At 64.4% G+C, this 41,795-nt stretch carries 45 protein-coding genes and 1 pseudogene; 28 read left to right on the top strand and 18 right to left on the bottom strand.

The features are described 5' to 3' along the window. From SE91_RS37130 to SE91_RS17105, 10 genes are all read right to left on the bottom strand, one after another. The coding region (locus tag SE91_RS37130) for a hypothetical protein (protein ID WP_197489477.1) at nucleotides 1-365 on the bottom strand (365 nt) is incomplete at its 3' end. Nucleotides 366-459: 94 nt separating this feature from the next. Then, on the bottom strand, nucleotides 460-1,119 hold the full coding sequence (gene gmk, locus SE91_RS17065) for a guanylate kinase (RefSeq protein ID WP_061848407.1): 660 nt from the start codon (nucleotides 1,117-1,119) through the stop codon (nucleotides 460-462). A gap of 3 nt (nucleotides 1,120-1,122) precedes the next feature. Beyond that, nucleotides 1,123-2,010 (bottom strand): YicC/YloC family endoribonuclease, encoded by an 888-nt coding sequence (locus SE91_RS17070; protein ID WP_061848408.1) that lies wholly within the window; start codon nucleotides 2,008-2,010, stop codon nucleotides 1,123-1,125. 213 nt (nucleotides 2,011-2,223) lie between these two features. Further along, on the bottom strand, nucleotides 2,224-3,513 hold the full coding sequence (mltG, locus tag SE91_RS17075; RefSeq protein WP_061848409.1) for an endolytic transglycosylase MltG: 1,290 nt from the start codon (nucleotides 3,511-3,513) through the stop codon (nucleotides 2,224-2,226). 125 nt (nucleotides 3,514-3,638) lie between these two features. Beyond that, nucleotides 3,639-4,904, bottom strand: a complete 1,266-nt coding sequence (fabF, locus tag SE91_RS17080) for a beta-ketoacyl-ACP synthase II (RefSeq protein ID WP_061848410.1) — start codon at nucleotides 4,902-4,904, stop codon at nucleotides 3,639-3,641. A gap of 107 nt (nucleotides 4,905-5,011) precedes the next feature. Beyond that, nucleotides 5,012-5,251: an acyl carrier protein gene (locus SE91_RS17085; protein WP_008551805.1), complete on the bottom strand. Its 240-nt coding sequence runs from the start codon at nucleotides 5,249-5,251 to the stop codon at nucleotides 5,012-5,014. A 313-nt stretch (nucleotides 5,252-5,564) separates the two neighbouring features. Next, nucleotides 5,565-6,302: a 3-oxoacyl-[acyl-carrier-protein] reductase gene (gene fabG / locus SE91_RS17090; protein WP_061848411.1), complete on the bottom strand. Its 738-nt coding sequence runs from the start codon at nucleotides 6,300-6,302 to the stop codon at nucleotides 5,565-5,567. 12 nt (nucleotides 6,303-6,314) lie between these two features. Next, complete coding sequence (gene fabD, locus SE91_RS17095) at nucleotides 6,315-7,274, bottom strand: ACP S-malonyltransferase (RefSeq protein WP_061848412.1); 960 nt, start codon at nucleotides 7,272-7,274, stop codon at nucleotides 6,315-6,317. 172 nt (nucleotides 7,275-7,446) lie between these two features. After that, nucleotides 7,447-8,472: a fatty acid desaturase family protein gene (locus SE91_RS17100; RefSeq protein ID WP_061848413.1), complete on the bottom strand. Its 1,026-nt coding sequence runs from the start codon at nucleotides 8,470-8,472 to the stop codon at nucleotides 7,447-7,449. 3 nt (nucleotides 8,473-8,475) lie between these two features. Next, nucleotides 8,476-9,168 (bottom strand): TetR/AcrR family transcriptional regulator C-terminal domain-containing protein, encoded by a 693-nt coding sequence (locus SE91_RS17105; protein WP_061848414.1) that lies wholly within the window; start codon nucleotides 9,166-9,168, stop codon nucleotides 8,476-8,478. A gap of 335 nt (nucleotides 9,169-9,503) precedes the next feature. Between SE91_RS17105 and rpsF the strand changes: the two genes are divergently transcribed. The 4 genes from rpsF to rplI all read left to right on the top strand — a co-directional run bounded on the left by rpsF (nucleotide 9,504) and on the right by rplI (nucleotide 11,970). Next, the gene (gene rpsF, locus SE91_RS17110; protein WP_025035823.1) at nucleotides 9,504-9,971 is read left to right on the top strand and encodes a 30S ribosomal protein S6; all 468 of its coding nucleotides are present in this window, start codon (nucleotides 9,504-9,506) and stop codon (nucleotides 9,969-9,971) included. Nucleotides 9,972-9,976: 5 nt separating this feature from the next. Then, nucleotides 9,977-10,216, top strand: a complete 240-nt coding sequence (gene rpsR / locus SE91_RS17115) for a 30S ribosomal protein S18 (RefSeq protein ID WP_007592020.1) — start codon at nucleotides 9,977-9,979, stop codon at nucleotides 10,214-10,216. Between the two features lie 125 nt (nucleotides 10,217-10,341). After that, nucleotides 10,342-11,322: a hypothetical protein gene (locus SE91_RS17120; RefSeq protein WP_061848415.1), complete on the top strand. Its 981-nt coding sequence runs from the start codon at nucleotides 10,342-10,344 to the stop codon at nucleotides 11,320-11,322. Nucleotides 11,323-11,370: 48 nt separating this feature from the next. Next, on the top strand, nucleotides 11,371-11,970 hold the full coding sequence (gene rplI / locus SE91_RS17125; RefSeq protein WP_008551835.1) for a 50S ribosomal protein L9: 600 nt from the start codon (nucleotides 11,371-11,373) through the stop codon (nucleotides 11,968-11,970). A 122-nt stretch (nucleotides 11,971-12,092) separates the two neighbouring features. Here rplI and SE91_RS17130 read toward each other — a convergent pair whose 3' ends face one another. From SE91_RS17130 to SE91_RS17140, 3 genes are all read right to left on the bottom strand, one after another. Beyond that, nucleotides 12,093-12,554 (bottom strand): PaaI family thioesterase, encoded by a 462-nt coding sequence (locus SE91_RS17130; protein WP_061848416.1) that lies wholly within the window; start codon nucleotides 12,552-12,554, stop codon nucleotides 12,093-12,095. An 11-nt stretch (nucleotides 12,555-12,565) separates the two neighbouring features. Next, the gene (locus SE91_RS17135; protein ID WP_061848417.1) at nucleotides 12,566-13,162 is read right to left on the bottom strand and encodes a TetR/AcrR family transcriptional regulator; all 597 of its coding nucleotides are present in this window, start codon (nucleotides 13,160-13,162) and stop codon (nucleotides 12,566-12,568) included. Between the two features lie 109 nt (nucleotides 13,163-13,271). Beyond that, the gene (locus SE91_RS17140; RefSeq protein ID WP_061851172.1) at nucleotides 13,272-14,162 is read right to left on the bottom strand and encodes a hypothetical protein; all 891 of its coding nucleotides are present in this window, start codon (nucleotides 14,160-14,162) and stop codon (nucleotides 13,272-13,274) included. Nucleotides 14,163-14,438: 276 nt separating this feature from the next. Here SE91_RS17140 and SE91_RS17145 point away from each other — a divergent pair, with 276 nt between their 5' ends. After that, nucleotides 14,439-15,689 (top strand): cyclopropane fatty acid synthase, encoded by a 1,251-nt coding sequence (locus tag SE91_RS17145; protein WP_061848418.1) that lies wholly within the window; start codon nucleotides 14,439-14,441, stop codon nucleotides 15,687-15,689. Nucleotides 15,690-15,696: 7 nt separating this feature from the next. Here SE91_RS17145 and SE91_RS17150 read toward each other — a convergent pair whose 3' ends face one another. Then, nucleotides 15,697-15,897, bottom strand: coding sequence for a hypothetical protein (locus tag SE91_RS17150; protein ID WP_061848419.1), 201 nt, complete (start codon nucleotides 15,895-15,897; stop codon nucleotides 15,697-15,699). A gap of 550 nt (nucleotides 15,898-16,447) precedes the next feature. On the opposite strand from SE91_RS17150, the gene SE91_RS17155 reads away from it, so the two are divergent. Together SE91_RS17155 and alr are read left to right on the top strand one after the other, a co-directional pair. After that, nucleotides 16,448-17,959 (top strand): replicative DNA helicase, encoded by a 1,512-nt coding sequence (locus SE91_RS17155; protein WP_008551850.1) that lies wholly within the window; start codon nucleotides 16,448-16,450, stop codon nucleotides 17,957-17,959. A gap of 46 nt (nucleotides 17,960-18,005) precedes the next feature. Further along, a complete protein-coding gene (alr, locus tag SE91_RS17160; protein ID WP_061851173.1) occupies nucleotides 18,006-19,283 on the top strand; it encodes an alanine racemase in 1,278 nt (425 codons plus the stop codon). A gap of 130 nt (nucleotides 19,284-19,413) precedes the next feature. On the opposite strand, the gene SE91_RS17165 is transcribed toward alr, so the two are convergent. After that, nucleotides 19,414-19,635 carry a cysteine rich repeat-containing protein gene (locus tag SE91_RS17165; RefSeq protein ID WP_008551855.1) on the bottom strand — a complete coding sequence of 74 codons (222 nt, stop codon included), beginning with the start codon at nucleotides 19,633-19,635 and terminating at the stop codon, nucleotides 19,414-19,416. 39 nt (nucleotides 19,636-19,674) lie between these two features. On the opposite strand from SE91_RS17165, the gene SE91_RS17170 reads away from it, so the two are divergent. After that, complete coding sequence (locus tag SE91_RS17170; RefSeq protein WP_061848420.1) at nucleotides 19,675-20,445, top strand: exodeoxyribonuclease III; 771 nt, start codon at nucleotides 19,675-19,677, stop codon at nucleotides 20,443-20,445. A gap of 3 nt (nucleotides 20,446-20,448) precedes the next feature. On the opposite strand, the gene SE91_RS17175 is transcribed toward SE91_RS17170, so the two are convergent. From SE91_RS17175 to treZ, 3 genes are all read right to left on the bottom strand, one after another. After that, nucleotides 20,449-20,817 (bottom strand): GFA family protein, encoded by a 369-nt coding sequence (locus SE91_RS17175; RefSeq protein WP_061848421.1) that lies wholly within the window; start codon nucleotides 20,815-20,817, stop codon nucleotides 20,449-20,451. A gap of 233 nt (nucleotides 20,818-21,050) precedes the next feature. Then, the gene (locus SE91_RS17180) at nucleotides 21,051-21,827 is read right to left on the bottom strand and encodes a potassium channel family protein (RefSeq protein WP_008551862.1); all 777 of its coding nucleotides are present in this window, start codon (nucleotides 21,825-21,827) and stop codon (nucleotides 21,051-21,053) included. A gap of 55 nt (nucleotides 21,828-21,882) precedes the next feature. Next, the gene (treZ, locus tag SE91_RS17185; RefSeq protein WP_245318474.1) at nucleotides 21,883-23,718 is read right to left on the bottom strand and encodes a malto-oligosyltrehalose trehalohydrolase; all 1,836 of its coding nucleotides are present in this window, start codon (nucleotides 23,716-23,718) and stop codon (nucleotides 21,883-21,885) included. Nucleotides 23,719-24,035: 317 nt separating this feature from the next. Here treZ and glgA point away from each other — a divergent pair, with 317 nt between their 5' ends. The 20 genes and pseudogenes from glgA to SE91_RS17280 all read left to right on the top strand — a co-directional run. Further along, nucleotides 24,036-25,445, top strand: a complete 1,410-nt coding sequence (glgA, locus tag SE91_RS17190; protein WP_008551864.1) for a glycogen synthase GlgA — start codon at nucleotides 24,036-24,038, stop codon at nucleotides 25,443-25,445. 20 nt (nucleotides 25,446-25,465) lie between these two features. Further along, complete coding sequence (locus tag SE91_RS17195; RefSeq protein WP_061848422.1) at nucleotides 25,466-26,602, top strand: glycosyltransferase family 4 protein; 1,137 nt, start codon at nucleotides 25,466-25,468, stop codon at nucleotides 26,600-26,602. Between the two features lie 69 nt (nucleotides 26,603-26,671). Further along, on the top strand, nucleotides 26,672-26,953 hold the full coding sequence (locus tag SE91_RS17200) for a DUF3606 domain-containing protein (protein ID WP_008551877.1): 282 nt from the start codon (nucleotides 26,672-26,674) through the stop codon (nucleotides 26,951-26,953). 23 nt (nucleotides 26,954-26,976) lie between these two features. Continuing rightward, nucleotides 26,977-29,214, top strand: a complete 2,238-nt coding sequence (gene glgX, locus SE91_RS17205) for a glycogen debranching protein GlgX (RefSeq protein ID WP_061848423.1) — start codon at nucleotides 26,977-26,979, stop codon at nucleotides 29,212-29,214. Nucleotides 29,215-29,485: 271 nt separating this feature from the next. Beyond that, nucleotides 29,486-29,680, top strand: a complete 195-nt coding sequence (locus tag SE91_RS17210) for a hypothetical protein (RefSeq protein WP_008551891.1) — start codon at nucleotides 29,486-29,488, stop codon at nucleotides 29,678-29,680. A 175-nt stretch (nucleotides 29,681-29,855) separates the two neighbouring features. Beyond that, nucleotides 29,856-30,596 (top strand): FadR/GntR family transcriptional regulator, encoded by a 741-nt coding sequence (locus SE91_RS17215; protein WP_008551893.1) that lies wholly within the window; start codon nucleotides 29,856-29,858, stop codon nucleotides 30,594-30,596. Continuing rightward, nucleotides 30,596-31,549, top strand: a complete 954-nt coding sequence (locus SE91_RS17220; protein WP_502687176.1) for an NAD(P)-dependent oxidoreductase — start codon at nucleotides 30,596-30,598, stop codon at nucleotides 31,547-31,549. Before SE91_RS17215 ends, SE91_RS17220 begins: the two co-directional genes overlap by 1 nt. Nucleotides 31,550-31,559: 10 nt before the next feature. Continuing rightward, nucleotides 31,560-32,243: an amino acid ABC transporter permease gene (locus tag SE91_RS17225; protein WP_061848425.1), complete on the top strand. Its 684-nt coding sequence runs from the start codon at nucleotides 31,560-31,562 to the stop codon at nucleotides 32,241-32,243. Between the two features lie 7 nt (nucleotides 32,244-32,250). After that, nucleotides 32,251-32,919 (top strand): amino acid ABC transporter permease, encoded by a 669-nt coding sequence (locus tag SE91_RS17230; RefSeq protein ID WP_061851175.1) that lies wholly within the window; start codon nucleotides 32,251-32,253, stop codon nucleotides 32,917-32,919. Between the two features lies 1 nt (nucleotide 32,920). After that, nucleotides 32,921-33,679, top strand: coding sequence for an amino acid ABC transporter ATP-binding protein (locus tag SE91_RS17235; RefSeq protein ID WP_061848426.1), 759 nt, complete (start codon nucleotides 32,921-32,923; stop codon nucleotides 33,677-33,679). A gap of 21 nt (nucleotides 33,680-33,700) precedes the next feature. Then, on the top strand, nucleotides 33,701-34,495 hold the full coding sequence (locus SE91_RS17240; RefSeq protein ID WP_061848427.1) for a transporter substrate-binding domain-containing protein: 795 nt from the start codon (nucleotides 33,701-33,703) through the stop codon (nucleotides 34,493-34,495). Between the two features lie 66 nt (nucleotides 34,496-34,561). Continuing rightward, nucleotides 34,562-35,008 carry a ribose 5-phosphate isomerase B gene (gene rpiB / locus SE91_RS17245; protein WP_008551908.1) on the top strand — a complete coding sequence of 149 codons (447 nt, stop codon included), beginning with the start codon at nucleotides 34,562-34,564 and terminating at the stop codon, nucleotides 35,006-35,008. 13 nt (nucleotides 35,009-35,021) lie between these two features. Then, a complete protein-coding gene (locus SE91_RS17250; protein WP_061848428.1) occupies nucleotides 35,022-35,939 on the top strand; it encodes a ribokinase in 918 nt (305 codons plus the stop codon). A 57-nt stretch (nucleotides 35,940-35,996) separates the two neighbouring features. Then, nucleotides 35,997-36,725 carry a sulfite exporter TauE/SafE family protein gene (locus tag SE91_RS17255; protein ID WP_061848429.1) on the top strand — a complete coding sequence of 243 codons (729 nt, stop codon included), beginning with the start codon at nucleotides 35,997-35,999 and terminating at the stop codon, nucleotides 36,723-36,725. A 16-nt stretch (nucleotides 36,726-36,741) separates the two neighbouring features. Further along, nucleotides 36,742-38,187, top strand: coding sequence for a DNA repair protein RadA (gene radA, locus SE91_RS17260; protein WP_061848430.1), 1,446 nt, complete (start codon nucleotides 36,742-36,744; stop codon nucleotides 38,185-38,187). A gap of 167 nt (nucleotides 38,188-38,354) precedes the next feature. Beyond that, a complete protein-coding gene (locus SE91_RS17265; RefSeq protein WP_008551921.1) occupies nucleotides 38,355-38,984 on the top strand; it encodes a CvpA family protein in 630 nt (209 codons plus the stop codon). Between the two features lie 28 nt (nucleotides 38,985-39,012). After that, nucleotides 39,013-40,536, top strand: coding sequence for an amidophosphoribosyltransferase (gene purF / locus SE91_RS17270; RefSeq protein ID WP_060735838.1), 1,524 nt, complete (start codon nucleotides 39,013-39,015; stop codon nucleotides 40,534-40,536). Nucleotides 40,537-40,551: 15 nt separating this feature from the next. Then, nucleotides 40,552-40,692: a hypothetical protein gene (locus SE91_RS37135; RefSeq protein WP_197489478.1), complete on the top strand. Its 141-nt coding sequence runs from the start codon at nucleotides 40,552-40,554 to the stop codon at nucleotides 40,690-40,692. Between the two features lie 62 nt (nucleotides 40,693-40,754). Further along, a complete protein-coding gene (locus SE91_RS17275; protein ID WP_061848431.1) occupies nucleotides 40,755-41,495 on the top strand; it encodes an SDR family NAD(P)-dependent oxidoreductase in 741 nt (246 codons plus the stop codon). 81 nt (nucleotides 41,496-41,576) lie between these two features. Next, nucleotides 41,577-41,795: pseudogene (locus SE91_RS17280) on the top strand (hypothetical protein); the annotation flags it as partial.

Genomic DNA, 41,795 nt, shown 5'->3' on the forward strand with positions numbered 1-41,795 from the left:
CCGGCGCGCGCGTCCGCATCCAGTCCGCTGATCGTCACGGCTATTGGGACGATTGGCAGGCACACGACCAGGACGCAGGCCGCGCGCCGTGGGTCGGTGCGATAGCAGCCAACGCGCAGCCGCCGCAGCCCGTCGACTTCGATGCCGCACGTCCGCAACCGGCAAAGCAAGTGACCAAGCTTGCCGCAATCGGCCGCGAGATCGAGCTGATCGACGCGCGCAAGCGGCGTGAAGCGGCACCGGCTGCCGAGCCCGCCGAGGTGAAACGCAACGAGGTCGAGATCAGGATGTTCGACCGGAAATTCCAGATCGAGGCTGCCGCGCCCAAGCTCGCCGCCAACGAGAGCGGCGAGGATCGCGATCAAGCGCCGGCGGCTCGCGACCATGATGCGGTCGACGTCGACGTGATCACGACGATGCTGGAGCAGATGGCGAAGGATGGCCCGCGCCTGTCGCGGCCTAACCTTGAAGCTGAGCTTGCAAGCTTCGAACGAAGCCTACGAGGCCGATCCGCCGCTCGCGCTTGAGGCGCTCTGCCTTCAGGATCGACTGCACTTCGGCGAAGGCATCGTCGACGTCGTGGTTGATCACGATGTAATCGTACTCGGCCCAGTGGCTCATCTCGTCGCTGGCGCGGCTCATCCGCTTGCGGATCACCTCGTCGGAATCCTGCGCGCGCGAGTGCAGGCGCTTCTCGAGATCGGCCGCCGAGGGCGGCAGGATGAAGACGCTGACGACGTCGGCGCGCGCCTTCTGTTTCAGTTGCTGAGTGCCTTGCCAGTCGATATCGAACAGCACATCCTGCCCCGCCGACAGCGCCGCATCGACGGGACCACGCGGTGTACCGTAGCTGTTGTCGAACACCGTCGCCCATTCCAGGAGTTCGTCGGCTTTCACCATCGCATCGAACGTCGTCTTGTCGACGAACGTGTAGTCCTTGCCGTTGACCTCACCCGGCCGCATCGCGCGCGTCGTCGCGGAGACCGACATTTTCAGGCCCGGCATCCGCTCGATCAAGAGACGTGACAGCGTCGTCTTGCCTGCGCCCGAAGGCGAGGACAGCACGAACATCAAGCCGCGCCGCTCGACACCGTCAGTTCCGTGGCCGCCCGTCGTCATCGATCACTCCAGATTCTGGACCTGCTCGCGGAACTGCTCGACCACATTCTTCATGGCGAGGCCGGTATTGGTGAGCTCGATGTCGTTCGACTTCGAGCAGCAGGTGTTGACCTCGCGGTGAAACTCCTGCGCCAAAAAATCCAGCTTGCGGCCGATCGGACCACCCTTGCCGATCAGCTCGCGCGCCTGCGCGACGTGCGAAGCGATGCGATCGAGCTCCTCGCGGATGTCGGCCTTGGTCGCGATCAGGATCGCCTCCTGCATCAGGCGGTCGGCATCGAAACGATCGGACGTGTCGAGCAGAGCCGCGATCTGTTCGGCGAGCTTGGCCTTGATCGCCTCCGGCTTGCGGCCGGGCGAGCCTTCCGCCTTCTTCGCCAACTGCTCGATCTCATCGACGCGCTGGGTCAGGATCTGCCCGAGCGAAGTACCCTCGCGCTTGCGCATCTCGACGAGATCGTCGAGCGCCTTGTCGAAGGCCTCGGCGGCGGCGGCACGCGCGGCCTTGTCCTCCTCCTCGTCGCCCTCGGGCTCGGCGACCTCGACGACGCCCTTGATGGCGAGCAGGCCGTCGATGCTGGGCGCCACGGCGTCGACCCTGCCGGAGATCAGCGCGGCCGCCTTCAGGACGGCGTTGAGCACGTCCTCGTTGACGCGGACCGTGGCGGCGGCGTTGGCGCGCTTGACGTTGAGATTGGCGTAGACAGTGCCGCGCGACAACAGCTCGCCGGCGCGTTTCTTGGCGTGGGCCTCGACCTCGTCGAACCCCTGCGGCAGCCGCACGCGCAGGTCAAAGCCCTTGGCATTGACCGACTTCAATTCCCATTCGAACGTGTACGGCCCGCTCGCGCCGTGGCTTCGGGCAAAGCCGGTCATGGACGACAGCGCCATCGATTGAAATTCTCCAGGAACACGGGATTCGCGAGGCATCAAGCCACGCGAATCTTAAAACTATTTTGCCGGAAAGTGGAATCCGCAATGCCGTGGGCAGGTCTGCGTCAGCCTAAAGCGCGATGGGGGACTGGATGAATTGTCATCGCGCTTCAGGTTGTTGTTTACGCGTGATCTTTCCGGAAAACCGCTTCGCACTTTTCCGGATCTGCATTAGCGCTGCACCACCGGCGGCGAGGACTGTACCGCGCCCTGCCGGGCCGGCGCGGGATTGGCGGGGGCAGCAGGATTGGCAGGCCGTGACGGTTGCTTCTTCTGTTGATTGGGGCGCGCCGGCGTGGTCGCGGTCGGCGTATCGCCGGTCGCGGGCGCTGCGGCGGCCGGCGGCTGCGCATCCTCGGGCGGCTCGACCGTGTCGTTCTGGATCTGCTTCTCCATCGCGCGGAGCTTCGCGACGTTCTTCTGATGCGCGTCGTAGGTTTCGGTGAAGGCGTGGCCGCCGGTGCCGTCGGCCACGAAGAACAGGTCGCGGGTGCGCGCCGGATTGGCGGCAGCCTCAAGCGAGGCGCGGCCGGGGTTGGCGATCGGGCCCGGCGGCAGGCCTTCGATCACATAGGTGTTGTAGGGCGAGGGCTGCGTGATCTCGCTGCGCTTGATCGGACGGCCCAGCGTGCCTTTGCCGCCGACGAGCCCGTAGATGATCGTCGGATCGGACTGCAGCTTGATCCTCTGCTTTAGGCGATTGACGAACACGGCGGCGACGCGGCTGCGCTCATCCGGCCTGCCCGTTTCCTTCTCGATGATGGACGCGAGCGTGACGAGTTGCTCCGGCGTCTTCACCGGAATGTCCTGATTGCGGCGATCCCAGATCTCTCCGAGCACGCGCTTGTGCGCCTGCTGCATGCGCTGGATCACCTGCTCGCGCGTGGTGCCGCGCGGGAACTTGTAGGTCTCCGGCAGCAGCGTGCCCTCGCGCGGCAGCTCACGCACGCTGCCGGTGAAGATGTCGTTGTCGGACAGCCGTGCCACGATCTGCTCGGAGGTCAGGCCCTCGGGAATCGTGACGGAATGCTGCACCACCTTGCCCTCGACGATGGTGGCGATGACGTCGCGCAAGGATGCGTTCTTCTGGAACGAATATTCGCCGGGCTTTAGATCGGAGCTCGCCTTCAGCGCGGCGACGCTGGCGATGAACACCCAGGGATTGATGTCGGTGACGCCTTCCCTGTTCAGGGTCTCGGCGATGTCGCGTTTGCCCGCGCGCTGCGGGATGTTGACGATCTTGTCTTCCTTCAGCGGGCCCGGCGCCTCCAGCACCTGCCGGCCGTAATAATAGACGCCGCCGGCGCCGAGCATGGCGATCAGCAGCAGCGTGATGATGGCATTGCCGACCACCACGAACGGATTGCGCGCACGGTCCGATCGCTTCGGCGGCGGCGGGACCTGCTCGGGCTCCAGCGCTGCCCGCGGACTCCGGGGCGAAATGGGCGGCCTTTCACTCATCGAAGCAACCTGAATCCTGCCGGTTCAATCGCGGCCTGACAATCACTTGCCGAGCCAAATGCACGCGCCCACTTCTATGACTATCGCCGAATACGGCAAAACGGTGGATTCGTCTCAAATACAAACTAACTGGTCAGACGCCGGACGATCACCGATGCGTTGGTGCCGCCAAAACCGAAAGAGTTCGACAAGGCGACGTTGACCTCACGCTTCTTCGCGGTGTGCGGCACGAGATCGATCGCGGTCTCGACCGAGGGATTGTCGAGGTTGATGGTCGGCGGCACGACATTATCGCGAATCGCGAGAATGGCGAAGATCGCTTCGATCGCACCGGCCGCGCCGAGGAGATGACCGGTCGACGACTTGGTCGACGACATCGCGACCTTGCAGGCGGCGTTGCCGAGCAGACGCTCGACCGCACCGAGCTCGATCTCGTCGCCGAGCGGTGTCGAGGTGCCGTGCGCGTTGATGTAGTCGAGATCGGCGGCCGTGAGGCCGGCGCGCTTGAGCGCCGCCGACATGCTGCGGAAGCCGCCATCGCCGTCGGGCGACGGCGAGGTGATGTGATAGGCATCGCCGGAAAGGCCGTAGCCGATCACCTCGGCGTAGATCTTCGCGCCGCGGCGCCTGGCGTGGTCGAGTTCCTCGAGCACCAGGACGCCGGCGCCCTCACCCATCACGAAGCCGTCGCGGTCCTTGTCGTAGGGACGCGAGGCTTTCTCGGGCGTCTCATTGAAGCCGGTCGACAGCGCGCGCGCAGCATTGAAGCCGGCAATGCCGATGCGGCTGATCGGCGACTCAGCTCCGCCGGCCACCATGACGTCGGCGTCGCCGAGCGCGATCAGGCGGGCGGCATCGCCGACCGCATGCGCGCCGGTCGAGCAGGCCGTGACCACCGAATGGTTCGGTCCCTTCAGCCCGTGCGCGATCGAGACGTAGCCGGAGGCGAGATTGATCAGGCGGCCCGGAATGAAGAACGGCGACACCCGGCGCGGCCCGCGCTCCTTGAGCAGGATCGCGGTGTCGGCGATGCCGTTGAGGCCGCCAATGCCGGATCCGATCATGGTTCCGGTCGCGCACTTGTCCTCCTCGGTCTCGGGATGCCAATTGGCATCGTCGAGCGCCTGGCCGGCTGCGGCCATGCCGAAGATGATGAAGTCGTCGACCTTGCGCTGGTCCTTCGGCTCCATCCAGATATCGGGATTGAAAGTGTCGTTGGTGCCGTCGCCGCGCACGACGGTGCAGGCGTATTTGGTCTGCAGATCGGAGACATCGAAGCTCTCGATCGGGCGCGCACCGCTTTCGCCGTTCAGGATGCGTTTCCAGGTCGGCTCGACGCCACAGCCGAGTGGCGACACCATGCCAAGACCCGTGACGACGACCCGCCTCATATCCGAAAACTCCGTATCGAAAGATTCACGGCCAATAACAAGAAACCGGCTGACCGCTGGGAAGCGGCCCGTCCGGTTTCAATGTTGTCCCCGCGAAATGAAGAGCCTTAGCTCTTCGCGTTCTTCTCGAGAAACTTCGTGGCGTCGCCGACGGTGAGAATCGTTTCCGCGGCGTCGTCCGGAATCTCGCAACCGAATTCCTCTTCGAACGCCATCACCAGTTCGACGGTGTCCAGACTGTCGGCGCCGAGGTCGTCGATGAAGCTCGCGTTGTCGACAACCTTCTCGGGTTCAACACCAAGGTGTTCGACCACGATCTTCTTAACCCGCTCGCCAATGTCACTCATTGCTTAACCTCGTGTTGTTCCCTGTAGACCCGACCCCCCGGGACGATACGAGCCGTCGTGGTCGTTTGACTGCCTTCGCTTACGAACTTTGATTTGGCCCCATCCTAACCGATGCAAGGCCCGGCGAACGACGGCCAAGGCTCCGCATCGCCAATATACAGGGTTTCAAAAACCTGCAATGGCGTTCTTTGCCCATCCGTTGAAGGTCCGGTTATCACACTTCAATTGCCTTGACTACAAGCCTCATTTCACACCGAAAACGGCCGTTTGCCGCATCCAGCGCCAGCTCCGTTGGGCGATGCGGAATGAAGCGTCAGATCATGGCCATGCCGCCGTTGACGTGAATGGTCTGCCCGGTGACGTAAGCCGCTTCGTTCGAACTCAAGTAGACTGCGGCTGCCGCGATGTCCTCGGGCGTCCCCAGGCGGGCGGCCGGAACCTTGGTCAGAATCGTTTCGCGCTGCTTGTCGTTGAGCGCATCCGTCATCGGCGTCTTGATGAAGCCGGGCGCGATGCAATTGGCCGTGACGCCGCGCTTGGCGTATTCGGCGCCAAGCGTCTTGATCATGCCGATCAGGCCGGCCTTGGACGCGGTGTAGTTGCCCTGGCCGGGATTGCCGGTGACGCCGACCACCGACGTGATGGCGATGATGCGGCCGAAGCGCTTGCGCATCATCAATTTGGTCGCGGCACGCGCCAGGCGGAAGGTCGCGGTCAGGTTGACGTTGATGACCTCCTCCCAGTCCTCGTCGCGCAGCTGCACGAAGAGATTGTCCCGGGTGATGCCGGCATTGGCGATGAGGATGTCGACCTGGCCCATGGCAGCTTCCGCTGCGGGCACCAGCGCCTCGACCTCGTCGGCCTTGGAAAGATTGCAGGGCAGCACGAAGGTGCGCTCGCCGAGCTTGCCGGCAAGCTCATCCAGCACCTCCTTGCGCGTTCCGGAGATCGCGACGGTCGCGCCCTGCGCGTGCAGCGCCTGCGCGATCGCGCCGCCGATGCCGCCGGTCGCGCCGGTGACGAGCGCCTTCTTGCCAGTCAGATCGAACATCGAAGAACTCCTCTAGCCCTGCTTGGCAGCGGCCAATGCATCCTTGGCGGCGGCAATGTCGTTGGGACCGCCGACCGCAACGCCGACGGCACCGTCCGCGATGCGCTTGACGAGGCCCGTGAGCACCTTGCCGGCGCCGATCTCGAAGAACCGAGTGACACCCTGCCCTGCCATATAGGCAACCGACTCGCGCCAGCGCACCGTACCGGTGACCTGCTCAACCAGGCGGCGGCGGATCTCGTCGGGATCGGTGATGGCGCTCGCCAGCACGTTCGAGACCAGCGGCGCCGCCGGCGGCTTGATCGTGACCTTCGCGAGCGCCTCCGCCATGGCATCGGCCGCAGGCTGCATCAGCTTGCAATGGAACGGTGCGGACACCGGCAGCAGCATCGCGCGCTTGGCGCCCTTGGTCTTGGCGATCTCGACAGCGCGATCGACCGCGGCCTTGCCGCCGGAGACCACCACCTGTCCGCCGCCATTGTCGTTGGCAGCCTGGCAGACCTGCCCCTGCGCCGCCTCGCCTGCGACCTCCATGGCGGCCTCATAGTCGAGGCCGAGCAGCGCGGCCATTGCGCCGGCCCCGACCGGCACGGCCTTTTGCATTGCGAGACCGCGGGTGCGAAGCAACCGCGCGGTGTCCGAAATCGTCAGGCTGCCGGCCGCCGCTAGCGCCGAATATTCACCGAGGGAGTGCCCGGCGACGAAGGCCGCGTCCCGTCCGACGGAAAAACCGGCCTCGGCCTCCAGCACGCGCAGGGTGGCGATAGACACCGCCATCAGCGCCGGCTGGGCATTTTCGGTGAGCTGGAGGGTTTCGGCCGGGCCATCCCAGATGGTCGCCGTCAGCTTCTCACCGAGGGCGGTATCGACCTCGTCGAATACGGCGCGCGCCACCGGAAAGGCGTCGGCCAGCGCCTTGCCCATGCCGACCGCCTGGGACCCCTGCCCCGGAAATGTGAATGCTGCCGTCATCGGCGCTCCCTCTCGTCGGGCGTGATCCTCATGAGAACCGGCAGCCGATTACGCGCGGCCTCAGGCCAAGGTTCCGGATCACGCTCCAAAGGGGGCCGTAGACACTGTCCGGGGTCGGACTGTCAAGCCAGGGATGGGAACCCACAGGCATTCAACCGGGGATGAGGTACCGCTAGAATCCGCCGGCCGTCTGGTTGGCGTCGACCTCTGCCCCCGCCCGCGCACGGCGTGCACTGTTGACCAATTGCCCCGGCCGATCGTCCTGGTTCGGCTTTGCCGTCGCGAGCCGCAGCACCGCGGCGTAGCCCGGCTGCACCTCCATGCGCCCCGCGTGCCGGCTGGCGCTGAGCAGGCGATGCACCTTCGGCAGGTTGTAGCAGGGCACGTAGAACAGGAGGTGATGCTCGAGGTGATAGTTCACGTAATACGGCGCGATGAACAACCGCTCGAGGAAATTGGCATGCGTGGTGCGGGTGTTGCGCAAGGGATCATTGCTGTCGGGGACGACGGCATGCTCGGCGATGTTGCGGATACGGGTGATGACCATCATCCAGGTCAGCAGCGGCACCAGCCAGAGCAGCGGATAAGCCCACCACACGCCGGCCGCAGCGAGCGCCGCAAACATGATCGCATTGACCACGCATTGCGGGCCGAGCTTCTCCCAGAAATGCACCGCCCGCTGCCGCCACGGCCAGTCCTTCGGCCCGAGCGCATTGAGCAATTGCGCTTTGCGCTGCTGGTAGCCGGTCTGCCCGGTGATATCGCGAATGAACTTGCGGCGGTAGCTCAGCCCGGTGATCGGAAACGGCGCCGACAGCACGAGATCGGGATCGTCCTCCTGCTGGGTGCGCGCATGATGCTGCAAGTGGTAGCGCCGGTAGCTGCGCGTCTCCGCGAACAGCGGATAGGCGCAGAACCACTGGCTCAGCGTCAGATTGGTTTTCTCGTCGGCAGACAGGCAGCCATGGGCGCCGTCATGCATGAGGATGGCGAGCCCGAGCTGACGCGAGCCAATGATGGCGACGGCGAGAATATAGGTGATCGGATTGGGCCACCACGCCACCAGTGCGATCGCGCCTGCGATCAGTGCCCAGGCATGCGCGATCAGCGCAACGCCTTTCCAGGTCACGCGCCGGCGCACGTCAGCCAGTTGATCGTCGGTCAGGAAATCGCGGGCACGCATGCGAAGCGCAGTCATGGTCTAACTCTCCCCATTCGGATTCGACCTGTCATCGACGAGCCGCAGGCGTGCCGTGTCTGACTTCGCCTGCTCGCCAAGCACACGCAGCATCTCGGCGCAGAGCTCCTCGGGCGAACGGCCCATGGCGTAGCCTTCGAGAATGACACCGAGGGCGACGGCCCAGAATCGCCGCGAGCTTTCGTCGGGCGCACGCAGGGAACGCCAGCCGTGCCGCTCGACCTGGCTCGCATAGGCGCGCGCGCCCTCGCCGTGCAGGCGCTCGATGGTGCGCTCGACCAAAGGCGCGAGATCCTGGCGCCGCCGCGTCAGCGTCAAAGCTTCAGCAAAGAAAGCGACCGAATCGCTCGCCGTGACCGTCTCGGCCAGCGCGTGGGTGTATTGCCGCGGCGTGCGCGCGCTTTGCGCTGCCTGCTCGGTCGCACGCGCGAGATACAAGAGCTCGCGACAGGCGCATTCCACGAACAGCGCCTCCTTGGTACGGAAGTAATAGGTGATCTGGCTCGGGAACGCGTCAGCCGCGGCTGCGATGTCGGTGATGGAGGCGCCTGCAAGTCCGCGCTCGCGGAACAGCGGACTCGCCGCATCCAGCAGCAGCGAGCGCATCTTGCGGCCCGCCGAGCGCGTGGCGCGCGCCGCGTGCTTGGGGTCGCTACCGCCCTCTTCGAACGGCACTTGGGCAGAATTGTCCGCCATTGCTCCTCCCGTTGATTTGTTTGTATGCTATACAAACAAGTAAATCAAGCCGCTAGGATCTGCGGGCCCGTCCCGGCTCGCATCCAGCCGTCCAGGCCGAAACTTGGCTCCCAATCTTGCAAAGCCGGCCAAAATCCGTATAAGGCGCCCATCCGCAGACCCCGGCCGGGAGCTGAACGGACGGTCTCAGCAAATCATTCGTGATTTTGGTGTGGCAGGGCCAGTCGGCCCGTCGTCCCGTGTTTCCGCCTTCTGAGCTTGATCCCAGAGTCCTTTCCGAAGGCCTCTTAAGGGTTTGACGCCGGGCGATGCGCCAACATGAGGAAAGGACTTCCATGCCTCTTTACGAGCATGTGTTTCTCGCGCGTCAGGACGCGAGCCCGCAGCAGGTCGAAGAGCTGACTGCGCAGATGACCGGTATCGTCGAAGGTCTCGGCGGCAAGATCACCAAGACCGAGAATTGGGGCGTTCGCTCCCTCACCTACCGCATGAACAAGAACCGCAAGGCGCACTTCGTGCTGCTCAACATCGACGCGCCGTCCGCGGCGATCGCCGAGATCGAGCGCCAGGAGCGTATCAGCGAGGACGTGATCCGCTATCTCAGCGTCCGTGTCGAGGAGCTCGAGGAGGGCCCGTCCGCGATGATGCGCAAGGCCGACCGTGATCGCGAGCGTGACGACCGCGGCGGCGGCTTCCGCGGCGAGCGTGAAGGCGGCTTCCGTGGCGACCGCGAGGGCGGTTTCCGAGGTGATCGCGGTCCGCGCCGTCCGCGCGATGAAGCTGAAACCACGGATGGGGAGTAAGACCAATGGCTGAAGCTGGTGCACGCCGCCCGTTTTTCCGTCGTCGCAAGAGCTGCCCGTTCACGGGCGCCAATGCTCCGAAGATCGACTACAAGGACTCCAAGCTGCTGATGCGTTACGTCTCCGAGCGCGGCAAGATCGTGCCGAGCCGCATCACCGCAGTGTCCGCGAAGAAGCAGCGTGAGCTCGCCCGCGCCATCAAGCGCGCGCGCTTCCTGGGCCTGTTGCCCTACGTTATTCGCTAAGACGAATTCGGCCGGCGGCGAAATCGCCGCCGGTCGCCAATTGAACTCATAAGGCTTCCGGGTCGTCCGGTCGCCGATGGTTGGGGCGAAATGCCTCTAACCGCTCGAAGGGAGCGGGACAGCTGATGATGGCCTTTGTGCTGATAGCCCTGATCGCCGGCGCCGCGTCGGCGCTGATGTTCGCCTCGATCATCTCGGGCGCGCTGATCTCGCTCGTCCTGTTCTATCTCGCATCGCTGCCGCTGATGGTCGCCTCGATCGGCTGGGGACCGCTTTGCGCAAGCCTCGGCGGCATTGCCGCCGCGATCGGCCTCGGCGCCCTGTTCGGCCTGCCCTACTGCATCGCCTTCGCCGTCACGGTCGCCTTGCCGGCCTGGTGGCTCGGCCATCTCGTCCTGCTCGGTCGGCAGGTCGGCCCCCTCGCGCCTGACGCCACCGCGACCGCTCCGTCGGCTGAGCCCGTCATCGAATGGTATCCGGTCGGCCGCATCCTGCTCTGGATCGCGGGCTTCGCCGCGCTGACCACGATTGCAGCCCTGCTCACGCTCGGCACCGACGCAGAGACCATCACCGGTTCGCTCCGGCGGGGACTGATACGCCTTCTGCGCGCCACCGACCCGCAAACCTCTAGCGAAGCCGGCCGGTTCGTCGACGTGCTGGTGCGCATCGCACCGGCGACTGCCACCCTCATCGCGATGTTGACGCTGACGCTCAACCTCTGGCTCAGTGCCAAAGTGACCGCGACATCGGGCCGGCTGCGCCGTCCATGGCCGGACATCAAGTCGGCGGAGCTGCCGCCGATGACGCTGGTCGCGCTCTGCATCGCCCTCGCCTTCTCCTTTACCAGCGGCCTGCTCGCGATCGCCGCGCAGATCGCCGCGGCGGCGCTGATGATGGGCTATGCGATGACCGGCTTCGCCGTGCTGCACACGCTGACGCTGGCGCTCAAGAGCCGCACGTTCTGGCTCGGCTCGTTCTACGTCGTCGTCGTCGTGTTCGGCTGGCCCCTGATCGCGGTGGTGATTCTCGGTCTTGCGGATGCCGTGTTCGGCTTCCGCGAGCGCTTTCTGCGTAGCCGGCAGCCGCCGCCGCTGCCGACCCCTTAAGTCCAACCCGAAAACTGCAACTCAAGACCACTTCAAAGGAGAACGAATATGGAAGTCATTTTGCTGGAACGCGTCAACAAGCTCGGCCAGATGGGCGAAGTCGTGAAGGTTCGCGACGGCTATGCGCGCAACTTCCTGCTCAAGCGCGGCAAGGCGCTGCGCGCCACCGCCGACAACCGGGCCAAGTACGACGGCATGAAGGCCGATCTCGAGGCCCGCAACCTTGCGTCCAAGGCTGAAGCATCCAAGGTCGCCGAGAAGATCGAGGGCAAGAACATCATCGTGATCCGTCAGGCTTCGGAAGCCGGCCAGCTGTTCGGCTCGGTCAACGTGCGTGACATCGTCATCGCGTTCGAAGCCGATGGCGTTTCGCTGGCTCGCCCGCAGATCCAGCTCGACGCACCGATCAAGACCATCGGCAAGCACTCGATCACCGTTGCCGTCCACCCCGAGGTCGAGGTCGAGATCACCGTCACGGTCGCGCGCAGCCAGGACGAGGCCGAGCGCATCAACCGCGGCGAGGACATCTCCACCCGCAACGAGGACCGCGACGCAGCCGCCGAGGCGATCGCAGCCGCCGGCGAGTTCTTCGATCCGGAAGCCCAGCACGACGACGTCGCGCCGGCGCCGGCTGAGGAAGAGAAGTAAGCCACAAGCTCAACTCGTCATGCGCGGGCTCGACCCGCGCATCCATCCAGACTCTGCGCAAGAAGATGGATTGCCGGGTCAAGCCCAGCAATGACTACAGAGGGCCAATTAGCCCGGCTGCTTCATGCAGCCGGGCTTTTCGTCTTGACCTCCTCGCTCAGCATTGCGATCGAGGCCAGTGCGGTAGCCGTATGTTTCTCGACGCCATCGCTGACGCAGAACACATCGGCCGCGACCACCGCGACCTGCCGGCCCGGCTTGATCACTTTTGCCCGACAGATCAGCTTTTCGCCGACCGCAGGCGACAACAAATTGAGCTTGTATTCCGCCGTCAGCGCCGCCTGACCGCGCGAGGTGGCGGCCGCGATCGTCGTGGCGTTGTCGACCAGGAAGGCGGTGACGCCCCCATGGAAAAAGCCGTGCTGCTGAAGCAGCTCCGGCCGGCGCTCGACGGCGATGGTGCAGGTGCCGCGCGCCAATTCAGACAGCTCGGCCCCGACCAAGTTCATGAAACCCTGCCGGCCGACATTGGCATGGATGCGCTCGGCAATGGGCGCGAATTCCGGATCAGCTTCGGCTCGCATGCGATCTCTCCTCATTGCTTGTTGATGCGATCGAACGGCCGTAGCGCACGGATGGCGCAGGCAATCAGCGTGTCGGCCTCGAGGCGCGGATCGGTGCGGTCGCGACCCGACAGGAAGGCGCGGCAGAAGATCTGCGCCGGACCGATCAGCTGGCTAACGAACATCACCGGCGTCATCGGCAGAAGCTCGCCGCCTGCAACCAGCGGCCCGCGCCAGCGCTCGATGCCTTCGGCGAGGCGCGCATTCTGCATGCGCTGGGCCTCGCGCACGTCCTCGCCCCATTCGCTGCGCGAGATCTCGAAGAGATAGCGCGCCTCGCGCCGGCTGGTGACGACCCAGTCGAGATGCGCCCGGATCAGGCGGCCGATGCCCTGCTCCACATCGGGCACGGGATCGAGCGCTGCCAACACCGCTGCATGATAGTGCCGGAGCACTTCCAGGAAGAGCGCACCGGCGAGCTCCTTCTTCGAGCCGAAGGCGTGAAAGAAACTGCCATTGGAGGCGCGCGCCCGGGCGCGGATCGCGGCCACCGTTGCGGCCTCGAAGCCGACGCGGTCGAACACGATAAGTCCCGCAGCCAACAGCTCGTCACGCACGCTCGCGGTCATCAAAGTCTCCTGGAGCAATACTCTAGAGCATTGCTCTAATTGTGGTCAAGACGACGCGGAGGCCGCGATGAACGCGACCTCCGCCACAATTGGAATGGGCGTGAGCCGGCTAGCGCGAGATCGGCGGCGCCGGCGGCCCGGAGGAGTCTGGCGCTGCGCGCGGGGCTGCGGCGGTCGGGGGCGGCGATGATTCCTGCGGTCTGACGGCAGGTGCCGGTTCGGAGCTCGCGGCAGGGGCGGCTGGCTTGGGCGCAGTCTCTTCCGCCGGCTTCGGTGTGGTCGGCTCGGCGGGTTTGACGGCAGCTGGTGCAGCAGGCGTGACCTGCGGGGCCGGATCGGGGCTCGCCGCCGGCGCTTCGCTACCGCGCGGCTCGGCCTTCGCGCTGTCAGGCTTGGCCTCGGGCTCGGACTTTGCGCTATCAGGCTTTGACTCGGCCTTCGGCTTGTCGTTGGCCGGCGGGGCGGCATCGACCTTCGGTGCATCCTCGGGTTTGGCCCGGCGCCTGGCCTTGCGTCCCTCGGGCGCTGCCTCGCCCTCGGGCCTCACGCCTTCCTCGGCCGGTCGCGCGCTGCGCTTCTGACGTGTGCCCTCTGCAGCTGGAGCTGCGCCTTCGGCTTCCGGCCTGGCGGCGTCCTGCGCGCGCTGGCGACGGCCCTGATGTTCAGGCGACTGGCCCGGAGCGGTGTTGGCGTCCTTCTTGCCCTCCTTGGCCTGGTAGCGGGTATCGGTCGCACCATTGGAGATGAGATAGGAGGCGAGCACGCCCGCCATGTCCGAGCTCGTGGTGTAGTGCTGACGCAGGAAGCCCGGCAGCGAGCCCGGCGCCACCGACTTCAACAAGCCGCGCGGGCTCTTGTGGCAGACGTTGCAGGTCTGGGCAAAAAGCTGGGACGGGGTCTTGCCGGCCTCGAGGTTCGTCGCCTGCGCAAGAACGGTGTCGGCTGCGCCGAAGCCGATCAGAAGCAATACCGTCGCGAGGCTGAGCGCTCGGCTCGACATTCCCATCATCTCCATGAATTCCGTGAATGCAGCCGGCAGGCGGCGCGGCGGCGGTCACCTTTTAGCGGATTGAGCCGCGAATGGAAGGCTTCCCGCGCGCGAGGATGTGATTAAGCGATTTTGGAATATCGGCTGTGAACACAGCGCAATAGCGGGGTCGCAGCCTGCACCCTAGATTGAATGCAAACGCATAGGAACCGGAGCGGGACCTGGGCGTCAGATGTGAAAGCCGGGTTAGTCGCATCTCTTCGGGGTTCGCTCGAGAGGTAGGTGGCGATGGACCGTTTGTTGCGTAAATTCCTGTCTCAATTCGTCCGCCGCGGGTCGATGACGGTGACCAGCGCAAGCGGGGTGAAGTTCACCGTTGGCGATGGATCGAGCGAGCCCATCGAGGTGCGCTTTGTCACCGCCGACGCAGAACGGAAGGTCCTCATCAATCCCGAGCTCGGGCTTGGCGAGGCCTATATGGACGGCGAGTTCGTCGTCGAGCGCGGCACCATAGCTGATGCCCTCGCGATCCTGCTCGATCAACCCGACCTATTGCCGCAGTGGGCAAAACCCTGGTGGCACCTGCGCTATCTGACCCGGCATCTGAAGCAGTTCAATCCACGCTCGCGCTCGCGCAGCAACGTGGCGCACCATTATGATCTCGACGCCCGCCTCTATTCGCTCTTCCTCGATGCCGACAAGCAATATAGCTGCGCTTATTTCGAGTCTCCGGAAACGACGCTCGACGATGCGCAGCTCGCCAAGAAGCGGCACATCGCCGCCAAGCTGCTCGTCAAGAGCGGCCAGCGCCTGCTCGACATCGGCTCCGGCTGGGGCGGGCTTGGGCTCTATCTGGCCGAGATCGCCGGCGCCGACGTCACCGGCATCACGCTCTCGACCGAGCAATTGCAGATCGCCAATGCGCGCGCCGCCGAAAAGGGCCTGACCGGCTCCGCCAGATTCCTGCTTCAGGACTATCGCGACATCGCTGGCCCGTTTGATCGCATCGTCTCGGTTGGCATGTTCGAGCATGTCGGCGCCCGCTTCTACGACACCTATTTCCAGCGCTGCGCCGAGCTTCTGAGCAAGGACGGTGTCATGCTGCTACATTCGATCGGCCGTTCGCAGGGACCGGACTCCACCAATCCCTGGATCGCCAAATACATCTTCCCCGGCGGCTATATCCCCGCTTTGTCGGAGGTGCTGCCGGCGATCGAGCGCGCGGGCCTTCTGGTCTGCGACATCGAGATTCTGCGCCTGCACTACGCCGAGACGCTGAAGGCTTGGCGGGAGCGCTTCATGGCGCGGCGCGAGGAGGCCGTGCAGCTCTATGACGAGCGCTTCGCCCTGATGTGGGAGTTTTATCTAGCGGCCTGCGAGATGACGTTCCGCAAGCAGGACATGATGAATTTTCAAATCCAGCTCACAAGGCGTCAGGGCGTGGTGCCGATCACACGCGAATACATTGCACGCGAGGAAGGCCGGCTGCGGGCGATCGAAGGCGGCGCTAAGCCCAGATTGAAGCTGGCAGGCGAATGAATGGGTTCTAGTGGCGCAGGGTCGAGATCTGCCGGAAAGAGGCGGTTAGCGCCAGTTGTGCCCTGAGTTCCACGAGAAGTTCGGGGGCGACCGGCTGACACCGCACCTCGGGTCGCTCGGCGTGCTCCATGGCCGCGATCAGGCCTGCCAGCCACAGCCGGCTGCCGGCCTCGCTGCGCCACGTCTGGTGCTGCCGTTCTGGCCGCATCGCCTGCCTCGTCTCCCTGCTGGCCGGACGGAGACAACCCCCTGCCCGCCGGCCTGTTCCCCCTCTACCCGAAAGAATCCGGGGAGATGTGATCTGCTTCACATAAGTCTCGTCGGACCTGGCTTAGATCGTCGCCATGAGCAAAGAGACCCAAACCTCATTCGACGTGCAGGACGACCTCCGCACCGATTACGCCCTGATCGTCACGGGCGTTGGGGCGGCCCTGGTCGCGCTGATCTACCTCCTGCTGGTCTGAATCCGAGCCGAAAGCTCCCAGCGCGCGTCAATTCGCGCGCCCTCCCGGTTAGGTCTGCGCGCCAATCCATTGGGTTCACGGGTTCAGGATTTTTCATGGCACGGTCGCGGCCGCTTCCAGGCCAACCTCGGTTCCGTGAAAATCCGTCAAGCGCGGCAGTTGCCGCAGCTGCCAATCATCCACCATTTTAACTGAGCGGTTGATAGCGGTCAGCTTTCGCTTCCGCTTTGGCGTGAGGCGGCGCTTTATCCCGGCCCCGCATCCGCCCAAGAAAATTGCTAAGCACGTCCGACCATGGCCCTGACTGATTCGAACGTCCTCAAACTCGCGCCCGACGCCGGAACTCCTGCCTATCGGAGCGCACCGCACAATATCGAGGCGGAGCAGAGCCTCCTCGGCGCGATCCTGGTCAACAACGACGCCTTCTATCGCGTGTCGGACTTTCTGGAGGCGAAGCATTTCTTCGAGCCGCTGCACCAGACCATTTTCGAGACCGCCGGCAGCCTGATCCGGATGGGCAAGATCGCGACGCCCGTCACGCTCAAGACGTTCCTGCCCGCCGACACCGACGTCGGCGGCATGACCATCGGACAATATCTGGCGCGGCTCGCGGCCGAAGCGACCACCATCATCAACGCCCAGGATTACGGCCGGACCGTCTACGACCTGTCGCTGCGGCGCGACCTGATCGGAATCGGCGAGGACATGGTCAACGTCGCCTATGACGCGCCGGTCGACTTCCAGCCGCGGGCGCAGATCGAGGACGCCGAGCGCAAGCTTTACGAACTGGCGGAATCCGGCCGCTATGACGGCGGCTTCCAGAAATTCTCGCAGGCGCTGGCGGTCGCGGTCGATCTCGCGGCCAAGGCATTCCAGCGTGACGGCAAGCTGTCCGGCATCTCGACCGGCATGCGCGACCTCGACACCAAGATGGGCGGCCTGCAGCACTCCGACCTCATCATCGTCGCGGGCCGTCCCGGCATGGGCAAGACCTCGCTTGCGACCAACATCGCCTACAATGTCGCACGCGCCTACGTTCCGGAAGTCCAGGCTGACGGCACCACGAAGGCTGCCAATGGCGGCGTGATCGGCTTCTTCTCCTGCGAAATGTCGGCCGACCAGCTCGCTACGCGTATCGTCGCCGAGCGCACCGGTGTTCCCTCCTCTCACATCCGCCGCGGCGGCATCTCGGAAGCCGATTTCGAGAAGATCCGGGAGGTCTCGATCGAGCTGCAATCGCTGCCGTTCTATGTCGATGCCACCGGCGGCCTGTCGATCGCGCAGCTGATGGCACGCGCGCGCCGGCTGAAGCGCCAGAAGGGCCTCGACCTGCTGGTGATCGACTACATCCAGCTGTTGTCAGGCTCGAGCAAGCGCGCCAGCGACAGCCGCGTGCAGGAAATCACGGAGATCACGACCAGCCTGAAGGCATTGGCGAAAGAGCTCAACGTGCCCGTGATCGCGCTGTCCCAGCTCTCGCGTCAGGTGGAATCGCGCGACGACAAGCGGCCGCAGCTTTCCGACTTGCGCGAATCCGGATCGATCGAGCAGGACGCCGACGTCGTGCTGTTCGTCTATCGCGAGGAATATTACCTCGCGATGAAGGAGCCCCGCCCGGGCACGCCTGAACACGAGAAGTGGCAGCTCGACATGAGTCTTGCCCATGGAAAGGCCGAGGTCATCATCGGCAAGCAGCGCCACGGCCCAACCGGCACCGTCGATCTGGCGTTCGAAGCCTCGGTCACGCGGTTCGGCGACCTTGCGCCTGACAGTCAGCTGCCGGCTCGCAGCGACAACGACTACTGAGTTCCTTGAACCGGACAGGCCTCTTGCGTAAAACGGCGCCATGACAATGGTGTCCGACCCGAAAACGAACCCGCAGCCCGGCATTCTCTCCGCGGAGGCCAACCAGGCCGCCGCGCTCGCCGCCTATGGCGGCGTGCTCACGGTCGATCTCGATGCCATCATCGCCAATTGGCGCAAGCTCGAGAAGACTGCGGTACCGGCCGAGTGCGCGGCGGTGATCAAGGCCGATGCCTATGGCTGCGGCGGCGCGGAGGTCGCGCGCGCGCTGAGCAAGGCCGGCTGCAAGACGTTTTTCGTCGCCACCATCGAAGAGGCGCGCAAGGTGCGCGCGGCGGTGCCGGAACCCACGATCTATGTGCTCGGCGGCTTCTTCCAGAACACCGGCGAGCACTACGCCAAAATCAACTGCCGGCCGGTGATCGGCGATCTCAACGAGCTCGCCGAATGGGACGTGTTCTGCCGCCGCACCGGCTGGACCGGCGGCGCCGCCGTTCATATCGACACCGGCATGAACCGGCTGGGCCTGACACTGTCCGAGGCGCAGGCCATCATCCCCCGCATCAATGCCGGTGATCACGGCATCACGCTGGTGATGAGCCATCTGGTCGCGGCCGAGCAGCTCAACAGCCAAGTCAATGCCAGACAGCTCGCAGCCTTCCGCAGCATCGCCAGTGAGTTCACGGGCGTGCCCGCCGCGCTCGCCAACTCCTCCGGCGTCTTCCTGGGCGCGCCGTTCCAGTTCGACATGGTGCGGCCGGGGGCTGCGCTCTACGGCGTCAATCCCACGCCGGAGGCCGACAACCCGATGCAGCAGGTCGTCGACCTCAAGGCGCGCATCGTGCAGATCCGCAACATCGAGCGCGGCGAGACCGTCGGCTATGGCGGCACCTGGAGCGCGCGGCGGCCGACCAAGCTCGCGATCATCGCGGTCGGTTATGCCGACGGCTATTTCCGCGCCGCCAGCTCCAATGACGGCACTCGCGGCGCCGAGGTGATCGTGGCCGGCAAGCGCTGTCCGGTCGCAGGCCGCATCTCCATGGACCTGATTGCCATCGACATCACCGACCTGCCGCCGAACGCGGTGCGGCGCGGCCACCTGGTGACGCTGCTCGGCGAGGGCATCACCGTCGACGAGCTCGCGCATCATTTCGGCACGATCGGCTATGAGGTGCTGACCAGCCTCGGCCACCGCTATGCCCGGGTCTACAAGGGCGGCAATGTGGAGGAGCCGCTGGCAAGGCCCGCTCCCGCACAGGCGGCCGAGCAGCCGCCGTCGCCGCCGCCAGTCGAACAGCCGTCCGCTCCGCCGCCACTCCCGGGTTAGACGCGCGTGCCCCGGGCGCTGCGCAACGCTCCTTCAGCGACGCGCTGCAGAGCCGGGGCCCATCTCTCAACAGCCTACCCTGTCGCCTTCCCGGTCCCGGCTCGCGCTACGCGCGTCCGGGACACGAGAGCTATTTCTTCTTCCTGTTGTCCAGCGCCGCCTTGCAGGTTGCGCTGAGCTGATCGCGCTTGCCGTCGAGACAGGCGACGACGCGGCCGCCGCCCGGCGCGATGCCGGCGCAGAATTTGTCATAGTCCGTCTTGCACGCGCCGCGCGGATCGGACGATTGTGCCGATGCGCCTCCGGAGAACGCGAGGGCGAGTGCGATGGCAACAAAGCTCAGCTTGGACATTGTATCTCCGGTGACGGAAGGCAGGAGCCGCAGCTCTACATGAAGATCGCGACGTTCAACATCAACAACATCAATCGCCGCCTGCCCAATCTGTTGGCATGGATGCGCGTGGCGAAGCCCGATGTCGTCGCGCTTCAGGAGTTGAAGGCAAGTGATGGCGAATTTCCGGCGGCCGCCATTGAAAAGGCCGGCTACGGCGCGGTGTGGTGTGGACAAAAGACGTGGAACGGCGTCGCCATCCTCGCCCGCAATGCCGAGCCCGTGCTGACGCGCGACCGATTGCCTGGCAAACCCTCCGATCACGAAGCCCGCTACATCGAGGCCGCCATACGCGGGATCATCGTCACCAGCATCTATCTGCCGAACGGCAATCCGCAGCCGGGGCCGAAATTCGACTACAAGCTCGACTGGTTCGCGCGGCTCAAGCGCCACGCCAGGACGTTCATCAAGCAGGATCTGCCCGTCGTTCTCGCCGGCGATTACAACGTCGCGCCAACCGGGATCGACATCTATCCGACGCGCTCATGGGACAAGGATGCGCTGATCCAGCCGAAGAGCCGCGCGGCATTTGCCTCGCTGGTCGCACAAGGCTGGTGCGACGCGATCCGGGAGCTGCATCCGGAGAAGCGCATCTACACCTTCTGGGACTACAAGCGGAACCGCTGGCCGCGCGATGCTGGCCTGCGGCTCGACCATCTCCTGCTCAGCCCTGCCCTCGCCCCGCGTCTTGCCAAGGCCGGCGTCGACAAGAAGATCCGCGGTGAGGACGGCGCGAGCGATCACGCGCCGACATGGGTGGTGCTGCGATGACCTTCACCACAGATTCCTGCCGTCGATGACGTTCACCGGCACGGCCTCCAGGTCGAAATCGTCGAACAGGCGCGCATTGACCGCAACCTTGGGATTGTCAAAGTCGGGCTTGCCGGTCGACCAGTCCGGCGACTCCGAATAAGTGCCGCAGCCGCAGCTCGCGCAGAAATGATGTTTGACGGTGCGACTGCCCCAGAGATAGGTCGCAACGTTGTCCGCGGGCGACAGCAGCCGGAACTGGGCCGGCGTGAAATAGGCCCACAGTGCGCCGCGCTTGGCGCACAGCGTGCAGGTGCAACGCGTCACGCTTGAAGGCGCCTCCGTCACCTCGAACACCGTCTCACCGCAATGACAGCTTGCCTCGATCGGCATCACCCGCTCCCTTTTTGTCAGGAGCCGGTCGTAGCTGGCCCCTGCTGCCAACATGCTGTCAGCAGTGGGACGGTCAAAGCAAAGCGGCGAAAACAACCCCATGCACAGTAGGAGACCCCTGTCCGATCAATGGCTTACGTTATTCCGAAACCAAACTTGATCCGTCGGGCAAAACCCTGGCATGATGTCACCATCGAGGGTCGTCCAACCGGGTCGCGGGTCGCCGGACTTCTTCAAACGGCGCCCTCATCGGGAATATTGAGGACGGTGCCGCAGGCCTTGCAATGCACGGCGTCGGCATCGTGCCTCTGGAGCCCGCAGGTCGGGCAGGCAAACCGCACCTTGTGCGGACTGAGCAGCGCGCGGGCCAGATTGAAGAACAGCGTGACACCGAAAATCATGATCACGACGGTGATCAGACGACCGAACGTACCCGCCAGGGTAATGTCGCCAAAGCCCGTCGTCGTCAGTGCCGTGACAGTGAAATACAACGCATCGGCATAGTTCCGGATCTCGTCGTTACGAAACTTCTGGGTCTCGTAGACGATCCCGGTCATGACGAAGATGAACACGGCCAGGTTCGTGACGGCGAAGATGACCTCTTCGTTGCGCCGAAAGAACGGAGAATCGATGCGCAACCTCACCAGCATCTGGTAGTCGCGGAGCAGCCCCAGCGTTCGCAGGATCCGGAGAAAGCCCCCCGCCTCGCCGGCAAGCGGCGCCAAGAAGGATACGATGGCGACCATGTCAGCCCACGTCGCGAGCTGAGTAAACTTCCGAAACGGATGTCGATCCACGAGGAGCCGTGCCGAAAAATCGGCCAGCAGCAGGATGCCGAAGAGAACATCGAGCGTTTCGACGATCTCGCTGGGAGGCAGGAACGACGTTCCGATGATGAACAGCACGGTCACGATATCGAAGGCGAGCAGCGCATAACGGAAGCCCACGCCGGTCGGCGTTGCGCCCTCGTAAAGGCTGCGGACGTTGCTTCTGAGGGACGTCAGGGTCACTGCATCATCATCCGGTTTGCACCGATGATCGCAGTTGGCAGCACGCGCCGCAAGCTCAGGCGGGTCGGACCTGCCCCAGTCGCACGATGATGTCGCCTGGCAAGAGGTGTTGTTCTTCAGCCGGCCCTCCCCGCCAAAGGCACTCGCCTTCCACCAGTTGCGGCATGGGCAGTCGCTCGCCCGCAAAGTTGGCCACGATCTGCAGAACCTCTCCCCGCTTTGTCTGCCAGCGCACGTGCACTCCGCCCTGACGAGGATCATCGCCGAGCAGTTCACGCTGCGCCGAAACAAAACCCCGTTCGATCAACGGCACGATCTTCTCGCGCCGGATCTGCAGCAACTGCGCCGTCAAAGCCCGGAAGCGCGCACAGCCGGGAGAACGGTCAATGCTGCTCCAATTAAGCTTCGAGGCTTGAAACGTCCTCTCATCGCAAGGGTCCGGAATTCTGGCGCGCATTTCGGGCGTCGAGAATGACTTGAAATGCGCAAACTCCTTGCGCCGCCCTTCCCGCGTCAACTCGGCAGCTTCTCCGGTCCAGTCCGCGAAGAACAGGAACGGCGTTTCGACCGCCGCTTCCTCGCCCATGAACAGCATCGGGATATGCGGATTGAGCAGGACCAGCGCCATCGTCTGGCGCAGCTTTTCCGGGCTCACCAGTTTCGACAGCCGCTCCCCCAGAGCCCGGTTGCCGATCTGATCATGGTTCTGCGCGAAGAAGATCGTGGCTTCTGGCGGCAGATGGGCACTCGGCTCGCCCCGGGGTTCATCGTGAAGCGCGAAGACTTCACCCTGGTAGGCGAAGCCCTCCGCAAGAGATCGCGCAAGATGTTCGAGCGGCTTGTCCGCGAACGCGCGGTAATATCCCTCGTCTTCTCCCGTCAGCAGGACATGAAGCGCATTGTGGAAATCATCACCCCATTGGGCGTCGTAATATCTTGGGCGTCCTTCCACGCGATCCAGAAGATGCGCCTGATTGGCCTCGTTCTCGAGCATCAGATGCACGCGCCGGCCCGGTAATTCCTGGCGGACGGTCTCGGCAAGCTCGACAAGGAAATGCCATTCGGAATCGTCCTTCAGGGCGTGAACGGCATCGAAGCGCAGCCCGTCGAAGCCGTAGTCGCGCAGCCAAATTAGTGCGTTTTCGATCAGGAACTCGCGCACGAAAGCGCCATCGCGTCCTTCCAGGTTGACGGCGGGCCCCCAGCCGGTGCTGTGGCGTTTGTTGAAGAAATTCTCCGCGTAGCTGTGCAGATAATTCAACTGGGGCCCGAAGTGGTTATAGACCACGTCGAGATAGACCATGATGTCGAGGTCGTGAGCTGCCCTCAACAGCCGCTTGAGATCCTGCGGCCTGCCGTAGCGCGCGTTGGGCGCATTCAAAAGCACACCGTCATAGCCCCAATTGTGCCGGCCCGGGACATCGTTGATCGGCATCAGCTCAATGGCAGTGATGCCGAGGTCACGCAGATAGTGCAACCGCTTCTCGACACCCGCATAGGTCCCCTCTTCGCTGAAGGTGCCGACGTGCAGCTCATAGATCACGGTCTCCGCCCAAGGACGCCCTGCATAGGGGTTGGCATCCCGGAGCGTCGATAGATCCAGTACCTCGCTTGGGGCGCCGACGTCGTCGGGCTGGAAAAGCGAGGCAGGATCAGGAACAACCAGATCCTGGTTGATCCTGAACTGATATCGTGTGCCGTCCCGAGCGGTCGGTGACATCAGCTGGTACCAGCCGTCGGCGTCGCGCGTCATGCGGCATGGCGGCCGGCCGATCTCGAGCAGTTCGACGGATTCCGCGGTCGGCGCCCAGAGATTGAAACACACCCCGCCTTCGATGATCCGGGGACCGTGGCACCGGTTGTGCCCGGCAATTCCCAACTGCTGATTCAATTTCGTTCGCCTTTCGCGTCCCCCTCGATCGGGCACCCTGCGATCGCCCGAGCATGCGTGAAGACGGAAAGCTGACAGGTGCGCATTCGTTCCTGGTGAAATGCCTACGGTCAGCAGCCTAAGCGTGGCAACGCTGCAGACTCTCGTGTGTACACTTTTGCACCAAATGCAAAAAAGAACAGCGCGCGGCCGTTGGGCAGGAACCTTTGCTGCGGCGCAGAATTGAGGGGTGTCGCTTCGCTGGGGGAGCGCGTTGGAATGCAAAAAAGATGGCTGGCAAAGACCACTGTCGCTCTTGTGGCTGGCGGGCGTAGCAGATGCGGATCCTGTTCGCGACGCCCGAAGTATCGGACTTCATTCAAGTTGGCGGCCTTGCCGCCGTCTCCGCGGCTCTGCCGCGAGCCTTACGGGAATTCGCTGACGTACGCGTCATCATTCCAGGCTATCCGTCCGTGCTGCGAGGTCTGCAAGACCTCAAGCCGGTGGGACGGTGCCAGCCTTTCGCGGCTCTACCGGCTTTCGAGATCGATCTCGGCCATACCGCCGACGGCCTGAGCTTCTACGTCGTCCGCTGCCGGGAGCTCTATGAGCGCGACGGCACGCCCTATTCCGATCGCAGCGGGTCGGATTGGGGTGACAACAACATCCGGTTCGCGACCTTTTCCTACGCTGCCGCGCAGCTTGCCAGGGGGCTGGTGGACAAGCATTGGTCTGCCGACCTGGTTCATGCCAACGACTGGCAATGCGCGCTCATTCCCGGATATCTGGAATGGCACTACGCGCACATTCCGACGGTCTTCACGATCCATAATCTGGCCTATCAGGGCGTCTTCGACCGCAGCACGCTCGGCCAGCTCGGGATTCCCGAGGCAAGCTTCAACATCGACGGCGTGGAGTTCTACAACCGCCTGTCCTTCATCAAAGCCGGGCTGGTCTATGCCTCGCATCTGACCACCGTCAGCCAGACCTATGCCCGGGAGATCACGACCGCTGAGTTCGGATGCGGTCTCGAAGGCCTCTTGAGGCAGCGGGCCGACCGCAATCAGCTGTCCGGTATCCTCAACGGCATCGACGAAAGCTGGGATCCGCGAACGTGCGCGTCGCTGCTCCAGCCTTTCGGTGCCGGGGACTGGACCGAACGCGCCCTGAACGCCGACGATGTCAGGGATCAGTTCGGTCTTGCGGTCTCGCGAGGTCCGCTGTTCGCGCTCGTGGCGCGCCTGGTGCATCAGAAGGGCGTCGATCTCGTGATCGAGAGCGCGCAGGCGATCGTCGACGCTGGCGGCCAGATCGTCGTGACCGGAAAGGGCGAGCCGCGATTCGAGGAGGCGCTGCTGAACGCGCAGACCCGCGCGCCCCGGTCAATCGCCGTGAAGATTGGCTTCGACGACGCCGAGGCGCGCAAAATCTTCGCAGGCAGTGACTTCACCTTGATGCCCTCGCGCTTCGAGCCTTGCGGGCTGAGCCAGATGTACGCCCAGCGGTTCGGTTCGTTGCCGATTGGGCATCGCACTGGCGGTCTGGCCGAGACCATCGTCGATGGCGAGACCGGCTTCCTGTTCGATCGCCCGTCGGCGCCCGGCTTCCTCGGAAGCCTGTGCCGAGCCTTCTCGACCTTCGGCATGAAAGACCGGCTCGATCATATGCGCCGTGCAGCGATGGCACAGGCCTTCAGCTGGACGGATTCGGCGAAGTCATACGCGGCTCTCTACAGATCATCGCTCTAGAAAGCATTTGGGGGCAGGCAATGAAGATCGCGCAAATCGCACCTCTCGCGGAGAGTTGCCCGCCGCGGCTCTATGGCGGCACCGAGCGGATCGTCTCATACCTCACCGAGGAGCTGGTGCGGCAAGGCCACGAGGTCACGCTGTTCGCAAGCGGTGATTCGATCACCTCGGCCGAGCTGGTGCCGTGCTCGAAGATGGCTCTGCGTCTCAATCCCGCGGTCAAGGACATGACGCCCCATCACGTCATGATGCTGGATCAGGTTGCGCGGCGTGCAGACGAGTTCGACGTCCTTCATTTCCACATCGATCACCTGCACTATCCTTTGATGCGGCCCTACCGGGATCGGATTCTCACGACATTGCATGGGCGGCTGGATCTCCCCGATCTGTTGCAGTTCTACTCTGCCTTCCCCGAGCCCCCGCTGGTCTCGATTTCGAATGCGCAGCGACGTCCGATGCCGCCAGTCAATTGGCTCGGCACCGTACTTCACGGATTGCCCGAGAACGTTCTGCCCTATAGGCATGTGCCTTGCGGAGACTATTTTGCTTTCCTGGGGCGGATCTCGCCTGAAAAGGGCCCGGACAAGGCCATCGAGATTGCGGCCAGGGCCGGTGTTCGGCTCAAGATGGCGGCCAAGATCGACGCTGCCGATCAACGCTATTGGGATCAGGTCATCGCGCCGATGGTCGCAGCCCATCCGAATGTCGAATTCATCGGTGAGATCAACGAATTCCAGAAGGCCGACTTCCTCGGCAACGCCCGTGCGCTTCTATTTCCAATCTGCTGGCCGGAGCCGTTCGGCCTGGTCATGATCGAAGCGATGGCTTGCGGCACGCCCGTGATTGCACTTGCCCATGGCTCCGTGGAGGAGGTCATCGATCACGGCGTGAGCGGGTTTGTGGTCAGCTCCGTGGACGAGGCGGTCGCGGCAGCCAAGTCGGTCGGCACTCTCGAGCGCCAGGCGATCCGCGCCCGGTTCGAGCAACGCTTCACGGCCGAGCGGATGGCGCGGGATTATCTCACGGCTTACCGCCGCTTGCCGGCGCTCCAGCAAGCACCGCAGTTAGACATGCTCGCAATCCCCGCAAGCGAAGACGCCATCCGGATGCCGATACCTTCCGCGAGCCTGGAGGTGCGCGCGGTGAGCGCGGCCTGACCACCATTTGCCGGCTGCTGGAACGGAATCACCGAGCGACGGTTACGACACACACAAGGAGTTGCCGCTATGCGTCGCTCGACATTGAAACCAATCCGCAACAAGCTCGACCTGACCGACCGCACTCAAATGCGCCTCGTGAGAAAACGTTTGGGTCTGTCCGATAGCGAGCTGACTGCGATCGCCGAGCGTATCGGCAATTCGATCTCCGCGATCAGCAAGGAAGTCTCCAAGCAGCGCGCCAACGCGCTGCCCAAGCCGGCCGACGTGCCTCCCGCGGCAGTGATCGCCGCGGCTGGGGCCACTGAGCAGGACGCGACCGAGGTACCCGCAACAGCGCCGACATCCTGACCGGATTGTCATCGGGGGCAGACATGGACCAAAAAACGCAATCAGACGACGCCCTGACGCGGGCGGCGTCGAGCCTGCGCCGATCCCGGATCACCGAGGGCAAACCGTTTCCGCTCGGGGCCACCTGGGATGGTCTCGGCGTCAATTTCGCGCTGTTCTCGGCCCACGCCACCAAGGTCGAGCTCTGCCTGTTCGACGACGATGGCAAAACCGAACTCGAACGGATCGAGCTTCCTGAATATACCGATGAGGTCTGGCACGGCTATTTGCCCTCGGCCCGGCCCGGCACCGTCTACGGCTATCGCGTCCATGGGCCTTACGAACCTGACGCCGGACACCGCTTCAATCCCAACAAGCTCCTGCTCGATCCCTATGCCAAGCAACTGGTCGGGCAACTGCGCTGGGGGCCCGAGCTGTTTGGCTACCAGCTCGATCACGCCGACAAGGACCTCTCCTATGACGATCGCGATAGTGCGCCACTGATGCAGAAGTGCCGCATCATCGACCCCGCGTTCACCTGGGGCGCGGCGCGCAAGCCCGAAGTGCCGTGGGAGCGGACGATCCTCTACGAGATGCACGTCAAGGGTTTCACGCAGCTGCATCCGCTGGTGCCCGAAGCTGACCGCGGCACATTTTCGGGCCTCGCGCATTCGGAAATCCCCGCCTATCTGCGCTCCCTCGGGATCACTAGCGCGGAGCTGCTGCCGATCCACGCCTTCGTTGATGACAGCTACCTGGTCGACAAAGGCCTGCGCAATTACTGGGGCTACAACTCCATCGCCTTCTTTGCGCCGGAGCCGCGTTACCTGAAGACGCCGTTTGCGAACGAATTCAAGGAAATGGTCAATCAGTTTCACGCTCACGGCATCGAGGTCATCCTGGACGTCGTCTACAATCACACCGCGGAGGGCAACGAACTCGGCCCGACGTTGTCGTTCAAAGGCATCGACAACGCCAGCTATTACCGCTTGCTGCCGGACCAGAAGCGCTATTACATCAACGATACCGGCACCGGAAACACGGTGAACCTGTCGCACCCGAGGGTGCTTCAGCTGGTTGCGGATTCCCTGCGCTATTGGGCAACGGAGATGCGGGTCGATGGCTTCCGCTTCGACCTCGCCACCATACTGGCGCGCGAGCCCTACGGCTTCGACGAAGGCGGCGGCTTCCTCGATGCCTGCCGTCAGGATCCGGTGCTTTCCAGCGTCAAGCTGATTGCTGAGCCCTGGGACATCGGTCCCGGCGGCTATCAGGTCGGCCAGTTTCCGCCTGGATGGGCCGAGTGGAATGACAAGTTCAGGGATACCGTTCGCGCCTTCTGGAAAGGTGATGAAGGTACGCTGGCGGATCTCGCAAAGCGTGTGTCGGGGTCCGGCGATCTTTTCAACAAGCGCGGACGGCGGCCCTGGGCCAGCGTCAACTTCGTCACCGCACATGACGGCTTCAACCTCAACGACCTCGTCTCGTACAACGACAAGCACAATGAGGCGAACGGGGAAGACAATCGCGACGGTCACAGCAACAATCATTCCTGGAATTGCGGGGTGGAAGGACCGACGGACGATCCCGAAATCACCGCGCTGCGCGAACGCCAGAAGCGGAACCTGCTCGCGACAATGCTGCTGTCCCATGGCACGCCGATGCTGCTTGCAGGGGATGAGTTTGGGCACACGCAGAACGGCAATAACAATGCCTACGCCCAGGACAACGAGACCACCTGGCTCGGCTGGATGGGCATCACCGCGAACGGCCGCAACTTGCGTGAATTCACGCGCAAACTGATTGCGACGCGCAAGGCTTTCCCGATCCTCTATCGCAGCCGATTCCTGGTCGGCTCCCATAACGAAGAGCTCGACGTCAAGGATGTGGCCTGGCTGTCGCCTACCGGCGACGAGATGACCGACGAGCAATGGCAGGACGGCAACGCCAAGTGCTTCGGCATGCTGCTCGACGGACGCGCCCAGGAGACCGGCATCAAACGCCGCGGCTCGGACGCCACCATGCTGCTGGTCTACAACGCCCATTACGACGTCGTGAATTTCACCTTGCCGCCCGTTACCGATGGAAGCCGCTGGTTGGGGCTGATCGATACCAATCAGCCGGATGCCCAAATGCCCGCGTTCGAATTCGGGCACGCTTACGCGGTGACAGGACGATCGCTCGTTGTTTTCGGCCTCGCTACCGAGAACGCGGCCACGCGTCGCCTTCGACAAGGTCTCGGGGCGCTGCTCGATATCGCGGAAGCGCCGCTGCCTGGCTAGCGTTCAAGCCTCCGCTCAGTCGGCATCGCCTCAGGAGACTGAAGAGCAACAGCGGAGGCGTGGAAAATTCCTAGACCCACCTCCGGATAGACGAGCGCCCGCATCGGGTTCAGGTCAAGGAAAGTTCAAGCCGATCGCAAGGATGGTGAAGCCAACGATCACCGCGTAGAACTTCGGCGCTTCCGCACAACACGATACCTGCGCGAAGCGGACGGGATGATTTTAGGAACAGGGAAAGCGACGTCGCGTTCAATTTTCCTTTGGGGTTTGAATGCTCAAAGCCGAGGAATGCCGGACGCTCGCCGCGCAATATCGCGCGCGTGCCAACGATCGAAAATCGGCGAAGCGCCTCGCCAATGTCCTTCTGAGTGTTTCCAACGCCTACCTCGCTCTGGCGAGCCAACTGGACCTCCTTGCGTCGGTCGAACACCAGGAGAGCGCGAGGACGACCGGTCGGGACGTCTAAGCTGAGCCGTCGCAGACGAAGCTGACACGGAGCCGGCGGCGGCGCCGTGAAGCCGTACCACTGCCGCGCCCCGCGACGCCTGCTGAGCCCTGCCGATCTCTCCGGATGATGCCTCTTGACCTCCGCGCTCTGGTAAGCATACTGGTCTTACCAAGATCAGACCAAAGAGACAGGGATGGAGCTCAAACGGGCCACCGAGGGCGAAAAGGGGTTCGAGAAGGTGTTCGCCTTCTTGCGCGAACGCCTCCTCGCGGGCTCGCTCAGGCCGGGCGACCGCCTGATCTCGGAGCGCGAGCTGGCTACCCTGCTCGGCGTCAGCCGGCCGATCGTGCGCGAGGCGCTGCGCGCCCTCACCGTGCTCGGGATCGTCGAGATCCGCGACCGCATCGGCACCGTGGTGACGCGGCCGGATGTCTCGGTGTTGAACGACTTCTTCACCTTCGCGCTCGCCCAACAGGCCGACATGCTCGACGATGTCATGCAGGCGCGCGTCGCGATCGAATGCCAGGCGATCCGGCTTGCCTGCGAGCGCGCCAACATCGCCGATTTCGAACGGCTGCAGCGTGCACTGGCAAAGATCGGCGAGACGATCGACGAAGCGGATGCCGGCGGCATGGCCGATTTCGACTTCCACCGCGCCATCGTGGTCGCCTCGCATTCGGAGACGCTGAGCGTGCTACACGCCTCGATGGCGGGCCTGTTGACGCATTCGCACCGCAACCGCCGCAAGCTGGTGCAGGCCTTCCCGTCGATGAAGACCTACCTCGTCGACGATCACCGCCGCATCTTCGACGCGCTCATCGCGCGCGACCCCGAGCGCGCGGATGCGACGCTGCGCAAGCATTTCGCCATCGGCGACGAATACCGCAGGCGCGCAATCGTCGGCGATATCGACAAGACCAGTGCCTCGGGCTGATCGCGTTCAGCCATCGACCAAGACGCCAATCAAACAAGAAACGGACTGACGACATGGGAAGGAACGACAAGGGCAATGTCGGCTTCATCGGCATCGGCACGATGGGCCGGGAGATGGTGCGCAACCTGCTGGTGGCAGGCCACGCGGTCCGCGTCTTCGATCTGAACGAAGCTGCGGTGTCGGACAGCGTCGAGCAAGGCGCGACCCGCGCGAGCAGCCCCGCCGATGCCGGGCAAGACGCCGACATCGTCATCACGATGCTGCCCGACACGCCCCATGTCGAGGCAACCATTTACGGCGAGCAGGGCCTGCTGAAATCCCCGCCGCCGGGCAAGCTGATCGTCGACATGAGCACGATCTCGCCGGTTGCCGTCCGCCGCATCCATGCCGACCTGCAACAGACGGGCGTCAGCTTCATCGATGCGCCGGTCTCGGGCGGGCCGGTGGGCGCCAAGAACGCGGCGCTCTCGATCATGGCCGGCGGCGATGCGGATGCGTTCGCCAGGGCCGAGCCGTTCTTCCGTGCGATGGGCACGACCATCACCCATGTCGGCGCATCCGGCGCCGGCCAGACCATCAAGTTGTGCAATCAGCTGATCTGCGGCATCAACATCCAGGCGATCTGCGAGGCGCTCGCGCTCGGCCGCGCTTCGGGTATCGATCTCAATCTGCTGCGCCGGGTGCTGCTCGGCGGCTCCGCGGCGTCCTGGATGCTCGACAAGCTCGGCCCCGCGATGATCGCGGGCGACGCATCCGCCGGCTTCCGGATCGATCTGCAGCTCAAGGACCTTCGCCTGGTGCAGGAGCATGCACAGGCGCTCAACGTGCCGCTGCCCGGCACGGCGCTCGTCACCAGCCAATATGTCGATGCGCGCGCCCATGGCGAAGGCAGCAACGGCAACCAGGCGCTGTTCCGCGTCTATGACCGCATGACCAACCAGACAACCGGCTGACCCTGACACGATGAGCCTCCAACTCGACTTTCCCGCAGTGCTGGAGCGTTGGCCGAGCTTTCTGGCCGGCGCCGTGCTGACGTTGGAGTTGGCATTCTTCGCGACCGTGCTCGGCGCCCTGCTCGGCACGCTCGCGGCGGTCGGGCGCGGCACGCACAATGCGCTGATATCAGGCGCCTGCAAGGTCTATGTCGAGACCATCCGCAACACGCCGCTGCTGGTGCAGATCTTTCTGGTCTATTTCGGCCTCGCCAGCCTCGGCCTGAAATATTCCGCCTTCACCGTGGCGGTGGCTGCGCTGACCATTAATGTGGGCGCCTATACCGCCGAGATCATGCGGGCCGGCTTCGAGGCGATCCCGCGCGGGCAGATCGAGGCCGCCGAGGGGCTGGCGCTGTCGCGCTTCCAGATCTACTGGCACATCATCCTGCTGCCGGCGATCGAGAAGGTCTATCCGGCGCTCACCAGCCAGTTCGTGCTGTTGATGCTGGCCTCCTCGGTCTGCTCGCAGATCTCAGCCGAGGAGCTCACCGCGGTCGCCAACTACATCCAGTCGGACACCTATCGCGCCTTCGAGACCTACATCATCGTCGCCGTGCTCTATGTCATCCTGTCGCTGGTGATGCGAGCCGGCTTCTGGGGCCTCGGCCTCGTCCTGTTTCCGCGCCGGCGCCGGCTCGGCACGCCATTGTGAGATGACCATGGGCGGACATCTCAACATCAACCATCTCATGTTCCTTGGCCAGGGCGCGCTCTGGACCATTGGTCTGTCGCTGATCGCGCTGATCGGCGGCGGCATCGTCGGCTTTGTGATCGCGCTGGCGCGCATCTCGCCGCTGAAGTCGGTGCGGATCGCGAGTGCCGTCTATGTCCAATTGATCCAGGGCACACCGCTGCTCGTCATCCTGTTCCTGGGGTATTTCGGCCTCGCTGCCATCGGCCTCAAGGTCTCGCCGCTGGTCGCCGCCGGCGCCTCGCTCACGCTCTATGTCGCCGCCTATCTCGGCGAGATCTGGCGCGGCTGCATCCAGTCCGTGCCGAAGCCGCAATGGGAGGCCGCGGAAGGCTTGGCGCTGAGCCGGACCCAGCGCATGGTCAAGGTGATCCTGCCGCAGGTGATCCGCATCGCCACGCCGCCGACCGTCGGCTTCATGGTGCAGATCATCAAGAACACCTCGCTCGCCTCCGTGGTCGGCTTCGTCGAGCTCATGCGCTCGGGCCAGATCGTCAACAACTCGCTGTTCGAGCCATTCGCCATCTACGCCATCATCGCCGTCACCTACTTCGCCATGTGCTATCCCCTGTCGCTGTTCAGCCAGAGGCTGGAGCGGCGGATGGGGCGTGGCAGGTCCAACCTCGCAACAGCCTGACATGCAGCAAAACGCCCCCTCCTCCGAACCGATCGTGTCGCTCCACAACGTGCAGAAGAGCTTTGGCGCGCTCCGCGTGCTCGACGGCGTCTCCTTTGCCGTCGCGCGCGGCGAGGTGCTCGCCCTGATCGGCCGCTCCGGCTCCGGCAAGAGCACGGCGCTGCGCTGCATCGACCGCTTCGAGAAGGTCGACGGCGGCGAGATTGTGGTCTGCGGGCATCGCGTCGACCGCCCCGATGTGAACCTGCGCGCGCTGCGCCAGGACGTCGGGATCGTGTTCCAGAGCTACAATCTGTTTCCGCACCTCACCATCGAGCAGAACATCACGCTTGCGCCCTGCGCGGTGAAGGGCATGGCGACGGGCGAGGCCAAGGACCTTGCGCGAAAAGTGCTGGCGCAGGTCGGGCTCGAGGAGAAGCTGCACGCCTATCCCGAGCAGCTCTCGGGCGGCCAGCAACAGCGCGCCGCGATCGCCCGCTCGCTCGCCATGCAGCCGAAGGTGATGCTGTTCGACGAGGTCACCTCCGCACTCGATCCCGAGCTCACCGGCGAAGTGCTCAAGGTGATCGAGCAACTCGCGGCCGACGGCATGACCATGGTGATGGTCACCCACGAGATGGGTTTCGCCAAGGGCATCGCCGACCGGATCGTGTTCATGCATCGCGGCAAGGTCCACGAGACCGGACCTGCCTCGATCCTGACGTCGCCGACCACGCCCGAACTCACGCAATTCGTGGGGACGGGAAACCTAAAATCATAACAGGGAGAGGAGAACCAAGGGATGACCAACAAGATTGTGCTCGGAACTGCCGCCGCGTTGTGCGGCCTCATCATGATGGCGGCCACGCCCGCATCAGCCGATCTGCTCGACGACATCATGAAGGCGAAGAAGATCCGCATCTCCACCGACCTCGCCATCCCGCCCTCGGGCATGATGGACAGCACCATGAAGGCCACCGGCTCCGACGTCGAAGTGGCGCAACTGCTCGCCAAGGACTGGGGGCTCGAGCTGGAGTTCATCCAGACCACCGGCGCGACCCGCATCCCCAACGTGCTCACCGGCAAGGCCGACATCATCATCTCGACCCTGTCGGTGACGGCCGAGCGCGCCAAGGTGATCGATTTCACCAAGCGCTATGCGACGCTGCAATCCGACGTCGGCTGCCTCAAATCGTCGACCGTGAAGGACTGGCCGGACCTGAAGGACAAGTCGATCGGCGTCTCGCGCGGCACGACGCAGGACACCACTCTGTCCAACATGAAGGACAAGGACCTCAAGATCGCGCGCTATGACGACGACGCCACCATGGTGACGGCGGCGGTGTCGGGCCAGGTCGACTGCGTCGGCTCGTCCGCGACGATCATCAACCAGATCGGCGTGAAGAACCCCTCGCGCGTGTTCGAATCCAGGATTCCGCTGGCGACCTTCGACCTCGCCATCGGCCTGAAGAAGGGCGAGCAGCCGCTGATGGACAAGCTCAACGCCTGGATCACCGAGAACGTCAAGAACGGCAAGCTCAACGCCATCTACAAGAAATTCCACGGCGTGGATCTGCCGCCGGATATGCGCAGCTGAACGGAAGAACGCCGTGACAGTCGCACGCGACTGTCACGGCTATTGCAAGATCAAGAAGGACATCACATGCGTCTCGTCATCGGATCCGACCACGCCGGCTGGCCACTGAAGCAGACCGTCATCGACTACATCCGCAAGCTCGGCCACGAAATCATCGACGTCGGCTCCTATGACGACAAGCCGGTGGATTTTCCCGACATCGCCCGCGCCGTTGCGGCGAAGGTGACGTCGGGCGAAGCCGCGCGCGGCATTATGGTGTGCGGCACCGGCGTCGGCGCTTCCATCGCCGCTAACAAGATGAAGGGCATCCGCGCCGCGGTCTGCCACGACGTCCATTCCGCGCATCAGAGCGTCGAGCATGACGACGTCAACGTCATGTGCATCGGCGCGCAGATCGTCGGCGCCTGGCTCGCCGTCGATCTCGTGTCGTCGTACCTGTCCGCCGAATTCTCCACCGACGAGGATTTCCGCCGCCGCGTCGAGAAGCTACGCGTCATGGACGAGCAAGGCTGACGGGCTCTCCGCCATGATCCTGGTGTTCGGGTCGCTCAACATCGATCTGGTCGCGCAGGTCCCGGTGATTCCGGGTCCCGGCCGGACGGTGCTGGCGCCGTCCTACCGGACCCATTTCGGCGGCAAGGGCGCCAACCAGGCCGTTGCCGCCGCACGGATCGCCGGACCTGGACGCGTGCGCATGGCCGGCCGTGTCGGCCGGGACGGATTTGGCGACAGCGCGATCGAGAACCTCAGGGCCAACGGCGTCGACGCCGATCTCGTCGCCAGGGCCGACGAGCCGACCGGCTGCGCCTTCATCACGGTGGATCAGGCCGGCGAGAACGCGATCACGGTGGCGAGCGGCGCCAATATCACTGCGAGCGCCGGAGATCTTCCTGCCGAGCTGTTCGATTCCGACACTGTGCTCGTGCTTCAGATGGAAGTGCCCTTCGCGCAGGCGCTGGAAGTCGCGCGCAGGACGACATTGGCCGCTGGCACCGTCGTCTGGAATCTCGCGCCCGTCCCGGAGAGGATGACCCGTGAGATGGTGACGGAGCTTCTCGCCGTGACCGATCATCTCCTCGTCAACGAGCACGAGGCGCTGGACGCCGCCGACGCCATCGGCCTTGCTCCGCCCAGTTACGAGGCCGCAGCCGCCGACCTCGCCAGGGCCGGCGACCTCACCTGCATCGTGACCGCCGGTGCGCAAGGCGCGCTCGCGGTGACGGCAGAGGGCACCCGCCTGCGTGCGGCCGCCCCGCGCATCACGCCGGTGGACACGACCGGCGCCGGCGACACCTTCGTCGGCGCGTTCGCGGCGATGATCAGCGAAGGCGTATCGCTGCAACGCGCGCTCGAAGTCAGTTGCGAAGCCGCCGCCTTGAAATGCCTCAAGGCCGGCGCCCAGACCGGCATGCCCATGCGCAGCGCGATGAGCTCCCTCGCTTAGTGCGGATCGCCCATATCCCTGCCCGCGGCTACACTCTCCCGATTCGTGGAGGCTGTTTTGGCCTTTCTCTTCGTCCTCATTGTCGGCCTCATCGCCGGCACCATTTCCGGCATCGTCGGTACCGGCTCGTCGATCATGCTGATGCCGGTGCTGGTCTATGCCTATGGTCCGAAGGAAGCCGTGCCGATCATGGCGGTGGCCTCCGTCATGGCGAATTTTTCGCGGATCCTGGCCTGGTGGCGAGAGGTCGACTGGCGGGCCTGCGTGGCCTATTCGGTGACGGGCATCCCGGCCGCAGCGCTCGGCGCACGAACGCTGCTGGCACTGCCCGCGCATGCGGTCGACATCACCATCGGCCTCTTCCTGATCGCGATGGTGCCGGTGCGGCACTGGCTGGCGCGGCATGATCTCAAGGCCAATCTCTGGCACCTCGCCATCGGCGGCGCCATCATCGGCTATCTCACCGGCATCGTGGTCTCGACAGGCCCCCTCAGCGTGCCGCTGTTCCTGTTCTACGGCCTGTCCAGGGGTGCCTTCCTCGCCACCGAGGCGGCCTCCTCGCTCGGCCTCTATTTCGCAAAGTCCGTGACCTTCGAGCGTTTTGGCGCGCTGACCATGGACGTCTTCGTCAAAGGCCTGATTGCCGGTTCCTCGTTGATGTCGGGCGCCTTCATCGCAAAGCGCTTCGTGATGCATCTCAAGCCGGAAACCTTCCGCCTGGTGATGGACGCGATCATGGTCGCCGCCGGTCTCTCCATGCTATGGAACGCGACGCACGCCACCTGAGCACGATTGACGTCCCATGGCCAAGAATACGCTTTCCTTTGTCTGCCAGAACTGCGGCGCGGCTTATAACCGCTGGCAGGGCAAGTGCGAGTCCTGCGGCGAGTGGAACACACTCGCCGAGGAGGACACCAGCGGCAGCGTGCCGGTGTCGATCCGCTCCAAGCGCAAGGGGCGCACATTCGCGCTGGAGAGTCTCGCCGGAAAGAGCCCGGATCCGCCGCGCCTGTCCTCGGGGTTGAGCGAGCTCGACCGCGTCACCGGCGGCGGCTTCGTGCGCGGCTCGGTGCTGCTGGTCGGCGGCGATCCCGGCATCGGCAAATCGACGCTGCTGACGCAGGCCACAAGCATGCTGGCGCGCGCCGGCCACCGCATCGTCTACATCTCCGGTGAAGAGGCCGTCGCGCAGGTGCGCCTGCGCGCCGAGCGGCTCGGGCTCTCCGATGCGCCGGTGCAGCTCGCTGCCGAGACCTCGGTCGAGGACATCGTCTCGACGCTGTCGGAGGGCGCGGTGCCCCGGCTGATCGTGATCGATTCGATCCAGACCATGTGGACCGACACCGTGGAATCGGCGCCCGGCACGGTGACGCAAGTGCGTGCTTCGGCACAGGCGCTGATCCGCTTCGCCAAGAAGACCGGCGCGGCCATCATCCTGGTCGGCCATGTCACCAAGGACGGCCAGATTGCCGGCCCTCGCGTGGTCGAGCACATGGTCGACGCGGTGCTGTCGTTCGAGGGCGAAGGCTCGCAGCAATTCCGCATCCTGCGCGCCGTGAAGAACCGTTTCGGCCCGACCGACGAAATCGGCGTGTTCGAGATGACGGGTCTGGGCCTGCGCGAGGTCACGAACCCCTCCGAGCTGTTCCTGTCCGAGCGCGATCTCGGCACGCCCGGCACCGCCGTCTTTGCGGGCATCGAAGGCACGCGGCCCGTCCTGGTCGAATTGCAGGCGCTGGTGGCGCCGACCTCCCTCGGCACCCCGCGCCGGGCCGTGGTCGGTTGGGATCCGAGCCGGCTCTCGATGGTGCTCGCCGTGCTGGAAGCCCATTGCGGGGTCAAGCTGTCGGGTCACGACGTCTACCTGAACGTCGCGGGCGGCCTGCGCATCCACGAGCCTGCGGCGGACCTTGCCGCTGCCGCGGCGCTGGTGTCGTCGCTGGTTAATGCGCAGTTACCGACGGATGCGGTCTATTTCGGCGAGATCTCGCTCTCCGGCGTGGTCCGCCCGGTGGCACAGACCCCGGCCCGGCTGAAGGAAGCGGCCAAACTCGGCTTCCAGCGCGCCGTGCTGCCCGAATCGGCCCGCGGCGAGACGGGCGGCGATGCCGGATTGTCGCTGAACGCGGTCAACAGCCTGACGACGCTAGTCGCCGAAATCGCCGCCCGCGGCTCCCGTCGGGGCGAATCGAACGGGCCGGCCGAAAAAAATGCCACACCGGCAAGATTCCGCCGCGGAGAGGGTTAGCCGGAGGTGACGCCGGAGGCCTGCGCCGCTATACAGCCGTCACAAAGCAGCATGGGATTGCGTGGTTGCGGCCTTGCCGGGAACGCCGTCTGCCCCTCTTTTAAGGCAGCGGCCAAGCACCGATTCGCTAGAGCACCTTTGAGAGTACGAGCGGACCAGACCAGCCGATGCCAGTAACCATCCTCGACCTGATCCTGCTCGGTGTGATGCTGATCTCGGGCCTGCTCGCCATGGTCCGCGGCTTCATGCGGGAAATCCTGTCGATCGCCGCCTGGGGCGCCGCTGCGATCGTAACGCTGTACTCGTTCTCGAAGCTGCTGCCGACCGCCAAGACCTATTTCAACAACGACACGGTCGCGAGCGTGGTCGTGGTTGCCGGCGTGTTCGTGGGCACACTGGTCGTGGTTTCCGTGATCACGGTGCGCATCTCCGACATGATCCTGGATTCGCGCATCGGCGCGCTGGACCGCACCCTCGGCTTCCTGTTCGGCCTTGCTCGCGGGCTTTTGATCGTCGTGGTCGCCTTCCTGTTCTTCACCTGGCTGGTTCCGGACAAGCAGCGCCCGGACTGGGTGACGGGGGCCAAATCCCGCGTGGTGCTCCAGGGAACCGGGGATTGGCTGATGGCCCTCTTGCCCGACGACCCCGAGAACACCATCTTGAAGAGATTCAAGAAAAACAAACCAGATGATGAACAAGCTGAATCCGAGCAGCAGCCTTCGGGCAGTGGCGACGGGTACAGTAAATCGGCTCGTGACGGCATGAAGAAGCTGATCGAGAAACCTGCGGCGCGTTGATTGGCCCCTAAAGAAAGGCGCGGACGAGATGCGACACCCTGACCAGGACGCCCAGCTTGATCTCGATCCAAGGGCCGGTTCGGGCCCGGCCGCGCTCGAGCTACAGGACGATCTGGAGGGGGATACGCTGCGCGAGGAATGCGGCGTGTTCGGCATCTACGGTCATCCCGATGCCGCCGCGATCACCGCGCTCGGTCTCCACGCTCTCCAGCACCGCGGCCAGGAAGCCGCCGGCATCGTCTCCTACGACGGCAGCCGCTTCCACTCAGAACGCCGCCTCGGCCTCGTCGGCGATACCTTCTCCCGCCGCGAGGTGATCGACCGCCTGCCCGGTAATGTCGCGGTCGGCCATGTCCGCTATTCCACCACCGGCGCCACCATCCTGCGCAACGTGCAGCCGCTGTTCGCCGAGCTTAATGCCGGCGGCCTTGCGGTCGCACATAACGGCAACCTCACCAACGGCCTGACGCTGCGCCGCGAGCTGGTCAGGCACGGCGCGATGATGCAGTCGACCACCGACACCGAGGTGATCCTGCATCTGGTCGCGCGCTCCAAGCGCAGCCGCTTCATCGAGCGCTATATCGACGCGCTGCGCGAGATCGAAGGCGCATATGCGCTTGTCTCGCTGACCAACAAGAAGCTGGTCGGCGCACGCGATCCGCGCGGCATCCGTCCGCTCGTGCTCGGCGAGCTCGACGGCTGCCCGATCCTGACCTCGGAGACCTGCGCGCTCGACATCATCGGCGCGCGCTTCGTGCGCGACATCGAGCCCGGCGAGGTCATCGTGTTCGACGAGAACGGCCAGGACATCCACAAGCCGTTCCCGCCGATGGCGCCGCGTCCCTGCATCTTCGAATACATCTACTTCTCGCGTCCCGATTCCATCGTCCACGGCCGCTCGGTCTACGAGGTGCGCAAGAACTTCGGCGCGCAGCTCGCCCGCGAGAGCCACGTGCCGGTCGATGTCGTGGTGCCGGTGCCGGATTCCGGCGTGCCCGCCGCGGTCGGCTACAGCCAGTTCTCCGGCGTGCCGTTCGAGCTCGGGATCATCCGCAATCACTATGTCGGCCGCACCTTCATCCAGCCGACGCAGGCGATCCGCGAATCCGGCGTGCGCATGAAGCATTCGGCCAATCGCGCCGCGATCGAAGGCAAGCGCATCATCCTGATCGACGATTCGCTGGTGCGCGGCACCACTTCGAAGAAGATCGTGCGCATGATGCGCGATGCCGGCGCGACGGAGGTGCACTTCCGCCTCGCCTCGCCCCCGATCCTCTACCCTGACTATTACGGCATCGACCTGCCCGACCGCGGCGGCCTTCTGGCGGCGACGCATTCGCTGGAGGAGATGCGCGAGATCATCGGCGCCGACTCGCTCGCCTTCCTGTCGATCGACGGCATGTACCGCGCCATGGGCGAGCCCGGCCGCGACCCCGCCAATCCGAAATTCTCGGATCACTGCTTCACCGGGGCGTATCCGACGCATCTCACCGACCAGACCCAGACCGAGCAGCAGCCGCGGCAATTGTCGCTGCTGGCAGAGGCGAGCTGACGCGGAAGGCATGCCATGACGCAGCCGGTAATTGCGATTATCGGCGGTCTATTGCTCATCGGGTTTATCTTCTTTGCCTTTCGACAAGGCACGAAGGTCACTCCCGATGACCGCGAAGATCATGGACCTTCGGTCGGGACAGGCAACGACTACTAGGGCTGGATTGTTTTTCCTGTGAACGGGCTTGTCCCGGCCATCCACGCCTGTAAAACCCCGCCATGACAAAGCACCTCGCCTCACGCATCGCTCTCGTCACCGGCGCCTCGCGCGGCATCGGCTATGCCACGGCCATCGCTCTGGCGAAGGCCGGCGCGCATATCGTTGCGGTGGCGCGGACGCAGGGCGGGCTGGAAGAGCTGGACGACGAGATCCGCAAGGACGGCGGCAGCGCCACCCTGGTGCCGCTCAACCTCACCGATTCCGACGGTATCGCGCGGCTGGGTGCCGGCCTGCATGAGCGCTACGGCAAGCTCGACATCCTCGTCGGCAATGCCGGCGTGCTCGGCCCCTCCTCGCCGGTCGGCCATATCGAGCTGAAGGCCTTCAACGACGTGATGGCGGTGAACGTCTCCGCGAACTTCCAGCTGATACGCTGCATGGAGCCGCTGCTGAAGCAGTCCGATGCGGGCCGCGCCGTCTTCATCACCTCGGGCGCCGCCAACAAGGCCACCGCCTATGTCAGCCCCTACGCAGCGTCCAAGGCCGCGCTGGAAACACTGGCACGCGCCTGGGCGCAGGAGACCGCGAACACGAAGCTGCGCGTCAATCTGTTCAATCCCGGCCCGGTCCGCACCCGCATGCGCGCGACCCTGATGCCCGGCGAAGACCCCGAGACGCTCGATACGCCCGAGCAGGTCGCCGAATTCATCCTGCCGATGTGCGCGCCCGACTGGACCGAGACCGGCAAATTCTACGATTACAAGACGCGCAGCCTGATGAGCTTCCGCGCGCCGGCCTGATTGACTCCATGACCTCCCCGCGATTGACTGCGCGCGCCTAAGCGGCAGCAAGCCGCAAGGCCAACAATAAGGGAGGTCGCCATGGCACCATGGCATGATCGCGCAAGCCTTGCGCGGGCGCTCGCGAACGTTTCTCACGCAATTTCGCTTCTGATCGCAGCCGTCGCCTTCGCGCTTCCGGGCATGGCGAGCGCAGGCGACATCCCGGCCTTCGCGGTCGATCCCTCCTGGCCGAAGCAGCTGCCGAATAATTGGATCCTCGGCCAGGTAGGCGGCATTACCGTCGACTCGCAGGGCCAC

The sequence above is a fragment of the Bradyrhizobium sp. DOA1 genome (assembly GCF_001593325.1).
GTDB lineage: Bacteria > Pseudomonadota > Alphaproteobacteria > Rhizobiales > Xanthobacteraceae > Bradyrhizobium.

What these genes read in the sequence shown, in the direction of transcription:
- gmk (WP_061848407.1), bottom strand. Translation starts at nt 1,119, where the DNA reads ATGACGACGGGCGGCCACGGAACTGACGGTGTCGAGCGGCGCGGCTTG.
- SE91_RS17070 (WP_061848408.1), bottom strand. Translation starts at nt 2,010, where the DNA reads ATGGCGCTGTCGTCCATGACCGGCTTTGCCCGAAGCCACGGCGCGAGC.
- mltG (WP_061848409.1), bottom strand. Translation starts at nt 3,513, where the DNA reads ATGAGTGAAAGGCCGCCCATTTCGCCCCGGAGTCCGCGGGCAGCGCTG.
- fabF (WP_061848410.1), bottom strand. Translation starts at nt 4,904, where the DNA reads ATGAGGCGGGTCGTCGTCACGGGTCTTGGCATGGTGTCGCCACTCGGC.
- SE91_RS17085 (WP_008551805.1), bottom strand. Translation starts at nt 5,251, where the DNA reads ATGAGTGACATTGGCGAGCGGGTTAAGAAGATCGTGGTCGAACACCTT.
- fabG (WP_061848411.1), bottom strand. Translation starts at nt 6,302, where the DNA reads ATGTTCGATCTGACTGGCAAGAAGGCGCTCGTCACCGGCGCGACCGGC.
- fabD (WP_061848412.1), bottom strand. Translation starts at nt 7,274, where the DNA reads ATGACGGCAGCATTCACATTTCCGGGGCAGGGGTCCCAGGCGGTCGGC.
- SE91_RS17100 (WP_061848413.1), bottom strand. Translation starts at nt 8,472, where the DNA reads ATGACTGCGCTTCGCATGCGTGCCCGCGATTTCCTGACCGACGATCAA.
- SE91_RS17105 (WP_061848414.1), bottom strand. Translation starts at nt 9,168, where the DNA reads ATGGCGGACAATTCTGCCCAAGTGCCGTTCGAAGAGGGCGGTAGCGAC.
- rpsF (WP_025035823.1), top strand. Translation starts at nt 9,504, where the DNA reads ATGCCTCTTTACGAGCATGTGTTTCTCGCGCGTCAGGACGCGAGCCCG.
- rpsR (WP_007592020.1), top strand. Translation starts at nt 9,977, where the DNA reads ATGGCTGAAGCTGGTGCACGCCGCCCGTTTTTCCGTCGTCGCAAGAGC.
- SE91_RS17120 (WP_061848415.1), top strand. Translation starts at nt 10,342, where the DNA reads ATGATGGCCTTTGTGCTGATAGCCCTGATCGCCGGCGCCGCGTCGGCG.
- rplI (WP_008551835.1), top strand. Translation starts at nt 11,371, where the DNA reads ATGGAAGTCATTTTGCTGGAACGCGTCAACAAGCTCGGCCAGATGGGC.
- SE91_RS17130 (WP_061848416.1), bottom strand. Translation starts at nt 12,554, where the DNA reads ATGCGAGCCGAAGCTGATCCGGAATTCGCGCCCATTGCCGAGCGCATC.
- SE91_RS17135 (WP_061848417.1), bottom strand. Translation starts at nt 13,162, where the DNA reads ATGACCGCGAGCGTGCGTGACGAGCTGTTGGCTGCGGGACTTATCGTG.
- SE91_RS17140 (WP_061851172.1), bottom strand. Translation starts at nt 14,162, where the DNA reads ATGTCGAGCCGAGCGCTCAGCCTCGCGACGGTATTGCTTCTGATCGGC.
- SE91_RS17145 (WP_061848418.1), top strand. Translation starts at nt 14,439, where the DNA reads ATGGACCGTTTGTTGCGTAAATTCCTGTCTCAATTCGTCCGCCGCGGG.
- SE91_RS17150 (WP_061848419.1), bottom strand. Translation starts at nt 15,897, where the DNA reads ATGCGGCCAGAACGGCAGCACCAGACGTGGCGCAGCGAGGCCGGCAGC.
- SE91_RS17155 (WP_008551850.1), top strand. Translation starts at nt 16,448, where the DNA reads ATGGCCCTGACTGATTCGAACGTCCTCAAACTCGCGCCCGACGCCGGA.
- alr (WP_061851173.1), top strand. Translation starts at nt 18,006, where the DNA reads ATGGTGTCCGACCCGAAAACGAACCCGCAGCCCGGCATTCTCTCCGCG.
- SE91_RS17165 (WP_008551855.1), bottom strand. Translation starts at nt 19,635, where the DNA reads ATGTCCAAGCTGAGCTTTGTTGCCATCGCACTCGCCCTCGCGTTCTCC.
- SE91_RS17170 (WP_061848420.1), top strand. Translation starts at nt 19,675, where the DNA reads ATGAAGATCGCGACGTTCAACATCAACAACATCAATCGCCGCCTGCCC.
- SE91_RS17175 (WP_061848421.1), bottom strand. Translation starts at nt 20,817, where the DNA reads ATGCCGATCGAGGCAAGCTGTCATTGCGGTGAGACGGTGTTCGAGGTG.
- glgA (WP_008551864.1), top strand. Translation starts at nt 24,036, where the DNA reads ATGCGGATCCTGTTCGCGACGCCCGAAGTATCGGACTTCATTCAAGTT.
- SE91_RS17195 (WP_061848422.1), top strand. Translation starts at nt 25,466, where the DNA reads ATGAAGATCGCGCAAATCGCACCTCTCGCGGAGAGTTGCCCGCCGCGG.
- SE91_RS17200 (WP_008551877.1), top strand. Translation starts at nt 26,672, where the DNA reads ATGCGTCGCTCGACATTGAAACCAATCCGCAACAAGCTCGACCTGACC.
- glgX (WP_061848423.1), top strand. Translation starts at nt 26,977, where the DNA reads ATGGACCAAAAAACGCAATCAGACGACGCCCTGACGCGGGCGGCGTCG.
- SE91_RS17210 (WP_008551891.1), top strand. Translation starts at nt 29,486, where the DNA reads ATGCTCAAAGCCGAGGAATGCCGGACGCTCGCCGCGCAATATCGCGCG.
- SE91_RS17215 (WP_008551893.1), top strand. Translation starts at nt 29,856, where the DNA reads ATGGAGCTCAAACGGGCCACCGAGGGCGAAAAGGGGTTCGAGAAGGTG.
- SE91_RS17225 (WP_061848425.1), top strand. Translation starts at nt 31,560, where the DNA reads ATGAGCCTCCAACTCGACTTTCCCGCAGTGCTGGAGCGTTGGCCGAGC.
- SE91_RS17230 (WP_061851175.1), top strand. Translation starts at nt 32,251, where the DNA reads ATGGGCGGACATCTCAACATCAACCATCTCATGTTCCTTGGCCAGGGC.
- SE91_RS17235 (WP_061848426.1), top strand. Translation starts at nt 32,921, where the DNA reads ATGCAGCAAAACGCCCCCTCCTCCGAACCGATCGTGTCGCTCCACAAC.
- SE91_RS17240 (WP_061848427.1), top strand. Translation starts at nt 33,701, where the DNA reads ATGACCAACAAGATTGTGCTCGGAACTGCCGCCGCGTTGTGCGGCCTC.
- rpiB (WP_008551908.1), top strand. Translation starts at nt 34,562, where the DNA reads ATGCGTCTCGTCATCGGATCCGACCACGCCGGCTGGCCACTGAAGCAG.
- SE91_RS17250 (WP_061848428.1), top strand. Translation starts at nt 35,022, where the DNA reads ATGATCCTGGTGTTCGGGTCGCTCAACATCGATCTGGTCGCGCAGGTC.
- radA (WP_061848430.1), top strand. Translation starts at nt 36,742, where the DNA reads ATGGCCAAGAATACGCTTTCCTTTGTCTGCCAGAACTGCGGCGCGGCT.
- SE91_RS17265 (WP_008551921.1), top strand. Translation starts at nt 38,355, where the DNA reads ATGCCAGTAACCATCCTCGACCTGATCCTGCTCGGTGTGATGCTGATC.
- purF (WP_060735838.1), top strand. Translation starts at nt 39,013, where the DNA reads ATGCGACACCCTGACCAGGACGCCCAGCTTGATCTCGATCCAAGGGCC.
- SE91_RS37135 (WP_197489478.1), top strand. Translation starts at nt 40,552, where the DNA reads ATGACGCAGCCGGTAATTGCGATTATCGGCGGTCTATTGCTCATCGGG.
- SE91_RS17275 (WP_061848431.1), top strand. Translation starts at nt 40,755, where the DNA reads ATGACAAAGCACCTCGCCTCACGCATCGCTCTCGTCACCGGCGCCTCG.